A 57,671-nucleotide genomic window follows, 5' to 3' on the forward strand; every position below is an offset into this window, starting at 1 on the left:
CACGCGCGGGTCGTTGGGCAACGAAACCCGGACCGCGAAGGTGCGCGACTGCGGATCGGCGCTGCCGGCGACCTCGCGGACCTTGCCCTCAAGGGTGAGCCCTTCGTCCGACCAGAAGCCCGCCTTGACCTCTTTGCCGGGCTTGAAGCCGGCGATATCCATTTCCGGCACGGCGATCGACACTTCCTTTTCGCCATCGACCGCGACGGTCATCACCGGCGTGCCGGCGCCGACGACCTGGCCGACATCGGCGGAAATGGCGGTGACGATGCCGGCCTGGCCCGCCTTGAGATCGGTGTAGTGGACCTGGTTCTGCGCCTGGGCCAGCGTCGAGCGGGCGGCATCGCGCGTCGCCACGGCCTGGTCGTAGGTCAGCCGCGCCTGATCGAGCTGCGACTTCGGCGCGAAATTCTTGGCATAGAGCTGCTCGGCGCGCTTCCTGGCGAGATCGACGGTTTCGACCTGGCGCTCGGCGGCGTCGAGGCTCGCCTGCGCGCTCTTCACCGACAGCTCGTAGTCGGAAGGGTCGACGCGAGCGAGCACGTCGCCCTCGTTCACATGCTGGCCGATATCGACGAGGCGCTCGGTGACCTTGCCGGCGATGCGGAAGCCGAGATTCATCTCGGTGCGGGCGCGCACCGAACCGGAATAGTCGAGCAGGCGGGTGGTCTGCGCCTCGCCGATCTCGACCACCTTGACCGGCCGGAGGACTTCCTGAACGACCTCGGCCTTCTCCTGGCTGCAGCCGGCAAGCCCGAGCGCTGCGACGATGATGCCGACGGCCGGGAGGCCGGTGGCCGGCAACTTGCGGAGGATGGAACTGGACAAAGACACCTTAGCACTCCCGAACTGGAGATGATTTCTCGACACCGCACCCGGCGGGCAGCTTCTATTTCAAGGCTCTGATGGCGTAGTCGATAAGTTCGTCGGGCATCGCCCGGTTGGTTTTGGCAAGACACTGCGCCACCATCTGCGGGTGGCAGAGAATGACGGTCGCGGCGCCGAAGCAGCGCGAAGCCGTCTCCGGATCCTGCTGCCTGAACTCGCCGGCCTCGATGCCCTCGCGGATCACCTCGGCATACAGGTCGTGAACGCTGTTGACATGCTTGTCGATGACGCCCCAGTCGCGCTCCAGCGCGACGATGACCATCTCATGGACCTTCTGCTCGTCAAGCATGGTCTCCAGCGTCATCTTGTACTGGGCATGGATGTAACGCCGCAACCGCTCCTCGGCGCTGATCGGCAGGTGCATGATCTCGTAAGCCATCTTGTAGCTGGCGCCGAGCATACGGCCGCAGACGGCCTGGTGGATTTCAACCTTGGAGGCAAAGAAGCGGTAGATGTTGGCGGGCGACATGCCGAGCTCGCGGGCGATGTCGGCAACGTTGGTCTTGCCGTAGCCGTAGTGGCGGAACAAGCGCTCGGCGCAGTCGAGAATGCGGGTCACATTCTCCTGTCTGGCGGGGTCTGCCACGATGTTGGCGGCTTCTGACATGGCACTTTCGTTTTGATGAGTGACGAATTTCAATTTTCATCAGTCGTAAAACGAAAGCAGCAAGGAGTCAACGCGAAATCGACGTACGCGTATAATTTGGTGACAGATGGTGACAGTTGCGAGGAGTCGATGAGCGACGTCGGCGAGTGGCGAGTGGCACCTGTGCCCTCGTCATCCACGGGCGAAGCAAGGAGCGAAGCGACGCGCGTAGACCCGAGGATCCATGCCGGAACGTCGATCGAAAAACGCTACGGATCAAGAGGTTACGCGATCAGCGCCTCTATCCCTTCCCGCTATTCTCGACTGCCGGAGGACGACCGCGCGGTTACGGCATGGATCCCAGGGTCTGCGCGCGTCGCTTCGCTCCTTGCTCCGCCCTGGGATGACGACATCGCGGATGCTGGCGCAAACTGTTGAGGTCAGCTCGAAGAGCGCGGAGGCCGCTCACCGTCCTTCGCCATCTCCCGCAGCCGGAACTTCTGGATCTTACCCGTCGATGTCTTGGGGATTTCGGCAAACAACACCGCCTTCGGCACCTTGAAGCGAGCCAGCAGTGAGCGGCAGTGCTCGATGATCTCGGCCTCGGTGGCGGTCTTGCCGGGCTTCAGCTCGACATAGGCGACCGGCACCTCGCCCCATTTGTCGTCAGCGCGGGCAACCACCCCACACGAGGCGACGGCGGGATGCTTGTAGAGCGCATCCTCGACCTCGATGGACGAGATATTCTCGCCGCCGGAGATGATGATGTCCTTGGAGCGGTCCTTGAGCTGGATGTAGCCATCGGGGTGCATCACGCCGAGATCGCCGGAGTGGAACCAGCCGCCGGCGAAGGCTTCGTTGGTCGCCTTGCGGTTCTTAAGATAGCCCTTCATGACGATGTTGCCGCGAAACATGACCTCGCCGATGGTCTCGCCATCGGCCGGCGTCTCGAGCATCGTCTGAGGGTCCATCACCGTGAGGCCCTCGAGCGAGGCGTAGCGCACGCCCTGGCGGGCTTTCTTCGCCGTCCTTGGGCCCTTCTCCAATCCATCCCACTCATTGTGCCATTCGTTGACGACGGCCGGGCCGTAGGTCTCGGTCAGCCCGTAGAGATGGGTGACGGCAAAGCCGGCGTCGGCCATGCCGGAAAGCACGGCCTCGGGCGGGGGTGCTGCGGCGGTGTTGAAGGTGACGGTCTGCGGAAACGCGCGCTTGTCCTCGTCCTTCGCGTTGATCAGCACCGACATGACGATGGGCGCGCCGCAGAGATGAGTGACGCCGTGGTCGGCGATGGCGTCGTACATCGGCTTCGCCCGTACCCAGCGCAGGCAGACATGGGTGCCGGCCTGCACGGCGAGCGTCCAGGGGAAGCACCAGCCGTTGCAGTGGAACATCGGCAGCGTCCAGAGATAGACCGCGTGCTTGGCCATGCCGGCATGGATGGTGTTGGTGTAGGCCATCAGGGCGGCGCCACGGTGATGGTAGACGACGCCTTTCGGATTTCCCGTCGTCCCGGAGGTGTAGTTGAGCGAGATGGCGTCCCATTCGTCATCGGGCATCGACCAGGCGAAAGCCTCGTCGCCGCCGGCGAGAAAATCCTCATAGTCAGTTGAGCCGATCCGCTCGCCCTTCGGATAGGGGGCATCGGCGGCGTAGTCGGGATCGTCATAGTCGATGACCAATGGCTTGGCCTTGGCCAATGCCAGCGCTTCCTTGACGACGCCCGAGAATTCGCGGTCGACGATCAGCACCTTGCTCTCGGCATGGTCGAGCTGGAAGGCGATGACGGCGGCGTCGAGGCGGGTGTTCAGCGAATGCAGCACCGCCCTGGTCATCGGCACGCCGAAATGGGCTTCCAGCATCGGCGGCGTGTTGGACAGCATCACCGTCACCGTATCGCTCTTGCCGATGCCGCGTTTCGACAGCGCCGAGGCGAGCTTCAGCGAGCGGCGCCAGAAATCACGGTAGGTGATGCGCTGGCTGCCATGGATGATGGCGACATGGTCGGGATAGGTCTTGGCCGCCCGCTCAAGATAGGTCAGCGGCGTCAGCGGCTGGTGGTTGGCGGCGTTCCTGTCGAGATCCTGTTCGTAGGGATTGGCCATCCCGTTCTCCCCAAAGTCCTTTTCGAACGTTCTAACCTTGAGCATGTCGTCGCGCTATCCCCCTCGCATGGCTGAAAATGCTATGCCGCTCGGGCTTGGTGGAATGGCGATCCGGATTGAGCCGCGCCGCGAGGAGATTGTCACTCTGGTTTCCAAGTTTGACTTTTGTCGAGAGCCGTGACTAATGTCAGCCGAGGAGGCGGCATGGCGATCAGACCGGCAGAACAGCTCATCCACAAGGCCGCCTGGCTCTACTACGCCCATGGCCTGCGCCAGGACGAAGTGGCGAACCAGCTCAACATTTCCCGGGCATCGGTCGCCATGTATCTGCGCAAGGCGCGCGAGACCGGCATCGTCAACATCTCGACCTCGACCCAGCTCTTCACCGACGACGTCATGGCGCGCCGGCTGGAAGATGCCTTCGAGCTCGACGCCGTCTGGATCGCGCCGGTGAACGCCTATCTCGCGGACCCTTCGACCGACATCGCGGTGCTGGCGGCGAGCGTCTTTCTCGAGCTTGTCAAAAAGGGCGACCGCATCGGCGTCGCCTGGGGCCGCACCGTCTATACCATCGCCGACATCATGTCCTATGCCGACCTGCAGGACGTCACCGTGGTGCAGCTCTGCGGCAATCTCGGCGCGCCCTATTCCTACCGGCCCGATCAATGCACGATGGAGATCGCGCGGCGGCTGAACGCCAAGGGCCTCAACTTCTACGCGCCGCTGGTGCTGTCGACCGAGGCGCTGGCGCAAGGCCTGCGCGCCGAGCCGGTGATCCGCGACCAGCTCGCCGGCATCGCCGACTGCGATCTCGCGCTCTATTCCGTCGGCGCCGTCGATGCCGACAGCCATCTGGTGAAATGCGGGGCGCTGACGCCGGCCGAGATGGAAGCGCTGCGGAGCCAAGGCGCAGCCGGCGTCATCGCCGGGCAGATCATCGACGCCGCCGGCGAGGTGCTCGACTGCAGCTACAACCGGCGCGTCATCTCCGCCGAGCTCGCCTCGCTGCGCGCCATCGGGAAGCGGCTGATGGTGGTGCAGGAAGATACGAAGTTCGAGCCGCTGCTTTCGGCAATCGCCGGCGGGCTCTGCACGCATCTGGTGGTCGGCGCGCATATGGCCGGGCGCCTGCTCCAGCACGCAGGCGAAGCCGGCAAAAAAGCATCCTAGAAAACTCCCCCTCGCCGCTTCTGTCATCAAGACGTCGCGGCTTTCTGTTCATGAGCAAAAAAGACGGAACTGGACTGGAACGACATGCAGAACCTTTGGAATGACGCCGACGCGGAAAAGATGGTTGCCGATTATGCCAGGAAGGGCGTCGGCCGCGACCTTGCGCTGCGCGTCTACACCACCCGCCTGCTCGGCGGCGAGCCGCGGCTGGTGCTGCATGGCGGCGGCAACACTTCCTGCAAGACCAAGGCCACCGATCTGGTCGGCGACGAATGGGACGTGCTCTGTGTCAAGGGCAGCGGCTGGGACATGGCCGTCATCGAGCCGCAAGGCCTGCCGGCGGTGAAGATGGGCGCGCTGCTCAAGGCGCGCACCCTGGACAAGCTCGCCGACGAGGACATGGTGGCGCTGCAGCGCTCCAACCTCATCGATCCCGCCTCCCCCAACCCGTCGGTCGAAACACTGCTGCACGCCTTCCTGCCGCACAAGTTTGTCGACCACACGCATTCGACCGCGATCCTCGCCATCGTCGACCAGGAAGACAGCGAACCGCTGATCAAGACCGTGTTCGGCGACAGGATGGGTTACGTGCCCTACATCAAGCCGGGCTTCGACCTCGCCAAAGTTGCGGCGGAGGTGTTCGACGCCGACCCGAGCGTCGACGGCCTGATCCTCGACAAGCACGGCATCTTCACCTTCGGCGACGATGCCAGGCAGGCCTATGACCGGATGATCCATTACGTGAATGTGGCCGAGGATTATGTCGCGAAGAACGGCAAGCCGAAGGCGGCCAAGGCGGCGCTGCCGCCGAAGCTCGCCAAGCCGAACGACATCGCGCCGACGCTGCGCGGTGCCGTGGCCGTGGCGCGCGGCGAAGGCCGCTTCGACCGCATGATCAGCGACTTCCGCACGTCCGATGCCGTTATCGATTTCATCAATTCGGCGAAGATCGCCGACTATGCCCGCCGTGGCGTGTCGACGCCGGATCTGTCGATCCGCATCAAGACCGGGCCGATGACGGTGCCGGCGCCCGATGCCGACAGGCTCGGCGACTACAAGTCTGTGGTCCGCAGCCATGTCGATGCCTTCGTCAACGACTACACCGTCTATTTCGAGACCAATGACGCGCTGGACGACGTAAAGCGCACCATGCTCGACCCGATGCCGCGCCTGACGCTGGTGCCGGGCCTCGGCATGTTCGGCCATGGCCGCACGCTGAAGGATGCGAAGATCGCCTCCGATGTCGGCGAGATGTGGATCGAGGCGGTGCGCGGCGCCGAGGCGATAGGCAATTTCCATCCGCTCTCCAAGGCCGACCTCTTCCCGCTCGAATACTGGTCGTTGGAGCAGGCCAAGCTCGCCTCGAACAAGCCAAGGCCGCTGACCGGCCAGGTGGTGCTGATCACCGGCGGCGCCGGCGCCATCGGCGCTGCGACGGCAAAACTGTTCGCAGCCAACGGCGCGCATGCCGCCATCGTCGATCTCGACCCTGCCAAGGCCGCGGAGGCGGCCAAGGTGGCCGGCAACAACTCGATCGGCGTCGGCGCCGACATCACCAATCCGGCCGAAATGCGCGCCGCCTTCGACAAGGCGGTCGCCGTCTATGGCGGCGTCGACATCCTGGTCTCGAATGCGGGCGCCGCCTGGGAAGGCCGCATCGGCGAGCTCGACGACGCCACGCTGCGCAAGAGTTTTGAGCTCAACTTCTTCGCCCACCAGTCCGCCGCGCAGAACGCGGTGCGCATCATGCTGGAACAGGGCACCGGCGGCGTGCTTCTCTTCAACACCTCCAAGCAGGCGATCAATCCCGGGCCGAAATTCGGCGCCTACGGCATCCCGAAGGCGGCGACACTATTCCTGTCGCGCCAGTACGCCCTGGATTACGGCGCCTATGGCATCCGCTCCAATGCGGTCAATGCCGATCGCATCCGCTCCGGCCTTCTGACCGACGCCATGATCGCCAGCCGGTCCGGCGCGCGCGGCGTTTCGGAGAAGGAGTACATGTCCGGCAATCTGCTTGGACAGGAAGTGACGGCCGACGACGTGGCGCAGGCCTTCCTGCACCAGGCACTGGCCGAGCGCACCACGGCGGACGTGACGACGGTGGATGGCGGCAACATAGCGGCAGCGCTGCGGTGAAGAAGTAAGGACACACCCATGGAGCGGTGCGTTGTTTCACGAAAACGACGCACCGCTCCATTTCCTTGCCTTGACGCAGCTCCGGACGGACCATTTCGCACTTGTGCTGAAAAACTGCTTCAACCGGTCAAAATCCCACTCCAATCCTTCGCTTAGTCCTCGAAGGGGGCTGTGTTTCGCATGCGAGCTCCGATCATTGGTGGAGGTGTCCATGACGGAAAAAAGACTGCGCATCGGCGTGCTGTTTGGCGGGCGCTCCGCAGAGCATGAAGTGTCGTTGCTTTCGGCGACCAATGTCATGGCAGCGCTGGATCCGGTGAAATACGATGCCGTGCCGATCTTCGTCACCCGCGAAGGGCAATGGCTGCTGAGCCGCTTCGAAGACGGCGCGCTGGCCACACCGTCGGTTGGCACGCAGCTCTGCCTGGTGCCGGGCGGGCACGGACGAATGCTGGCGATCCCCGCCAGCGGCGCAGCTCACGACATGCCTGGCATCGATATCCTGTTTCCGGTGCTGCATGGACTGCATGGCGAGGACGGCGCGGTGCAGGGGCTGGCCGAAGTGGCGCGCGTGCCGCTCGCCGGCTGCGGCATCCTCGGCTCGGCCACGGCCCTCGACAAGGATATCGCCAAGCGGCTGTTGAAGGCTGCCGGACTGCCTGTCGCACGCTCAGTGACGATCGATGCTGGCGACACGCCGTCCCTTGCCGAGCTGGAAGACCAACTCGGCCTGCCGCTGTTCATCAAGCCGGCGCGGCAGGGCTCGTCGGTCGGCGTGGCAAAAGTCAATGCCAGCCAGGAATTCGATAGAGCGCTGGCGGAAGCCTTCCAGCACGATCGCAAGCTCCTGGCGGAGGAATTCGTCCGTGGCCGCGAGATTGAATTCAGCGTGCTGGAGGCCCCCTCGGGCGAACTCTTCGTCTCGCGGCCGGGCGAAATCGTGCCCGCTGAGAACCACGGCTTCTACAACTACAATGCCAAGTACATCGACGAAAATGGCGCGGCCTTGATCGTGCCGGCCGACCTTTCGCCCGAGGTCGAGGAAGCCATGCGCGATATGGCCGCAAGGGCGTTCAGAGCGCTCGGCTGCGACGGCATGGCCCGCGTCGACTTCTTCCTGGCGCCGGACATGACGTTCCTGATCAACGAACTGAACACCATCCCCGGCTTCACCAACATCAGCATGTACGCCAAGGCCATGGCGGCCAGCGGTGTCAGCTATCCGGAGGTCATCGACCGTCTGGTGGCGCACGGACTGGCGCGCGCCAGCCGGTGAGGCCAAGGCTTGCGGAGTCGGAATCTCGTGAGCGACCAACCGCTCGGGTCGGCGCGTTCACTCCGGCAGGCCGGCCTTGCGGAAGCCATCGACGAAATGCTTCAGCGTCGCGTCGTCGCGGAACGGCTCGGTCCAGACCCAGTGGCTGGTGGTGAAATGCGGGTTGGCGACGAGGAACATCTCGACCTCCGCGCGCGCCTCGTCGAGCCGGCCGAGCTGCGCGAGGCTTGCCGCCAGAAAACGGCGCGAGCTTGTCCGATAGGTTTCGTCGCGGCGCAGCGTCTCGACGGCGGCTTCGTACTCGCGGGCCGCATATTGCGCCGCGCCGAGCGTCAGGTAGTACCAGCTCGGCGGATACGGGTTCAGCCGGAACGCCTTCCGGATGTGCTCAAGGCTGTCCTCGACATGCCCGGCCAGCACTTCGATGTCGGACAATGTCGCCCAGGTGTCGGCCTCGTTCGGATCGAGCTCGATCGCCCTGGCGAATTCGCTATCCGCCTCCTCGAAGCGGCGCTCATAGGCAAGCAGGTTGGCAAGCACCCAGCGGCAGCCGGCATCGTTGGGATCGATCGCGACGGCCTTGCGCGCCAGTTCGACCGCAACGCTGCGGTTTGGCTCGACGGGTTGGCCCCAATGCACCCATCCCATCCAATGGTTCATGGCAAGCCAGCGGTAGGCTTCAGCATAGTCTGGATCGAGCGAGATCGCGCGCGTCAGCATCAGATGCGCTTCGCGCGCCGTCTGCGGTGAATCGTCGATCAGCATGCGTGCCCGCACGCACAGATCATAGGCCTCGAAATTTCGCGGCCGGTTGCGCGCCGGCGGCGCGCGCAGCCGACCGAGCAGTGCTTCAACGATCTTGGCCGTCACCTCGTCCTGGACGGCGAAGATGTCTTCCAGGCTGCGATCGAAGCGCTCCGCCCAGAGATGCTCGCCGCTCACGGCGTCGACCAGCTGGGCATTGATGCGCACGCGCCCGGCGGCGCGCCGTGCGCTGCCTTCCAGCAAGAAGCGCACGCCAAGGCCCTTGGCGATCATGCGCACATCCATCGCCCTACCCTTATAGGCAAACACCGAGTTGCGGGCGATGACGAACAGGCCACCTACCCTGGAGAGGTCGGTGATTAGGTCCTCGGTCAAGCCGTCCGCGAAGGACTCCTGCTCGGGATCGCTGCCGAAGGCCACGAAGGGCAGCACGGCGATCGACGGCTTGTCGGGCAGCGGCAGCGGCCTTTGCTGCGTGCCATCGAGTCTTTCGACGGCGCCGGTGAAGCGGTAGCCGACGCGCGGCACCGTCGCGATCCAGTCGCCACCGTCGACGGCCGGGCCAAGCAGCTTCCTGAGCTGGGCGATCTGGACGGTGAGGTTGCCTTCCTCGACCGCCGTGCTCGGCCAGGCCGCGTCCATCAATTCGGCCTTGGCCAGGATTTCGCCGGGCCGTGCGACGAGGGCCTCCAGCAGCTTCAGCCCACGGTGGCCGGCGGCGACGGGAACATCGCCCCGCAGCAGCGTTCCCGCGGCAGGATCAAACACGAACGGTCCAAAGGCAAAGCGCGATCCCTGCATGCGGCGATCTATAGCCGATTTGGAAGTTTTGAGAACTATTTGGGAGGGCTTAATTACGCCGCCGCTCGCCTGCGGCAGACTGCAACCTCAATTCAGACCGAAGGTCTCCAGACCTTCAACTACATGGAGGTTGCCATGACCGATATTCTTGCGCCTTGCGCACCCTCGACCGCACGCCCGGCGATGCACGCAGGGCGCTGGCGCTACTGCCTGACGGCCTTGCGGAGCAGGATAGCGGCCTCGCGCGAGCGAGCCCGCTTTCGCCTGGACCTCAAGCGGATGGCCAGGGACAATCCGCATTTGATCGACGACATCGGCCTGACGAACCGGCAGGTCGAGGAAGAGATCGCGAAGCTGCCTTTCTGGCAGCGCCAGGCTTGAGCGCAGAGTTGGAAGGTCAATACGAAAAGAGCGGCCCCTGGGGCGGCTCTTTCCTTTTCGGGTGGCGTGAACCTTACTTGGCGTTCGGGTTCGGCATCCAGGCGGGCATCGCGACATCGGCATGGGCGAACTGCGGCAGCTTGGCCGACAGGTCTTCCATGTTCTTGATGTCCTTGTCGACGAGTTCCTTCTGGGTGATCAGCGTCGGCGGCACGATGACGTTGTGGCCGGGATCCTCGCCGGCAAGCAGCTGCGCCAGCGCGCGCACCGAGACCTGGCCGACGACGGCCGGATTGGTGGCGGCGGTCGCCGCCCAGGCGCTGTCCGGCTCGCGCATCGCAGCGATATCCGAGGTCGAGATGTCGGCCGAATAGATCTTGATGCCCTTGTTCAGGCCGGCCTCGTCGACGGCGATCTTCACGCCCTTGGCGAACTCGTCATAGGGCGCGAACATCACCTTGATGTCGGGATGCGCCTGCAGCACCGAGCGCGCCTGGTTGGCGACGGAGTTGGCGATCGGGTTGTCGAGCGTGCCGAACATGGCGACCTCGTCGATGCCCGAATATTTCTTCTTCACGTCGACCCAGGTCTCGTTGCGGCGGTCGAGCGGGGCGATGCCGGCGACATAGACATAGCCCGCCTTCCAGTTGTCGCCATTGTCCTTGACGGCCTGCTCAAGCGCGAGCTTGGCGAGGTCTTTGTCGGACTGCTCGATCTGCGGGATCTTCGGGTTCTCGACATTGACGTCGAAGGCGACGACCTTGATGCCTGCATCGACCGCGCGCTGGGCGGCGTCCTTCATCGATTCCGTCAGCCCGTGCTGGATGATGATGCCCTGGACGCCAAGCGCGATCGCCTGGTCGACCATGTCGGCCTGGAGCGCCGCATCCTGGCGGCTGTCGAGCACGCGCAAGTCGACGCCGAGCGCCTTGGCCTGCGCCTCGACGCCGGAGAGATAGGCCTGGAAGAAGTCGCCGGTCGACAGATAGCGCACCAGCGCGATCTTGACGCCGGGCTTGTCGAACGGCGCCGGCCTGTCCGCCGCCAATGCCGTGCCCTGCATCAGCAGCGCCGCGCCGGCGAGGCCGAGTGCCGCCTTCCCCAAAAGTCTTCTTGTGATGCTCATTTTGCTTTCCTCCGTTTTTGTCTCAATACCCCGGTCGAAACTATCTCTTGCCCCTGCCGGAAAGGGCGAAGGTGAAGACAAGGGCGACGACAAGCACCGCGCCCTTGACGAAATCCTGCGTGTAGTAAGGGGCGTTCATCATCGTCAGGCCTTGCAGCAGGACGCCGACGAACACCGCGCCGACGGCGGTGCCGAAGGCGTTGGGCTTGGCGGCGCCGAGCACCGCGTAGCCGATGAGCGCCGCCGCTACTGCGTCGAGCAAGAGATTATTACCCGAGGCGATGTCGCCGCGTCCAAGCCGGGCGGCGAGCAAAATCCCGCCGATCGAGGCAAAAACTCCCGAAATGACATAGGCCCAGATTTTGTATGCCTTGACAGGCGCGCCGGCGAGCTCAGCCGCCCTCTCGTTGCTGCCGACGGCATACATCATGCGGCCGAAGCGGGTGTATTCGAGGAAGAACCAGATCAGCACGGCGAGCACGACCAGCACCACCACCGAGACCGGGATCAGGTTCGGGATGAAGAAGTCGATGCGGTGACGGCCGAGCGCCAGGAAGGCCTCGGAGAACTTGCCGTTGGCGACCGAGCCGTCGGGCATGGTCATGCCGGTGGCGATCGAGCGGCCTTCGGTCGGGATGCGCTGCAGGCCGAGCAGCAGAAACATCATGCCAAGCGTGGCGAGCAGGTCCGGCACGCGCATGTAGACGATCAGCCAGCCATTGATCAGGCCGACGATCACACCGATGACCAGGCAGGCGATGACGGCGACGACGGCATTCTGCTCCAGCACCACCATGGCGTAGGAGGCCGCCATCATGGCGCTGGTCGCGACCGAGCCGATCGACAGGTCGAAACCGCCGACGACAAGCGTCGCGGTGACGCCGAGCGCCAGCACGCCTGTGATGGCCACCGACTGGAAGATGAAGACGGCACTTTGCGGCGAAACGAAACCGTCGGCGGCAACAGCGAAATAGGCGATCAGCCCGACCAGCAGGACGATGAAGCCGTAGCGAATGGCGTAGTCGCGCATCATTCAGCGCCCCGCCGCGCGGCTGTCCGACAGAAACTCATTCCAACTCCACTTCATGCAAGTACCTCGACCCTCACGCCGCGCTGTGAAGCGGTCCGCCGGCCACTTCCGCCAGCAGCCGGTCGAGGTCGATTTCGGCGTTGCGATGCTCGCCTACGATCGTATGTTCCGACATCACCAGGATGCGGTCGGCGGTCTCCAGCGCCTCGTCGATCTCGGTGACGAAGATCAGCGTCGCGCGGCCGTCGGCGCTGGCTCTCAGCTTGGCGGCAATGTCGCGCCGCGCCGAGATGTCGACACCTTGGAACGGTTCGTCGAGGATGAAGAGCCGCGAGGCCTGCGACATCCAGCGCGCCACCATCACCTTCTGCTGGTTGCCGCCGGACAGCGCCGACAGCTCGTCCTTCTCGGAACGGCAGACGATGCCGAGCTCGTCGATCTGGCGGCGCGCGACAGCGCGCTCGGAACGCTTCTTCATGACACCGAAGCCCGACATGCGCTTGAGGAATGGCAGGCTGATGTTGCGTTCGATGTTGAAGTCGCCGACGATGCCGCTTGCCGCACGGTCCTTGGCGACAAGAAAGACGCCGGCAGCGATAGCCTCGCGCGCCGAGCCTGGTGCATAGGGCTTGCCGTCCATATGCATGGTGCCGGCGAGCGGCCTGCGTACGCCGAACAGCGTCTCGGCCAAAGCCGTCTTGCCGACACCCACCAGGCCGGTGACCGCAACCACCTCGCCGGTGCCGAGCGTCATCGAGATCGGCTTCGATCCTTGCCCGAGCCGCAACCCTTCGGCGGTGAAGACCGCGCGGGCCGAACTTCTCGCCACCACCCTGTCGAGATGGATCTTGCGGCCGAGCATGGCGTTGACGGCGCCCTCGTAATCGAGCGGCTTCTTGTCGAAGACGCCGGAGATGAGGCCGTCGCGCATCGATACGACACGATCGGCGAGCCGCCTGATGTCGGACATGCGGTGCGAGATGTAGAGGATGGCGACCCCCTGCCCGCGCAGCCGGTCGATCAGCGCAAACAGCCGGTCGGCCTCTGCGCTCGACAGCGAGGAGGTCGGCTCGTCGAGGATCAGCACCTTGGGCCGATGCGCCATGGCGCGCGCAATCGCCACCATCTGGCGATCGGCAAGCGCAAGGTCGGCAACGCGCGCCTTGAGGTCGATGGTGAGCCCCATGCGGTCGGCGACGGCCCTTGCCTCGGCGCGGACATTGCGCGGCTTGAACAGCATCGGCGCGCCCTTGCCGCTCAAGCGGTCGAGCGTCAAATTGGTGGCGACATCGAGATCGGCGACCACGCCGTCATTGATGTTCTGATGCACGGTGACGACGCCGGCGCGGATGGCTTCGGCCGGGGTCTGGGGGTCAAAGGCCTTGCCGGCGAGCCGCATGGTGCCGCCGCCGTGCGCGTAGACGCCGCTGACGATCTTGACCAGGGTGGATTTGCCGGCGCCATTGGCGCCCATCAGCGCGGTCACCTCGCCCGCAAAAAGCTCGACCGAGATGCCGCCAAGCACCTCGTTCTGGCCAAAGGATTTCCTCAGGCCCTCCACACGGAACACGGCATCTGCGCCCATTCGTTCCTCCCTGATCCGTGACGCTATGGGCTCATTCGGCAATTGTCAACACGATTGACATTTGCCAGAGCGCTTCCTAGCTTGGCCCCGCCGCCGTGGCTCCGCTATCGTCGGACACCACGAGCAGGAGGGGAGAGAATGACCGGGAAGTTCGAAGCATTGTCGGTGGAGACGCTGCCGAAGCGCCTTGGCGAGACAGCGGCGCTGACCGAGCGCATCGGCAAGGACGCCAGCCGCTGGAAGGTCCGCGAGGTCGGTGACGGCAATCTCAACCTCGTCTTCATCGTCGAGGGCGACCAGGGCGCGGCGGTGGTGAAACAGGCGCTCCCCTATGTGCGGCTGGTCGGCGACAGCTGGCCGCTGCCTCTGAAGCGCTCCTTCTTCGAGTATCATGCGCTGACCAGGCAGGAGCGCCGTGCGCCTGGCTCGGTGCCGGCGATCTACCATTTCGACGAGACACAGGCGCTTATCGTCATGGAGTATCTGGCGCCGCCGCACATTATTCTCAGGCGCGCTCTGATCGACGGCCGCGAACTGCCGAACATCGCGCGCGATATCGGCCTGTTCATGGCCCGCACGCTGTTCCGCGGCTCGGACCTGTCGATGGTGGCAAAGGATCGCAAGGCCGATCTGGCTTTATTCGCCGACAATGTCGAGCTTTGCGACATCACCGAGAACCTGGTGTTTTCCGACCCCTATTTCGACGCCAGGATGAACCGGCACACCAGCCCGCAGCTCGACGGCCTGGTGGCCGAACTGCGCGCTGATCGCGACCTCAAGGTCGAGGCACAGCGGCTGAAGCATCTTTTCGCCGCCAATGCCGAAACGATGCTGCATGGCGACCTGCATTCCGGCTCGATCATGGTGACCGACACAGAGACCCGAATGATCGATCCGGAATTCGCCTTCTACGGCCCGATCGCCTTCGATGTCGGCATGCTGCTGGCCAATTTCTGGATGGCCTTCTTCTCGCAACGCGGCCATGAGGAGGAGGGCAGCCGGGACTCGATGCGCGCCTACCTGCTTGAGGTCGCGGCCGAGACCTGGGCCGAGTTCCGCGCCGAGTTCTCCAATCTGTGGCGGACCGAGCGCACCGGCATGCTCTACCAGAAAAGCCTGTTCGAGGATCAGGGCGACCTGCTCGCCTCCGAACAGGCGCTCGACCACATGCTTTCCGGCATCTGGACGGACCTGCTGGGCTTCGCCGGCATCGAGGTGCACCGGCGCATCCTCGGCCTCGCCCACAATGCCGATTTCGAGACCATTGCCGATGCCGACCTGCGCGCCACATGTGAGGCCAAGGCTTTGCGCTTCGGCCGCCACATCGCCGTCAACCGGCGCCAGATCCACAGCATCGACGAGGTCAACAAGCTGGCCGCGCTGATCGAACAGGAGACGAGCCTTTGAACGTCGGCGAACGCCACTATCGCACCATCTGGCTCAGCGACGACAAGCATTCGGTCGAGATCATCGACCAGCGCTGGCTGCCGCATGAATTCCGTGTCGAGACCATAGGAAGCGTCGCCGGCATCGCCACCGCGATCCGCAACATGTGGGTGCGCGGCGCGCCACTGATCGGCGTCACCGCCGCCTATGGCGTCGCCATCCAGATGACGGACGATCCGTCGGACGAAGCGCTCGACGCGGTGTGGGAGACGCTCAATAAGACGCGGCCGACCGCGATCAATCTGCGCTGGGCGCTGGACGAGATGCGGCGCTTCCTGAAGCCACTCGCGCCAGACGAGCGCGCGGACGCTGCCTATCGGCGCGCCGCCGAAATCGCCGATGAGGATGTCGGGCTGAACCGCGCCATCGGCGAGAACGGGCTTGCCATCATCAGAGAGATCGCGGCGAAGAAGAAGCCAGGCGAGACCGTCAACATCCTCACCCATTGCAATGCCGGCTGGCTGGCGACGGTCGACTACGGCACCGCCACCGCGCCGATCTATCTGGCGAGCCAGGCTGGCATTCCGGTGCATGTCTATGTCGACGAGACCAGGCCGCGCAACCAGGGCGCCCAGCTGACCGCCTGGGAGATGGCCGGCCATGGCGTGCCGCACACGCTGATCGTCGACAATGCCGGCGGTCATCTGATGCAGCATGGCGACATCGATATGGTCATCGTCGGCACCGACCGCACCACCGCCAATGGCGACGTCTGCAACAAGATCGGCACTTATCTGAAGGCTTTAGCCGCCGCGGACAATCACGTACCCTTCTATGTCGCACTGCCGTCGCCCACCATCGACTGGACCGTGGCCGACGGGCTTGCCGAAATCCCGATCGAGGAGCGCTCCGGCGACGAGGTTTCGCTGGTCTGGGGCAAGACAGCGGACGGCAAGATTGCCCAGGTGCGTGTCTCGCCCGACGCGACGCCGGCGGCGAACCCTGCCTTCGACGTAACGCCGGCGCGGCTGGTGACAGGGTTGATCACCGAGCGCGGCGTGGCGAAGGCCTCGCGTGAGGGGCTGAAGGCGATGTTCCCGGAGCGGGGTTAGCTAATCTCCCCCCGGGCACTTCGTCATCTTCGGGCTTGACCGGCTTGACCCGAGAACCGATGCCGTGACCTCCGCCGCAGAGCGCAACGGTGCAGAATTCTGTAATCGTTGCAATGCCTTAGCGTCACGGCACGGATCCTAGGGTCTGCGCGCGTCGCTTCGCTCCTTGCTCCGCCCTAGGGTGACGACCGAGTTTATTGCTAGCGATTGACAGCGCCTTCCCCCTCTCGCATAAAACCCGCGTTAATGTTCTCAGGGCGGGGTGAAAGTCCCCACCGGCGGTAAGGGTCTCGACCCAAGCCCGCGAGCGCCTCCCGGCGACGGGAGGGTCAGCAGATCCGGTGCAATTCCGGGGCCGACGGTTACAGTCCGGATGGAAGAGAACGATTGCTGAAGACGGCCCGCTCGCGGGCCGCATTTTGCGTCGTGCGTCCTGATTCTGGTTCGAAACGGAAGGAAGGACCCATGAATCAGCATTTCCCCAAAGACCAACCATACCGTCGCGTGGCCGTCATCCGGGCGCGTTGGCATGCCGACATCGTCGACCAGTGCGTGACGGCGTTCGAGGCGGAGCTTGCCGCGCTCGGAGGCTTCACCGTCGATGTCTTCGACGTGCCGGGAGCCTACGAGATCCCGTTGCACGCCAAGACGCTGGCCGAAACGGGCCGCTATGCCGCGATCCTCGGCACCGCCTTCGTCGTCAATGGCGGCATCTATCGCCACGACTTCGTAGCGAGCGCGGTCATCGACGGCATGATGAATGTGCAACTCGCGACCGGCGTGCCGGTGCTGTCGGCCGTGCTGACGCCGCACAATTTTCACGATAGCGCCGAGCACCACCGCTTCTTCCACGAGCATTTCACCATGAAGGGCAAGGAAGCGGCGAAGGCCGGCGTCGAGATCCTCGCGGCGCGCGCACGCATCGGGGCCTGAACCGCGCCGCGAGCGGTGCACTGAAACTAAACCGATTTGGATTTCAGGACCGCAACTTGAGTGGTTGCGGTCCGCCAGAAATCCGGCCAGAAGCAGTCGGGTCAGGCCATGCGCCTGACGTTGGTAACTTGTGCCTACAACAGATACGGGAGACTATTCGTTGGCTCGCATCACACTGAGACAATTGCTCGACCATGCCGCCGAACACGGCTATGGCGTGCCTGCCTTCAACATGAACAATATGGAACAGGGCCTCGCCATCATGGAGGCGGCCGAGGAGACCAAGTCGCCGGTCATCCTGCAGGCCAGCCGCGGCGCGCGCGCCTACGCCAATGACGTGGTGCTGGCCAAGCTGATCGACGCGCTGGTCGAGATCCATCCCGACATCCCGGTCTGCATGCATCTCGACCACGGCAACAATGAAGCGACCTGCGTCACCGCGATCCAGTACGGCTTCACTTCGGTAATGATGGACGGCTCGCTGAAGGAAGACGGCAAGTCGCCGGCCGACTACGCCTATAATTCCGGCATCACGCGCCGCGTCGTCGACATGGCGCATTGGGGTGGCGTGTCGGTGGAAGGCGAGATCGGCGTGCTCGGCTCGCTGGAGAGCGGCGGTGGCGAGCAGGAAGACGGTCACGGCGTCGAAGGCGCGATCAGCCACGACCAGCTTTTGACCGACCCGGTGCAGGCCGAGCAGTTCGTGCGCGACACGCATGTCGATGCGCTGGCCGTTGCCATGGGCACCAGCCACGGCGCCTACAAGTTCTCGCGCAAGCCCGACGGCGCGGTGCTGGCGATGAACGTGATCGAGGAGATCCACCGCCGTCTGCCCAATATGCATCTCGTCATGCACGGCTCGTCTTCGGTGCCGGAGGACCTGCAGGAGATCATCAACAAATATGGCGGCCAGATGAAGCCGACCTGGGGCGTGCCGGTGGAGGAAATCCAGCGCGGCATCAAGCACGGCGTGCGCAAGATCAACATCGACACCGACAACCGCATGGCGCTGACCGGCGCGATCCGCAAGGTGCTGACCGAGAATCCGTCGGAGTTCGACCCGCGCAAATATCTGACGCCAGCCATGGCGGCGATGAAGAAGCTCTGCAAGGAGCGCTTCGAGCAGTTCGGCACCGCCGGCAACGCGCCGAAGATCAAGCCGATCCCGTTGGCGGACATGGCCAAGCGCTACAAATCGGGCAGCCTGGATCCGAAATTCGGCTGAGCAAACATCGCCCGCGACCGGTTGAAACCGGTCGCGGTAAAAGTCGTCCCTAACGCCGCCGAGGGCTATTCGGCGGCGTTCGGCGTTTCAGCGTCGGCGCGAATGAGCTTGATGTCGGCGCCCGCCGCCCAGGCAGCGATGTCCTCGCGGCGCAACGCCGCTGCCATCATGTCGGGGAAATGGTCGGGCGTGCAGGCAAAGACCGGAATGCCCAACGCCGCGACAGACCCGGCCATCGACGGATCGTAGCCGGGGCGGCCCTGGTCGGTGAGCGCGAGCAGCACGATGACGTTGACGCCGGACCGCACGAGCGCCGCCAGCCTTTGCAGAAGCTCCTTGCCGTTGCCGCCTTCGTAGAGATCGGTGATCAGCACGAAATGCGCCTTGGTCGGCCGCTCGATGCGCTCGGCGCAATAGGCGACGGCCTGGTTGATGTCGGTGCCGCCGCCGAGCTGGACGCCAAACAGCACCTCGACCGGATCGCTGAGCTCTTCCGTCAGGTCGACGATCGCCGTGTCGAAGCAGACGAGCTTAGTGCGCACGACCGGCAGCGAGGCCATCACCGCGGCGAAGATCGAGGCATAGATCACCGAGCTTGCCATCGAGCCGGACTGGTCGACGCACAGTGTCACCTCGTCGAGGTCGACCAGCCGGCGCTGGCGGCGCATGAAGCCGACCAGCTTTGCCGGCACGACTGTCTTATGGTCCGGCTGATAGTGGCGAAGGTTCGCCGTGATCGTGCGCGGCCAGTCGATGTCGCGTTGCCGTGGCCGGTTGGTGCGCCTGGAACGGTCGAGCGCGCCGCGGATCGCCTCGGCGCTCTTCTGCTCAAGGCGCTGCATCAGCTTGGCGACGATGTCGGAAATGATCGAGCGGGCGATGTCCTTGGTCTTGTCCGGCATCGCCGAGCGCAATGAAATCAGGTCAGCGACGAGATTGACGTCGGCTTCGATCGCTTTCAGGAATTCCGGCTCCATCAGCATCTGCTTCAGGTTCAGCCGCTCGAAGGCATCCTTCTGCACGACCTGGACGACCTGCTCGGGGAAAAAGGAGCGGATATCACCCATCCATTGCGCGACGCGGGGCGCCGAGCGGCCGAGCCCGCCACGCCGCTTGCGCGGATCGCCGCCAGCGTTGCCGCTGCCGTCACCATAGAGCGCGTCGAGCGCCGCCGACAGCCGACGGTCCTCGGCGGACAGCGCTGGCGAGGTCTCATTGTCAGCGCCGATCGCAAGCCGCCAGCGGCGTTCACGATCGTCTTTCGTCGGAGCGAGATCCGGCCCGGTCGCTTCATCAACCATGGCTGACCTCCCCTGCAAGCAGCTTGCCGAGGAGAGCGAAATGTCGGCGCCATGCCTCGCCACCGTCCGGCGCCGCCGTCAGCCCGGCGGGCAGGCGCGCTCTCTTGCCAAGCACGGCCTCGATCAGGCGCCGGCGCTCCATGCTGTCGAGGTTCGAAAAGACGCGGCGCAGCAACGGCAGATGCGCCACGAAGGCGTCTTCATCGAGCGATGCCAGCCAGGCATCGACGGCGCCGCGCAGACCCTCATCATAGATCAGCCGCTGGCCGGCGCCGCTGAAAAAACCTTCGAAGAAGGCGGCGGCATCGGCGACGGGCGTTCCCGGCGATAGGCGTTTCGCCAGCAGGTCGGCCATGGCCTCGGCCGACAGGCGACCGGCTTCATAGAGAAGATGCGCGGCGCAACCGGCGATGAGCGCCGTCGACCGCGATGAATCGACCACGGCGGCCAGCCCGTTGCGCCAGGCCTCAAGGACATGCTCGTCCGGCTCGACCAGCTTGATCGCCTGGTCGGCTTTGCGCAGCGCGCCCAACAGCGCCGACGCAGCCTGCGCATCGAGGTCGCGCGCCGCGTAGGGAAGCGCGATAGAACCTTCGATGATCAGCCGTTCCAGCAGGCCAGCGAGACGTTCCGTCTCGGTCTTGCGCGCTTCGCCGTAGCGGATGATGTCGGCGAGCGGCGGCACCGAGGCCAACAGTTCCAGGCACTCGCTGCTGTGCGCCGCCTTTTCCTCCAGGGCCGCAAGGCCTGCTGCCGATGCCTCGCTCAATGCCGCCGTGATGGCGCTTTGCACCAGCGTGGCTAGAGCATCGAGCGTCGCGGCTACGCCGATCATCTGGATCAGCCGGCCATTGGCGGCCTTCTCGATGGTCGGGCCGTAGACTAGGTTCTCGACCAGGCGGACGGCATATTCGGGCTGCCAGGCCAGCATCCAGCGTTCGCGGAACGTGCCACGGCTGCGCCCGACATCCGTCAACCTGCCCCAGCCCACACCAAGCACGTTCAGGCGATGAAGCAATGTCGACCGGAAAAGCCCGCTCTCGCTGCGCAGATCGACGGACAGTTCCCGCTCCAGCGCCTCGGGCTTCAGCCGCGCTGCTTTCTGGTTGCGCTGCAGATCGTCGATCAGCGGCGCAAGCGGCGTGTCAGGCGGTATCTCGCCGACATCGGCGCCGAGCAGCAGTTCGGCTTCGACCATCTTCCACAGCAAGGCTTCGCCGTTGAAGAGGGCCGAAATCGAAGCGTCGCGCAATTCCTCGAATCCCGGCTTCGGCCGTTCGCGGATGGCGGCGAGCGCGCGGGCCAGACGTTCCGCCTCGATCAGCGAGGCGGTGGAAATCATGTGGCCCTTCGCCCTGAGCACCGAGGCGATCCGCGCCAGCCACAGGACCGAGGCATCGTCCTGCCCGCGTGTCTGCCACAGGTGCTTGCACCAGCCGGGCGCAACGACGCCGGCGCCATAGCCGTAACCCAACGCCAGGCGCGGTCCGGTCCATGGCGCGAAGGTCATCGTGGTCTTGCGCCGGCCGATGCCCTTGAGCAGCGCTTGGTCGCTCTTTTGCGTGTGCGCCGCTTGCAAGGCCGGCACATGCCAGGCGCCGCAGACGACGGCCAACGGCCCGTCGAACTCCTTTCGCGCGGCCGCGATCTCGAGGCGCATATGCGCCTCGCGCATGGCTTCGAATTTGCCGATCGCACCCTCGCCGTCGCGCAGCGTGGTCATCGCGTCGGCGATGGCCGCGAAGATCGGGCCGGGTTCGGGATTCTGCTCGATGATATCCGACCACCAGCTCTCGCCGTCCTCATAGCCGGCGGCGCGCGCCAGCGTGCCGATCGGATCCTGGATGCGCGTCGGTTCTTCGCCTTGCTCTTCCGTGACGTCCGCCTCGACTGCTTCGGTGTCCGCTGCCCCTTCAGGCGCCTTCTCGGCGAGACGCGCGGCCGAGGGCAGATCGATGAAGCGCAGCGCCGCCCTGTTGGCGACGGCCCAGAGTGCCGCCTGATATTCCGGCGAGAATTCGGCGAACGGCCAGAAGCTGGTCGCGGCGGGATCGTCCTGCGGATAGCAGAGCAGCGCCACCGGCGGCTTCATGTCGGGGCTGGCGAGCAGCGGCAACAGCGGCGAGGCATCCACCGGCCCCTCGATCAGCACCGCTCCAGGCTGCAATTCCTGCAACGCCTTGACCAGGCTCTCGGCGGAGCCCGGCCCGTGATGGCGAATGCCGAAATAGCTGATGCTGCCTCCCGTCATGGTTCAGATGGCCGCGTTCAGCGCCGCGTAGTAACCGGCATAGTCCGGCCGCTTCTTCAGCACCGTCTCCAGATATTCCTCCAGCACGACCTTGTCCTGGACCGGGTCCTTGACGATCGCGCCGACAAGGCTCGGCGCCAGCCCCTCGGCATGGAGCTTGCCGCCGTCGAACCATGCCGCCTGGCTGAGCCCGCTGACCATGGTGGCGATCGCCTCGGCGGTCGACAGCGAGCCCGACGGCGTCTTCAAAGTCACCTTGCCGTCGGCGGTCGCGCCCGAGCGCAGCTCGCGAAAAATGGTGAGCACGCGGGCGATCTCCTCGCCGACATTCTTCGGCACCGGCAGGTCAAGGCCGCCGGCCATCTCGCCGACGCGCCGGGAGACGATCGAAACTTCTTCCGCCATGTCGTCGGGCAACGGCAGCACGACGACGTTGAAGCGCCGTTTCAGCGCCGAGGAGAGCTCGTTGACGCCCTTGTCGCGGTTGTTGGCGGTGGCGATGATGTTGAAGCCGCGCTGCGCATAGATCGAGGTGTTCAGTTCCGGCACCGGCATCATCTTTTCCGACAGCACGGTGATCAGCGTGTCCTGCACGTCGGAGCCCATGCGCGTCAATTCTTCCAGGCGGCAGAGTTTGCCGTCCTGCATGGCGCGGTAGAGCGGCGTCGGCACCAGCGCCTCCCGGCTCGGGCCCTTTGCCAGGAGTTGCGCATAGTTCCAGCCGTAGCGGATCTGATTCTCGTCGGTGCCAGCGGTGCACTGCACGACCAGCGTCGAATTGCCCATGATGGCGCCCGCGAGATGTTCCGACACCCAGGATTTCGCCGTTCCCGGAACGCCGAGCAGAAGCAGCGCCCGATCCGTCGCGAGCGTCGCGATCGCGGTTTCCATCAATTGCCGGCGGCCGACATATTTCGGCGAGATCAACGTGCCGTCGCTCGCCTTGCCGCCCATCAGATAGGTGAGCACGGCTTTCGGCGACAGGCTCCAGCCGGCCGGCCTCTGGCGATCGTCGCTACGCGCGAGCGCTTGCAGTTCGGAGGCATAGACCTCTTCGGCCGGAAGGCGAATGGCTGCGTTCATGCGATCTTCTCCGGATTGATCATCTGTTGGATTGGGAAGGATGTTCGGTCAGCGCAGCGTTGAGCCGCAGCAGGGCAAGCGATGGCGATACGGGCGCGAGGCCCGCGGCAACGACCTCGTCGATGAATTTTGCCGCCGCCGGCGCGGTGGCCAGGTAACCGACCGTCTCGACGAGGTCCTCCGCGGCTCTGCGTGAAGGATCTTCCTTCGCGGCAATGCCGCCGCGAAGGACCGCGAGGAACCGGCCGTTCGAAAGATCGTCCCAGCCCAGCCAGCCGGCCTCGATGCCCTGCGCCTGGCCCAGCGCGGCGGGAAACTGCGCCTCCTTGACGATCTGGCGAATGAGTGCGCGCTGGCGGCCATTATCGAGGCGCGGCGTCAGATGCAGCACCATGAGCGCCGCCTTGCCGCCGGCGGCGACAAGCGTGTCGGCCATATGCGCGACTGCGGCGTCGCTGGCCGAGGCGGCGACCATGCGCGACAGAAAGATGTCGGCATTGTTGTCGGTGCCGAACTGCCAGCCGGTTATGAAGTCGGATTCCGTCATCCCGAAGCGGGCAGCCAGATCGACCAGGTTGCAGAGCTCGAAGAGCTCGGCGCGGCGCTGCTCCTGCGCATGCGATTTGGTCTTCGCCGGGCCAAAAGTGGTGCGGCGGCGGATGAAGCCGGCCTTGCCTTCCTCGATGAAGCCGGCAAGCTCCGCCACCGGGACATCCGCGCCGCCTTCGCCGTGTTGGCCAAGCATCGCCAGCATGCGGCCGGCCAACTCGCGGACCTTGGTGGAGCGATCGGGGGCAAGGCTTTGCAGAAACGGCGCATCGTCCGGGCCGAGGCCGATGCGGATGAGCTCGACCAGCGACAGCCTGATATCGGCCGATTCCGCCGGCGCCCTGGCCTCGATCAGCAGCCTTGCAACCGCCGGTTCGCTCCGGCGCATCCCGGCCAGTGCGACGCGCCGCGCGGCCGGATAGAATTCGGCCCAGTTCTGCAAGGTGAGCTTTTCATGCGACAGCCGTTCCTCTTCGGCGCTGGCCTGCCAGTCGATCCAGGGCGCGTAGACGTCCGGGCTTGCCTGGTCGGACGCGGCGGGCATCCAGTCCATCGGATGGGTGACGAAGCCACGGCTGGCAACCAGCTTGATGATCTGCGCCTTGCGCCCGGCATCGGCGGCCTGCTTGAGGGCGGCCCGCAGCGGCGAGCGCAGCCGATCGGGGAGTATCGGCAGACCGAGCACCGGCAGCGGTGGACGGCGTTTCAAGCTTTTCGGTGCCGCGGGGCGAAGCGCGACATCCAGTGCCTGCGCGGCGATGGCCAGAAGCCGCCTCTCCTGCTCGTCCGGGCTCGACGCCGCTGCGACCTCCTTCCATTCAGCAGGGGCAAGCTCGAAGGCGGCGCCGCCCGAAATCCAGCCGTCGCGTAATCTCGCCAGCCCTGCCTGATCGAGCTCGTTCACGACAGGTCGAGCCTCCCCATGCTGCTTTGCGCCGCCAGAAGCTCGAGCCTGGCGCCATTCCAGAGTGCGGCCGTCGCCGCGAGATCGAGGCCGAGCAAGGTGTGATTGACGGAACCGGCGACAGGCAGGGCAATGCCATGCGGATCGTTGGCCGCCTGCCACCAGGCACCCTCCTTTTCGTCCAGCGCGATCGCGCCGGACGGCAGGATGACCGGGCAATCGGCCAACCATGGCGCGCCATCCTGGAAGGCGGCATAAGCTGCCAGCGGATCGCCGGCTGCGTCCGGCGCGAAATGGGGCCAGCTACCCGGCACCGTATCGCCCAGACGTTCCGCGACCAGCGCCCGCAGCGGATTGCGGGACGGATAGAACACAAGCCTCGCCTTGAAACGATCTCCCGGCGCGAAGGCGCCGGACCGCCGTCCCGCCGAGGCCGGGAAAAAGTCGAGCAACACGGCAAATCGCGCAGCAGGACTTTTCAGATCGAGCAGCCATGTTGCATGGCTGACCAGACCATCGCGGCGGGTTTCGATCTTCTCGCCTAGCACCTCCCAGTCGCTCTCCACCTGAACGGCATCCGGGTTGGCTAGGATCTGGTCGCGGGTCTCCGATGTCGAAACCATGCGCTTCAGCTCGGCGTCGTCGGGCGCGGCGCGCCAAGCCTTGGCAAGCAGCACGAGCTTGCCCAGCTCACGGATCGCCGCGTCGGGCCGCTCCTCGCTGCGCAATGCCATCAGCCGCGCGGGCAATTCGTCGATGCGCCCGGCCAGCGCCGTCGCCTTGAGATCGACAAGCCGTGCCGCGATGCGGCGGCAGCGCTCGCTGCAGGCATCGACAAAGCCGGCAAGGCCGAGCCGAAGCTGGTCGGCAATCCACTGGTCGAGCTCATCGAGCGCGGCAGAAACCGCGCTGCGCGTGTCCTCCGCCCGCTTGCGCTGCGCTGCTTCGCGGCGTTCAGCCGCAGCGGCGTCCGCGACTGGCGCACTTTCCTCGGGCCGCGACGCTTCGTCGATGCTTTTGCCTTCCGCGCTTGCCGGGGCCTGCGCCGGCGGCTGCCCGGGCTTGCGTCGCCGGCCGAGCCAGTCGTTCACCCAGTCCGGCGTCTGACCGACGCGCGCGAAGCTGGTCGGCGCGGTGGCGCCGATCCACGCCAGGGCCAGGATGTGCTTGCACGGAAATTTTCGCGAGGGGCAGGTGCATTTGTAACCGTGATCGGAGGTGTCGAAGGCAACGCGATAGGGATTCGAGCCGGAGCCCTGGCATTCGCCCCAGATCAGCGGCAGCTGTTCATGCGCTTCAAGCCGGGGCCAGTTCGAGCGCTTGGTCAGCTTGGCGGCGGCGCCGAGCGAGGCCTGGTCGGGGGCTAAAGCCTCGATTGTTTTCAAATCCAGCTGCAAGCGCCGCGCCTCTCATGACCCCGAACCATGATGTCGCGACGATTGATAGCCGTTTGCGGCGCGCTGGTGTAGCTCCCGCCGCTGCAAAATTGAGGCCTTGTCCAACGTTCCGTTGCCCTACCGACAAAGCAGTGTCTTGCCGCTTCACGGGCAGTCAGGCCGGCACAGCGCTTTCCGCGCCGCCGAGATAAAGCCGATGCAGTTCGTCCGGCGATTGGCGGAGCTTCGCGCAGTCGCCGTCATAGACGACGCGGCCGCGACGTATCACATAGGCGCGGTTGCCGATCGAGAGCGCGAGTGCCGCGAACTGCTCGACGAGCACGACCGCCAAGCCATCGTCGGCGAGCTTGCGCACGGCCGTCATCAGCCGCGTGACGATGACCGGGGCGAGACCGGCCGACATCTCGTCGATCAGCAGCACCTTCGGCCGGGTGAGGAGCGCCCGCGCGATCACCACCATCTGCTGCTCGCCGCCGGAAAGCAGGCTCGCTTTCACGGCGTGGCGCTGCACCAATTCGGGGAACAGCGCATAGGCTTCCGCGATGTCGGCGCCCGGATGCAGGCTGACGCGCAAATTCTCTTCTGTCGTGAGCTGGCGGAAGACGGTGCGGCCTTGCTCGACATGGGCAAGCCCTTTGCGCGAACGGGCGCCCGGCCGCGCGTTCTGCAGCTCGCGGCCATCAATGGCGATGGTGCCTCCGGCAACCGGGATGATGCCCGATAGGCCTTCGAGCAACGTCGTCTTGCCGGCGCCGTTGGTGCCGAGCACGACGCTGATCGCACCGCTCTCGGCGACGAGATCGACCGAGGTGACGACAGGCAGCTCGACGCGGTTGATCGACAGGTTGGAAACGACGAGCCTGCTCATGCCGCCACGCTCTCTTCCTCGATGCCTAGATAGGCTTTTTTGACCGCGCGCTCGTCGAGCACCTTGGCCGGCGGTCCGGAGGCGATGACCTGGCCGAAATCGAGCACGGTGACCTCCGAGCAGACCGCCCGCACCAGGTCCATGTCGTGCTCGACCAGCAGCACCGCCGAGCCGAACAGTTTCGGGATCTCGGCGATACGTTGGCCGAGCCGCAGCGTTTCCTCATGCGACTGGCCGGCGGCTGGCTCGTCGAGCAGCACCACGGCCGGTCGCGCGGCGACAACACCGGCGACGTCGAGCAGCCGCCTGGTGCCGGCATCGACCGTAGCAACCAGCGTGTCGGGATGCGGACAGTCCAGCCAGTCGAGCACCGCCTTGGTCTCGTTCGCCGACAGGCCCTTGGCGGCTAAAGCCAGATAGCCGCCGACGGTGAGCTCCGGCGCGATGCGGTTGGTCTGCCAGGTGCGTCGCACGCCTTCGCGGGCGCGCTGATACGCCGGCACGCCTTCGAGAGGCTTGCCTCCCAGCTGCACACTGCCCTGATAGGAAGACAGGAAGCCGGCGACCGCATCGATGAAGGTCGACTTGCCGGCGCCGTTCGGGCCGATCAGTCCGGCCACCGTGCCGGCGGCAACGCTCAGGCTGACATTGTTCAGCGCGACCACGCTGCCATAGCGGACTGTCAGACCCTCGATGGTGAGCGCCGGGCCGGCGGCGCGCTCGACTGCTGCCGGCAATTCCGAGGCAGACGCGGCAGCCACTTTCGGCGCGCGGGCCGGCAGCAGCTTGCGGAACTGGCGCCGGAAGGTTTCGCTCATCGTCTCGCCGGTCGATAGCGCCTGGGTGGCGCCGATGGCGAACAGAACGTTGCCGATGTCCTGCGGCCAGTCGAGCCGACGAAGAATTTCCGGGAACATGACGACCAGCAGGCCGCCGATGATCGCGCCCTCGGCAAAATGCGCGCCGGTCATCACCGACACCGCATAGAGCGAGAGCGACTGCATCATGCTGAAATTCTCGGCGACCAGCGTGCCGAGATAGCCTGCGAGCAGGCCGCCGGAAATGCCGGCGACGAAGGCGCTTAGCGCAAAGGCCGAGAGCTTGGCAGTGGCGATGCTGACGCCGTGCGCGGCGGCGGCGCGCTCCGAGTGACGCACGGCCAGCCAGGATGCGCCGAGCCGCGAGCGGCTGATGATTTCGAGCGTCACGGCGATCGCCACATAGAAGAGCAGCACGAAAACGAAATAGCCCTCGTCGCTGTCGAACAGGTCCGGCCTCGGCACCTGCAGGAAGTCGGTCTGGCCGGGATAGGTCATGGTGGCCAGGATGGTGTCGAAGGCGGTGGCGAAAGAGAGCGTGACGATGGCGAGGTTGATGCCGCGCAACCTCAGCGCCGGCAGGCCGATGGCAACGCCGAACGGCACCGCCGCAAGGCCGCCGATCAGGATCCATATGGGCAAGCCGCCCGGCGCCTCGGCGAGATTGAGATAGCCGACCGTCCAGGCGCCGACGCCGGCGAAGGACATCTGGCAGAGCGCGATCATGCCGGTGCGGCCGGCTACGAGACCGAGGCTCTGCAAGGCGACGCCGGTGATCAGCACCGAGGTTGCAAGGAACACCCAATAGGATGGCAGCAGGCCCACGTATGCCACGCCGCCGGCGATGAGCGCCAGGACGATGAGGATCGACGAGGCTCTCAGACTAGCGCGCTTCATCCCAGCGGGCCTCCCGCTGCGACCAGAGGAGAACGGCGAGCACCACCAGGAACGGGATTGCGCTGCGATACTGGCTGACGCTGTCGATGGAGCTTGCCAACCCTTCGACGATGCCGAGCGCAATGCCGCCGGCCAGCGTCCACCAGAAGCTGCGGAAGACGCCGATGAGCGCCGCGGCGAGCGCCGGTACCACGAGCAGACTGAGCGTCATGAAGTTCGGCGAGCGCTGCGGCGCGATGATCATCAGCGCGAAGGTGGTGAAGGCGCCCGTCATGCCCCATACCAGCAGCGACAGGAGCTGCACGCGCACGCCGAGCAACTCCGCCGCCATCGGCCGGTCGGCCAGCGCGCGCAGATTGAGGCCGACCTTGGTCCGGTTGAGGAAGAGGTCGGAGAGGATGGTGAACAGCACCGCCAGGCCGATGGTGAGCACCGAGGCGATGGTTACTTCGACGCCTGCCAGGCGGAAAGCGGAGCCGGGGAACAGATCAGGCATATTGTGCGGATGCTGGCCGCCGGTGAGGCGCAGCCCGACGGCGATCAGCCCGACCAGCAGCGCCACCGTCACCGCTGCCTTGGTCGAGGCGCTCGCCTCGCCGAACCATCTGGTCATGATATAGCCGATTGCGACGCCGGTCAGCGTGCCCGCCGCAATGCCCGCCAGCACCGAGGGCCAGATGGGGAAGCCGGTCTCGAAAAGCGCGATCAACACGAAAGTGCCTGCGGTGCCGATTGCGGCCCCGGTGAAGTTCACCACGGCGACGAGCCGATAGGTGAAGACGGCGCAGACGCCGAGCAAGGCATAGGTGCCCCCGGCCGTCAGTCCCGCCACGGCGGATGTAAGCAATGCGTTCATCGGTTTCCCAATTTGAAAGAATGGGCGATCATTAGCCCAAATCCTTGTCGAGGTCGGCGCCGCCCCTCATTGTCCTGCCGGATATTTCTCCCCGTGCACGGGGAAAAAGAGGCTGGGGGCAAGAGCGGCGCCGACGCCCGGGAGGATCTTACTTGGCCTGAGGCAGCACGACCCAGTCCGGCGTCTCGACCTTCCAGCCGCCGTTTTCGAGCTTCATCACCTTGGTGGCCTGCATCGGCGAATGCGTCTTGGCCTTGCCGAACACGTAAGGCGAGCCGGCCAGCGGGTTGGTGAGCGACTGCATGTCGTGCAGCGCCTTGGCGACGCTTTCGCGCGTGACCTCGCCGTCGATCGAGGCGACCACCTTGAGGAACAGCTCGGCGGCCAGATAGCCACCCTGCGAGAAGGCGGTCAGCGGCCGGTTCGCCTTCTGCATGTCGGCAATCCATTGTGCGTTGGCGGCCGAGTTCTTCTCAGTGAAGGGCTCCCACTCGGTGCCGACATAGATAGGCTGCTTGGTGTCGGCCAGCGCCTTGGCGACCTGCTCGGTGTAGCCGGGCGCCAGGAACAGCCAGTTGATGCCGGTGATCTTCTGGGCATCGACGGTCTTGATCAGTTGCACCACCTGCGGCTCGACCTGGTTGGTCAGCACCGCGTCGCAGCCGGCGTCACGCGCCTTGATGACATAGGGCGTGAGATCGCCCTGGAAGGGCAGCGTCAAGTCGATCAGATGAATCTTCTGGCCGCTGATCTTCTCCCAATTCTCGATCGCCTTCTTGTAGGCCTCCTGGGTGCCGCCGATGATGATGAAGAAGGCGCAGAGCTTCTTCGTCTTCAGCTCGTTGGTGGCGTAGTAGGCCATCGCAGTCGACAGCGTGTATGGGCCGACATTGACGGGCGCGACGTTGGGCGAGGAGAAGCAGGCGGCGTCGACGCCGAGACCCTGCACCGAAAGGATCTTCTTGCGGCTGTAGGTGGCGGAGTTGACGGCGCAGTCGAGAAGGCTGGCGGAGCCGACCAGCGCCACCGCCTCCTTGTTGTCGATCAGGTCGCGCGCGGCTTGTGCCGCGACCGCCGGGTCGGCCTTGTCGTCGGCGATGGTGTAGTCGATCTTGCAGCCATTGATACCGCCGGCCGCATTGACGGCGTCGAAGGCAGCCTGGGTTGCCTTCGGCACTTCCGAGAAATCGGCCGGGCCGGTGATGGTCGACACGGCGCCGACCTTGATGGCGCCGTCCTTGCAGGTCGGGCCGGCGGCAGAGGCGGTGCCGGCCATGGCGGCAAATCCGATGCCGGCAATTGCTGCCGCGAGCAGTCTCGATTTCCAATGCATGTTCACTCTCCCATTTTTGTCATGCGTTATTCGGTTTCAGGCGGCGGCGAGCGCCGGCGAAGCGATGCTTGCGGCATCGATCGCCGCGAACTTCGCCAGCGTGCGGGCGATAGTCTCGCGCTCGATGTTGCGGACGATGAACACCAGCCGGGTGCGGCGGTCCTCCGACGGCCAGCGGTCAAGCCGCGCCGGCGGATGGAAGACATGCTGGACGCCATGCAGCACGAGCGGCCGCTCCGGCTCGTCCGTGACATGCACCAGGCCCTTGAAGCGCAGCAGGTCCTCGCCCTTCAGCGCCGCGACATAGTCGAGCCAGCGGGCAAAGCCGCCCCACTCGACTGGCCTGTCTATGATGAAGGCGAAGGACCGGATGCCGTGATGGTGATCGTGACCATGGTGGCAGTCCGGTCCGCAGCCATGGTCGTGATGCGCGACGGCTTCGAGCCGCATGGCGATCCGGGTCACATCGGCCGCGGCATCGGAAGGCCGGCTTGCAAGCAGATCGACGTCTAGTTCGCCATCGCGGGCAACGACCTGCTCGACAGTCGGCGCGAGATGCTGCAACCGCTGCCGAAGATCGCGGAGCTCGTTATCCGGGACCAGATCGGTCTTGGTGATCAGCAGCCGGTCGGCGACCGCCACCTGCTTCGCCGCTTCAGAATGACGGGCGAGCGTAGCGGCGCCATTCACCGCATCGACGGTGGTGACGACACTTCCGATGCGAAAGCGAGCCATAAGCTCAGCTTCGGCCATCAGGGTATGCAGGATCGGCGCCGGGTCGGCGAGACCCGTCGTTTCGATGATCACTTGGCTGAGCGGCGGCGTTTCGCCGGCCTGGCTCTTGCGGTCGAGTTCCTTCAGCGTGGCGACCAGATCGCCGCGCACCGTGCAGCAGACGCAGCCATTGTCGAGCAGCGTGAACTGCTCTTCGCTGGCCTCGATCAGCAAATGATCGAGCCCGACCGCGCCGAACTCGTTGACGATGACGGCGGCACCTGCCAGCGACGGCTGGCGCAGCAGGCGGTTGAGCACGGTCGTCTTGCCGCTGCCGAGGAAGCCGGTGAGGATCGTCACCGGGATCCTGACGTCGCTTACAGGATCAGGCGCGCTCATAAACCACCCTCCCCTCGAAATACGTTGTCAGCACCTTGGTGTCGGCGAGGTCCTCGGCCGGTGTCTCCAGCACGTTGCGATCGAGCACGATGAGGTCGGCCGACTTGCCGATCTCGATCGAGCCGACCGTGTCGGCAAGGCCGATGGCGCGGGCCGAGTTGATGGTGAAAATTTCCAGCGCGGTGGCGACGTCGATCGCCTGCTCCGGCCAAAGCGACGCGCCCGGAAACTCGCCGCTCGGGTTGCGGCGCGTCACCAGGCCTTCGATGCCGTCCCACGGATCGGGGTTTGGCATGACCGGCCAGTCGGAACCGCCGGCCAGCAGCGCGCCTGCGGCGAGAAGGTCCCTGTTCGGCCAGAAGCGCAGCGCGCGCGCCTCGCCCATGGTCTGCTTGTGGCCTTCGAGGAAGCTCGTCGGATACCACAGGAAGGGCGAGAGATCGGCGACGACGCCGAGCTCGGCGAAGCGGGCGATGTCGTCCGGCGCGATGTAGCTCGCATGCGCAATGTGGTGCATCACCTTCGTCGAACCGTTGAAGGAGCGCACGACGTCGATCGCGTCGAGCGCCTGGCTGACGGCGGCATCGCCGGCGCAGTGGATCTTCACGCCAAGGCCGAGCTTCTCGCATTTGCCGACCCAGCGGATCAGCTCCGGCACGGTGACGATGGTCGAGCCGCGGAAGCAGCAGCCGAGCACCGGATCCTTGGTGTAGGGCTCGTGGAAGGCGGCGGTGCGGGCGCCCGGCACGCCGTCGAGAAAGATCTTGACGAAATCCGGCTTCGCATGAACGCCGCGATATTGCTCGCGCAGGGCGATCAGCTCGTCACCGGCAATGCCGAACATGAAGGAGGGCTCGACGGCGGGCATCGCCGAGACCGACCAAGCAGTGAGCTCGCCGCGGTCGTCGAGGCCTTTCAGGGCCGCGAGGATCGGCTGCATGGCGGCGGCGTCGAGGAAGGCGGTGACGCCGTAGGAGTTGAGCGTCGCGATCGAGCGCGCCATCGCCGCACGGTCCATCACCTCAGTGTAATGGCCGGATTGCGCGATGGTGCGCTCGACGATGCCGGCGGCGGATTCGATCATCATGCCGGTCAGCGCGCCGGTCGCTGGATCGCGGCCGATCGAGCCCTTCTCCGGATCGGGCGACGAAGCGGAAAGGCCGGCGAGAGCGAGCGCTTCCGAATTGATCCATCGATTGTGATAGGTGTCGTCGCGCAACATCACCGGCCGGCCCTGGCTGACCCGGTCGAGCGCCGCCAGCGCTTCCAGCCGGTTGAGCTTCGGCAGCAAGTCGCTGCCCCATTGTCCGCCGATGATCCAGGATCCTTCCGGCGCGTTGGCCGCCGCCTCGCCGACGCGCGCGATCAGTGTCTCGAAACTCGCAGTCGGCGGAAAGCGCAATTCGAAGAGCTCGGCCTGGCCGCCCATCATCAGATGCGCATGCACGTCGACGATGCCCGGCATCATCATCGCGCCTTTAAGGTCGACGACGCGGGTGGGAGTGCCCGTCAGCGCGGCGACGTCGGCGCCATCGCCGACCGCGATGATGCGGCCGCCCTTGACGGCAACGGCCGAGGCCCAGGGCCGCCTGCGGTCGAGCGTGTAGATGCGGCCATTGGTGAAAACCAGGTCGGCACTTCTGTCGGGCATTCTCTCTCCTCCTCTCCCATCCCCGTCGGCGCCTCCACGCCGGCCGAACGGGCCAACTTCAGATCACGTCACACCGCTCTGTTCTGCGTCGGCGCTCGGCCACCGCCATCCGCGACGAGCACCGCGCCGGTGACGAAGGACGCTTCGTCGGACGCGAGGAAGAGGCAGCAGGATGCGATCTCTTGCGGCTCGGCGACGCGGCGCAAAGCGATGCGATTGGCGAGCGCGGCAAATTCGTCCTCCGGCGTCGAGCCGTTGGCGGCTGCCGCGACTTTCATCTCATAGGCGCTCATCGGCGTGCGCACCCAGCCGGGCGCCACGGCGTTGGCGCGGATGCCGTCGGGGCCATGCGCGAAGGCGAGCGAACGGGTGTAGGAAACGAGTGCCGCCTTGCTCGCCGAATAGGCGGCGTTCTGGGCGCTGGCGTTGAAGGCGCCGACCGAGGCGATGTTGACGATCGCGCCGCCGCGCGCCTTCAGCAGCGGGAGTGCGGTGCGGCAGACCATCATGGCGCCAGTGACGTTGACGGCAAAGCTCTTCGCCCAGGTCTCGTCGCTCAGCGTTTCCGGCTCGTCGAGGATCATCACGCCGGCGGCGTTGACGACGATGTCGAGGCGGCCGTCGCAGGCATCGATGGCGCGGGCGATATCGCCGGCGTTGGTGATGTCGCCACGCACGGCGATGCCGCCGCTAGCCTTGGCCGCTTCGTCCAGCACCTCCCCGCCATGACCGAAGGCGACGATTTTTGCGCCGTGGCGGCCGAACAGCTCGGCGGTGGCACGGCCCATGCCGGTGGCGGCACCGGTGATAAGTGCCGTGCGGCCTTCGAGGCGGCTCATGCGAGCCCCCAGCGCCGCTCGACGGCGTAGCCGGTCTCCGGCAGGGTCGAGCCGCCGTCGACGACGATGGTCTGGCCTGTGGTGTATTTCGCCTGTTCGGAGGCGAGGTAAAGCATGGCATAGGCGATGTCGTCGGCCTCGCCGAGATGGCCCACCGGAATGAATTGTCCAAGCCTGTCTGCTACTTCCGACTTGCTCATCGTGCCGCGCCCGGGCTTGGCGATGAAACCCGGCTCGACGCCGTTGACGGTGATGCCGTCGCGCGCGAACTCGAACGCGGCACCGCGAATGAACGCATTGACGCCAGCCTTGGCCGCCGAATAGTGCGCTCCGCCGGCCATGGCGACCCGAGCCGAGACCGACGAGGTGACGAGGATGCGGCCGAAGCCGTTGGCGCGCATCGCCGGGGCCGCCGCCTGCGCCAACCAGAAGCAGGCTTTGAGGTTGACCGCCAGCGCCTCGTCGAGCTTGTCCTCGTCGAGCTCCTCTACCGACGCCCAGGGGCAGCCGCCGGCATTGTGGACGACGATATCGAGACGACCGGCTTCGCGCACAACATCGCCGACGATTGCGTGCAACGCTGCACGGTCGAGCCCGGCAAGCGCGACGGCGCGGACGGGGAGGCCGTGCGCGGACAGTTCGCCGGCAAGTGCCTCGGCGACATCGAGCGTTCGATTGGCGATGACCACCGAAGCGCCGGCCTCGGCAAGGCGCGTGACGATGGCAGCGCCGATGCCACGCCCGCCGCCGGTCACCAGCGCTGTCCTGCCCATGAGGTCGAACGGGGTCGCCATCGTCTCAGACGACCCCCACGCCACGGACGAGATCGACGAAACGGCCGAAGACCTCCGTATGGCGGTCGACATCGGCCGGTGACGTCGCCGGGCACATCAGGAACATGGTGTGGAACGGCGTCACCAGTATGCCTTCGTTCATGTAGAAGGCGTGCAGCAGCGTCTCGAGGTCGCCGCGCCGGCCGGCTATGACGTCGGCGCCGTTGCGCGGCGGGTTCGGCATGAACATGATCTCGGCGCGGGCGCCTGTCTGCGTCACATGCCAGGGCAGGTTGTTGGCGCGGATGATGCCCCACGCAGCTTCGGCGAGACGCGTGGCGTTGGCGATCATCAGTTCGAAATTGGCCGGCGTCAGCACCTCTTCCAGCACCGCGCGCATGGTGGCGATGGTGAGCGCGTTGCCGGCCAGCGTGCCGCCGATGCCGAGATGAGCCGACTGGCGCACGCGCGGATTGACCATCGGCACGATTTTCCAGAGCCGCTCGGCTATTTGCTGCGAGACGCCGAAGATGCCGGCCGGAATACCGCCGGCGATCGCCTTGCCGGCGACCAGCATGTCCGGCTCCAGACCGTGCAGCGCCGTGTAACCGCCGGGGCCGCTGGAGATGGTGTGCGTCTCGTCGATGATCAGCACCGTGCCGGTGCGGCGCGTGATCTCGCGCAGTGCCGTGTGAAAACCCTCGGCGACCGGGATCATGCCGAAATTGGTCATCAGCGGCTCGGTCAGCACACAGGCGACGTCGCCATGCGACAGCGCTTCTTCCAGCGCCGCGACGTCGTTGAATTCGACCACCATGGAGACGGCCGAATGATCGACGCCGTTCGGATGGATCATGTTGCGCATGCCGACCTTGCCATCGCGAATCTCGACATGCGCCTCTTCGACACCGCCGTGATAGCAGCCGGAAAAGACCAGCACTTTCGGGCGGCCGGTGATCATGCGCGCAATACGGATGGCACCGCGATTGGCGTCGGTGGCCGAAGTGGTCAGCGTCCAGTAAGGCAGGCCGAAGCGGCGCGTGAGCTCGGCGCCGACCCGGAGGCTGTCCTCGGTGGGCAGCATCATGGTCGTCCCGTTCTGCAGCTGGTGCAGTGCCGCGCGCGTCACCGCCTCGGGAGCGTGGCCGCACATGCCGCCGGTGTCGCCAAGCGCGAAATCGACATAGTCGTGCCCGTCGATGTCCCGGATATGCGCGCCGCCCGCCGAAGCGGCATACACCGGAAAGCCGCCGGCCCAGCGGCGCATCCAGTGTGACGGTCCGCCATAGAGGAAGTGCTTCCTGCCCTCCGCCCAGGCCGCGGCCGAGCGCGGATGCGTGTCGAGGAACCGCGCCTGCTCGCGGTCGAGCAGGTCTTCGATCGTTGCTGGTTGCAAAGCAGTCTTGCTGGCGGCCGTCACGGCGCTGAGTTCTCCCTGGCGCGCCAAATTTCCGGGCGCCCAACCGTTCCCAAGTCGGTTCATTAATTGAACCGCTGTTTTGTATGTTATAGGTACACTGAAGGCAGGAATGACGCCTGTCAAGTTAATTCACATGCGAAGTATCTCGGAGAATGGACAATGAGCACGGTGGGCAAGGCGGTGTCGCTGCTGGAGCTGTTCACGCTTCACGAGCCGGAGATCGGCCTGTCCGATCTCGCTCGCCGCGCCGGCCTCGACAAGGCGACCGCCAGGCGCCTTTTGGTGGCGCTTGCCGCGCACCGGCTGATCGAGCAGGAGCCGCGGAGCCGCCGCTACCGGCTGGGCGCCGGCCTGTCGCGGCTGGCCCGCATCCGCGATGCGCATTTTCCCTTCGTGCGCGTCGCCGCGCCCGTCATCCGCGAGCTGTCGCTCGAGACCGGCGAGACGGTGCATCTGTCGGAGTTCAGCGCCGGCGCGCTGCTCACGCTCCATGTCGAGCTGTCGGCCAAGGCCAACCGCGTCAATGTCGATGTCGGCCAGGTGCTGCCGCTGCATGGGACGGCGTCGGGCATCGCCTTCCTTGCCGCATCACGCCTGGAAGCGGTCAGCGCTTATCTCGAAAAGCCGCTGCAGGCCTTCACCTCGTTCACGATGACCCGGCCGGACGATCTGGTGAAAGCCATCGCGCTTGCCGCTTCGCGCGGCTATTCGCGCAGCGCCCAGGGCTACGAGGAAGGCGTGCATAGCATCGGGGCCGCGATCCTCGGCGCCGACGGCCGGCCGATCGGCACGCTGGCGGTGGCCTCGCCCGTCTCGCGTGTCGACGACGCAACGGCGGCCGGACAAGGCGAGGCCGCGGTCAGGGCGGCAAGGATGATCTCTGCGCGGCTGACCGGCGAGGCTTGAGGCGCGCACCGGCGCTCGAAGCTGCCGGGCCCCTGGCTTTGGTCAAGCTAGGCGTTCAGTTTGTGAACATCGTTCATATTTTTCTTGAACGCCGTTCATAATGTGCTATGGTGCACTTATGAACAATGTTCAAGCCGGATTGTATCCGGCCTGAAACAAGCCTGCGCCGAGCCACACCAACCTTGAAACGAAAGGATCATATCGATGCTCGCCGACAGCCATGCCCGCAAATATTCGAGCGCCTGGAAAAGCTGGAGACCGGTCGCGGACGACAGATGCAGGGCACCAAGAACAAGAAACAAGTGGATTGGATTAAATCGCAGTAACGAAGTTTAACTGCTTCCCGATAAACAAGGCTAAAACCGCGCAGGTGTCCTCTCAGTCCAATCGGATTGCCAGACGGCCTTGCCCAATGGAAATTGCCATGAACACCCATCTCATGATGTCGCGGCGCTTCGCGCCTCTCTTCTGGACGCAATTCCTCTCTGCCTTCAACGACAATTTCCTGAAGAACACGCTGGTGTTCCTCATTCTCTTCACGCTGGCAAAGGATCAGGCCGCGTCGCTGGTGACGCTGGCCGGCGCCGTGTTCATGGCGCCCTTCCTGCTGCTGTCAGCACTTGGCGGCGAGATCGCCGACCGCTTCGACAAGGCGCTGATCGCACGCCGGCTGAAATTCACCGAGATCGCCGCGGCGGCGGTCGCCGTTGTCGGCATCGCGCTGTCGTCGATCCCGGTGCTGATGACGGCACTCCTGATGTTCGGCATCATCTCGGCGCTGTTCGGACCGATCAAATACGGCATCCTGCCGGATCACCTGGAGCGCAAGGAACTGCCCAAGGCCAACGCCTGGATCGAGTCGGCGACCTTTGCCGCGATCCTCGGCGGCACCATCGCCGGCGGCGTCGTCTCCGCCGACGGCATCGGCGTTTGGGTGTTCGGGCCGATCATGATGGCTTTGGCCGTCGGCTGCTGGTTCGCCAGCCGCTACATCCCTTCCACAGGCTCAGCCGCCCCGAACCTTGTCATCGACAAGAACATCTTCCGTTCGACCTGGCGGCAAGTCAGCGAGTTGCGCACCGACACGCGCATCTGGCGCGCCGGCCTGATGACCTCGTGGTTCTGGCTGGTCGGCGCCATCGTGCTTTCGATCCTGCCGGCAATGATCAAGGATTCGCTTGGCGGCAACGAGATCGCGGTCACCGCCTATCTCGCCGTGTTCGCCGTCTCGATCGCCATCGGCTCGGCGATCGCCGCCTGGATGTCGCAAGGGCGCATGGTGCTTCTGCCCGCGCCGGTCGGCACGGCGCTGCTCGCGCTGTTCGGCCTGCACCTTGCCTGGACCATCTGGAGCATGCAGCCTTCGCCGAAGGCCGAGACGCTTGGCGCATTCTTCGCCGGGCCGAACACCATCCGCGTCGCCATCGACCTCGCCGGCATGGCCATCGCGGCCGCCTTCCTCGTGGTGCCGACCTTCGCCGCCGTGCAGGCCTGGTCGCCGGAGGCGCGCCGCGCCCGCGTCGTTGCCGCGGTCAGCATCGTCAATGCCGGCTTCATGACGATTGGCGGCATCCTCGTCGCGGCGATCCAGGCGGCGGGCGTTTCGATCGGCGGCATCCTGTTCGGCCTCGTCGCGGCCAATGCCGTCGCCGCCTGGTTGATGCTGAAATTCCTGCCGACCAATCCCTTCCGCGATTTCGTCTCGATCCTGTTTCGCGCCTTCCTGCGCCTGGAGGTCGAGGGGCTGGACAATCTCAAGGCAGCCGGCAAGGCGCCGATCCTGGCGCTGAACCATGTCAGCTTCCTGGACGGCCCGCTGGCGCTGACGCTGACCGACGAGGAGCCGGTCTTCGCCATCGACTACACGATCGCCCAGGCCTTGTGGATGAAGCCGTTCATGAAGCTTGCCCGCGCGCTGCCGCTCAATCCGGCGAAACCGATGTCGACCCGCACGCTGATCAAGATCGTGCAGGGCGGCGATCCGCTGGTCATCTTCCCGGAGGGACGCATCACCGTCACCGGCGGCCTGATGAAAGTCTATGACGGCGCCGCCATGGTCGCCGACAAGACCGGCTCGATGGTGGTTCCGGTGCGCATCGAGGGGCTGGAGAAGAGCTATTTCTCGCGGCTAAGCTCACAGCATGTGCGCCGCCGCCTGTTCCCGAAGGTCAAGGTGACCATACTGGAGCCGGTGAAGCTCGAAGTCCCGCAGGAGCTGAAGGGCCGCCAGCGCCGCGCCGCGGCGGGCTCCGCGCTCTATCAGGTAATGTCGGACCTCGTCTTCCGCACCCAGGACATCAACAAGACCGTGCTTCAGAAGATCATCGAGACGGCCAACGAGCGTGGCATGAAAGAGCTCGCCGTGCAGGATCCGGTCACCGGCACGCTGAGCTACGGCAAGCTGCTCACCGCCGCCGCGGTGCTCGGCGAGAAGTTCGAGCATCTCTATGCCGGCCAGCAGACGCTGGGCATCATGCTGCCCAATGCCAACGGCTCGTGCGCGACGCTGCTCGGTGTGATGTCGGCCGGCAAGGTGCCGGCGATGATCAACTTCACCGCGGGCGCCGCGAACATCGTCTCTGCCTGCAAGGCCGCCGAGGTGCGCACCGTGCTCACCTCCCGCGCCTTCGTCGAGCAGGCGAAGCTCGGGCCGATGGTCGAGGAGATCGGCAGGTCGGTCGACATCGTCTGGCTCGACGATTTGCGCGCCACGATCGGCCTCAAGGACAAGCTGCTCGGTCTATTGCGCAGGGCAACGCCGCGGGTGGCGCGCAAGGCGGATGACGCGGCGGCGATCCTGTTCACTTCGGGCTCGGAAGGCACACCCAAGGGCGTGGTGCTGACCCACCGCAACATCCTGGCCAACGCCGCCCAGGCCGCCTCGCGCATCGACTTCCACTCGGGCGACAAGGTGTTCAACGTGCTGCCGATCTTCCACTCCTTCGGGATGACGGCAGGCACGGTACTGCCGCTGATCTCGGGCGTTCCGGTCTATTTCTACCCCTCGCCGCTGCACTACCGCATCGTGCCGGAACTGATCTATGCGTCGAACGCGACGATCATTTTCGGCACCGATACGTTCCTCGCCGGCTATGCGCGCTCCGCGCATCCTTACGATTTCCGCTCGGTGCGCTACTGCTTCGCCGGCGCCGAGCCGGTCAAGGCCGCGACGCGCACGACCTATATGGAGAAGTTCGGCCTGCGCATCCTGGAAGGCTACGGCGTGACCGAGACGGCGCCGGTGATCGCCATCAACACGCCGATGTACAACAAGTCGGGTAGCGTCGGTAAAATCATGCCCGGCATGGAGTATCGCCTGGAGCCGGTGCCTGGCGTGGACGAAGGCGGGCGGCTCTACGTGCGCGGCCCCAACGTCATGGCCGGCTATCTGCGCGCCGAGAATCCGGGCGTGATCGAGCCGCTCGCCGATGGCTGGCACGATACCGGCGACGTTGTCACCGTCGACGATGCGGGCTTCATCTCGATCCGCGGCCGCGCCAAGCGCTTTGCCAAGATCGGCGGCGAGATGATCTCGCTGGCGGCGGTCGAGGCGCTGGCCGGCGAATTGTGGAGAGGCTCGCTGTCGGCCGTCGCTACCTTGCCCGATGCCCGCAAGGGCGAGAAGCTGATCCTGATCACCGAGGCTTCCAACGCCACCCGCGCGGAGTTCCTCGCCTTCGCCAAGGCGAACGGCGCCATGGACCTGATGGTGCCGGCCGAAGTGCGGGTGGTGCCGAAAGTGCCGGTGCTCGGTTCCGGCAAGCTCGACTTCGCCGGCGTGAACCGGATGGTGCGCGGCGCCGAAGAGCTTAAGGTCAAGGCCGCCTGACCTAATCAATGAACGGGCCGGTGCGAAAACGCCGGCCCTGTTCATTGCTCATCTCTGCCGTTGCGGCGGAGATGATTAGCATGTTAACTTCCTTTCCGGTTGCATCGGCATTGCCGTTGCTTCTCAATCCCGCGAAAGACGGAGCCCACGAAAGACAGGGCCCGCGAAAGACGGGAATTCTGGCATGATCTTCCGGCTTTCGGGATCATGAACCGGAGGAGGAAACGATGCACGGCCACCATGTGAGCGTCGCCGACGGCGAAGCCTTCCTGTCCGCCTCGCGAATGCTGTTCGGCCCGATCACCCAGCGCTTCTCGCGCGGCGAGGCGCCGTCGCTGCCGAAGCTGGTCTCGGTCCATCTCGGCTCCTGCCGGCTCTCCGAGATCAAGGCCAAGTCGCATCTGGTCGTCAGCGACCGCATGATCTGGCGCAGCTTCGATCCCGACGCGATCAAGATCCTGATGCAGCTCAAAGGCCGCAGCCGCTTCGAACAGCAGCAGACGGCGATAGATCTCGGCCCGCGCGCGGCGATCATCTACGACCCGGTGCGCAGCTATTCGCTGCAGAACCTTTCCGATGTCGACCAGCTCATCCTGCAGGTGCCGCGCTCGACCTTCGGCGACGAGACGCTGGCTCGACTTTCGGCGCCTGTGCCGCTCCCCGGCGAGGACGACAGCCTGACCCATATCGTGTCGGGCCTGATGCAGATGGCGATTGGCGAAGCGCACAAGCTCGACGATGCCGGCTGCCGCCGCGTCGGCGAAAGCCTGATCCAGCTCATCAACGGCCTGATCCAGGCCAAGCCGATGGCGCCGGAATTCCGCCGCCCGCCGCTGGAAGCGCTGCGCGAGCGGATCGTCGCTTATATCGACGCCAACCTGGCGCGCTCCAACCTGTCGGCCGAGGACATCGCCCGCCACATGGGCTGCTCGCGCCGCTACCTGCACCGCGCCTTCGAGGGCGAAGGCATGACGCTCGAACGTTTCGTCTGGGACCGGCGGCTGGAGCGCAGCAAGGAGGAACTGCTCTCCCCCGCCCGCGCCTCGGCCTCGATCTCCGAAATCGCCTTTGCCTGCGGGTTCAATTCGAGTGCGCATTTTTCACGCGCGTTCAAGAGCAAGTACGACGTGGCGCCACGGGAGTTGCGGGAGCGGGTGCGGACGATGGTGCATTAGGCTGCCGCGGTCACCGAGAACTGACAACGATTGGCGGCTGAGGCCGAGGGCCTTGTGCGCGGCGAAAGAAAACGCGGCCGCTGTCCGGCGAACGGCCCGCAATTCCCTCAAGGCAAGTACCTCTCGATATTGTGTATGGTCGCCCGGTTAAACTCCTCCTATCAAATAGGTGACAGTGACCATCGATAGTTCCAGGACAACTCTGTCCGGGAAGTAAATTGTTTTTGACGAGCGAGGGGGAACGAGGAGGCCAGCAGGCTTCGGGCCGCCATTGATCCGCTGAGAAGCGGAGTCTTCGGGCGCGGCTTTTGGGACTTGGGACGAGAGCGTTCCGGCGCCGCACGAAAGCGCGCCGAAAGGACCGCGCCGGTTCCCTGCATCTTCAATCTGGCAATCAACGCGGACCGCTGAGCGGGGCTGGTCAAATGTCGTTTTTTGTATTCGCACTCATCTTCGCTTTCATTGTCTGGCAAAGGCTGGGCAGGAGCCGGCGGCCTAAAAAAGGCATTCGACCAGATGCCCGGAAAACCGTATCGCCATTGACGGTATCTACCGACGACGATCAGACCAAGGAAGTCGCCGCCGATGTCGCCGGGCTGGTCTCGGACTTCCTCGGCCAAAAAGGCCAGGAACTGGTCGGACAGGCTGTCAGCCGGGCCATCCTCGACGCCAAGCAAGGGACAGCAGCCGGTCGCAGGCCCGCCGGACCGAGACAACCGTCCGAGAAGGCGGCCCCGTCGACCAAGACAGCGTCGCAGGCACGCGACAAACGGCGGGTGAAATATCTGCTCGACGGCGACGGCGGCTACCGCCAGCGCACCGACAGGACCGCCCGGCTTCAGCAATCATTCCGGGGCAAGGGGCTCTGTTCACCGCGTTAAGCAGTCCACAGGATCGCTTGATCTTTCTGTTTTACGCAATTCCGGACGGAGGACCGTCCCGCACTTTTCCTGGAATTGCTCCAGGCGCCTAGTCGACAGTTTGCAAACCAAGGAGGGATGGAATGGCGATCACCAGACAGGTAATCACGTCGCTGCAGCGCGATGGCACGGACGCGCTCGGCACCAGGACCGTGGCGATGAAGATCGTCGACGAGAGCATCGTTTCCGGCTCGCTGCTGACGGTCGAAAGCAACCACTTCTGCATCCTCAAATCGCGCGGGGCGGTGCTGAACGTCTACGAGACCGGTCAATATGCATTGCAGACCCCCGACAAGCCGCTGGTCGGATCGGTCGTCCAGGGGTTCTTCGGTGGATCGTCGCCCTGGGTCTACGAGGTCATCTACATCAACCGCTCCAAGCTCCTGGTGCGCAACGAGGGCGTCGCGACCAGCGCCGAGATGGCGGAGATGTCCTATGTCGTGGATTACTACATCCACATCGACAGCAAGGAAGAGGCGCTCGATCTCATCACCCATATGCCTTTCGCGGGCGCCGTGATCGATACCAAGGAGATCGCCGACTATGCCGGACCGGCCATCGAGCAGGCGATCAACCAGATCATCCAGGTCACCAAGATGGAGAACGTCAACGAGCGCATCAGCGATGTGCGTGAGGCGGTGAAGGCGCACCTTACCGATTTCCTCAAGGTCTACGGCATCATGCTCAACGACCTCAAGGTGCTGATCATGCCGCGCGACGAGCGCATGCGCGAGCTGATCTCGCTGCAGGCGATCGGCTTGAGCCCGATCGAGGCGGTTCGCTATTACCTGGCGCTGCGCATGGCGGACAAGGGCCTGGTCTCGGCGCCCAACGCGGCGGCCGGCGTGCCTTTCCAGATCGGCGGCCAGCCCACCGGCTTCTATCCGCTGGGCGACGAAGTGGGCGCGACGAGATGAGCCGCTTCTACGAGGTTGGGCCGCTCGCAAAGGTCGGGATCAACCTGTTCTACGGTTATGGCTACAACTTCTACCGCCTTGAAAACCAGCTTCGCGCCGACGACCAGCGGGTGCGCCAGATGGCGTGCTCGCTGCTCGGGCGAAGCCGGGCCGCCGTCGACGATGCCGAGGCCCGGTACCGCCGCGAGAACATTCCGCCGCCCACCCGGGCCAACCCGTTCCCCGATCCGGCAATCGTCGCCAACGCCCAGGCGCTCGAGCGGCTGGGGCGCGAGGTCGGCGCGCTAGAAGGGCAGATCCGCCACCAGCCGGTGCCGGAGAATGACCGCATGGCCCAGCGCTATCGGCTGGAAGCCGGCACGCTCGCGGCTCTTGCCGACAAGGACGCCGTTCTCGTCGGCCAGGCGGACCTGCTGCGTTCGATCGTCGAGGGCGCCGCGGCGGATGCGATCCTGGCCAACAGGCGCGAGATAGAGGAAGGCATCGCCGCGATCACGTCGACATTGCGCGATCGACAAACGTTCTTGTTGTGAGATCAGGACTGATCGGATCGGTGACCCAACGCGGTCGGCGGCTGCCCGATGACGGCGATACTTCGACCCCAACGTCCCGCGGAGTTCACGCGCCAATCGTCGCCCTCCGATCCAAAACAGCCGCGTAAACTGCGGCCAGTAGCGCCAGCAGGGCTGCGACGCACATGGTCGCCAGCAGAGCCTCTCTGGCTTCCTCGAAAAACGTCCCAGCAATCGAGGCGACCACCGCGCCGCCGCCGAGAGACATCGCCGCCGCTAATCCGGTTGCCGTTCCGGCGAGATCACTACGCACGGACGTCGCCCCCATATTCGCCGCTGGCATGGTCAATCCATTGCCAATGCCGATGGACATAAAAGGACCAAAGAACGCCAGTGGATGGGTGATGCCCAGCGCTGCCAACAGCAAGCCGACCACCGGTGCTTGTCAATCACGGTTCATGAAGCGCCGCAAAGAAATCTACTGTTGTCGCTCGTTGCGGCTGCTGTCGATGCATCAAATGGAGCGTCTCTGTGTTCCGCCATTGCTCTCAAACGGGCCGGGTCTTCCGTCCCAGCCCCAACCGCGTCAGCCCCTTCGGCAGGAACAGCATAGCCAGGATAATCGTCAGGCCGGAGATTACCGGGTGGTAGTCGGGCACCACGATGCGGGCGAGGTCGAACACCGCGTACATCACCAGGGCGCCAAGGATGGGGCCGAGCAGCGTCCCGGTACCACCGACCACCGTCATCATCAGCGGCAAGAGCATCCAGTCGAGGTCGAACACCGAGCCTGGTCCGACATGGAAGATGTAGAAGGTGTAGAGGCTGCCGGCGACGCCGGCGATGAAGGCACTGCCGGCGAAGGCGGTGACCTTGACCTTGAGCGTGTCGATGCCGTTGGCGGACGCCGCCATCTCGTCGTCGCGCACGGCGATCAGCGCCAGGCCGTAGCGCGAGCGCATCAGCGCGCGGATGGCTAAGGCGGTGGCGACCATCAGGCCTAGCCCGACCCAATAATGCGGGCGCAGCGTGTCGAAGCTGCTCGCCGGAGCGACGATGCCGAAGGCGCCACCGGTGAAGTCGCCACCATTGACGAAGATCACCTTGACGATCTCGCCGAAGCCGAGCGTGCCGAGCGCGAAATAATCGCCATGCAGTTTCGACAGCAGCGGCAGGCCGATGAGGACGGCGGCAATAGCCGCGACAATGCCACCCAGAAGCATCGTCAGCATCTGCTGCTCGCCGCCGGAGAGCGAGCCGGCCTTCTGCTGCGCGCGTTCCTTCAGGCGCGGGAAGAGCGTGTAGGCTTTCTCCAGGAGCTCCTTCGTGCGCGGGCGGGCCTTGGGTTGGAAAGCGCCGAGCTCGAGATTCTCCAGCACCGTCATCTGGCGGAACAGGCCGCGCCCTTCCGGCACATGGGCGATGCCCATGCGCGCGATCTCTTGCGGCACCTTGCCGACCAGCGATTGGCCTGACAGGCGGATATCGCCCGCCTTCGGCCTGAGCAAGCCGGAAACGGTGCGAAGCAGCGTCGTCTTGCCGGCGCCGTTCGCGCCGACCAGCGCAGCTGGATCTACCAGCCGGACCCGGAGCCAAGCGTCGGCCGCTCGCTGCCGATACCGCAGGGGCGCACGCTCGGCGGCGGCTCTTCGATCAACGCCATGCTCTACATCAGGGGCCAACCGGAAGATTATGACGGCTGGCGCGATCTCGGCTGCCCCGGCTGGGGCTGGGACGACGTGCTGCCGGTCTACAAACGGCTGGAGCGCAACGAACGCCTGGCCGGCGAACGGCACGGCAGCGAAGGTCCGCTACCGGTCTCCGATCCGCGCTACAGACATCCGCTGTCGCTCGCCTATGTGCGGGCCGCGCAGCAGGCCGGGTACCGTTTCAACGACGACTTCAACGGCGATCGGCCGGAAGGCGTCGGCTTTTACCAGACCACGACCGCAGACGGTGAGCGTCAGTCGGCCGCGAAAGTGTTCCTGCGGCCGCTTGCCCGCAACGCCAATCTCAAGGTTGTCACCGACGCGCTGGCGACAACGCTGACGCTGGAGAACGGCGCCGCAAGCGGACTGTCCTACACGACACCGGACGGACAGAACCATACGGCCTCCGCGAAGGCCGAAGTGATCCTCGCCGCAGGCGCGCTCGCCACGCCAAAGCTTATGATGTTGTCCGGCCTCGGTCCGGCCGCGCATCTGGCAGAGATGAGCATTCCCGTCATCCGCGACATGCCGGGGGTCGGCCAGGATCTGCAGGACCATGTCGCAGCCCCCCTTTATGCGCTGATCCGCAAACCGGTCTCGCTGCTCGGCGAAGATCGTGGGGTGAAGGCGCTGCGGCACGGCATCGAATATCTTTTGTTCCGCCGTGGCCTGCTCACTTCCAACGTGGTCGAGAGCGGCGGCTTCTTCGACACCGATGGCGACGGCCGGCCCGATGTACAGTTCCACGTGCTGCCGGTGATGATCGAAAACGCCGAGCACGGCTCGGTCGAACGCCACGGCATGGAGCTGAACCCGTGCGTGCTGCGGCCCAAGTCGCGCGGTTCGGTGCGGCTGCGCTCCGCCGATGCAAGCGCCCCGATCCGCTTCATCACCGGCTTCCTGTCACACGCCGACGATCTTGCCCTGCTGCTCGCCGGCATGAAGGTCGCCCGTGCGATCCTGCGCCAGCCGGCGCTGCGCGAGGTCGTCCGCGAGGAGCTTGCGCCCGGCAAGGCCGATGACCTTGGCGACGAGGCAATAGTCGACCACATCATCCGCCACGCCAAGACCGTCTACCATCCCTGCGGCACCTGCCGGATGGGAACGGACGACCGGGCGGTGGTCGACCCGCAGCTTGGCGTTCGCGGCGTGCCGCGCCTGCGAATCGCGGATGCCTCGATCATGCCGCGGCTCACCAGCGGCAACACCAATGCGCCGGCCATCATGATCGGCGACCGCTGCGCGGATTTCATTCTGGGGACCTGTTGAGGGTCACCCCAGCGAAATCCACGCCGTCTTGAGGTCGGTGTATTTCTCGATGGCGTGCAGCGACTTGTCGCGGCCGAAGCCGGACTGCTTGAAGCCGCCGAGCGGCACCGTGATGTCGGCGCCGCCATAAGTGTTGACGTGGACGACGCCGGCGTTGATGGCACGCACCATGCGATGCGCGGTCGACAGGTTCGATGTCCACACGGCCGATGCAAGGCCATAGACGGTCGCATTGGCGAGCCGCACCGCCTCTTCCTCGGTCTCGAAGCGCATGACGCCGAGAACCGGCCCGAACACTTCCTCGCGGGCGAGTTGCATCGTCTCGGTCACGTTCTCGAAAATGGTCGGCGCCATATAGCTGCCGCCGGTCTCCGTCAGGATGCGTTCGCCGCCGGTGACGAGGCGGGCACCCTCCCCCGCAGCCTTCGCAACGAAGCCGAGATTCTTGGTCAGTTGCTCGGCGCTCGACACAGCGCCGACGTCGTTGCCAAGGTCGAGCGGATCGCCGACCTTCAGCTTCGTGGTTGCCTTCATAAGCTCGTCCATGAGGCGGTCATAGACCGAGGCCTGGACCAGCAGCCGCGAGCCGGCGACGCAGACCTGCCCGGAATTGCGGAAGATGCCGTTGGCCGACACGACCGCCGCCTGCTTCAAATCGGGCGCATCGGCAAAGACGATGTTGGGCGACTTGCCGCCAAGCTCGAGAAAGACGCGCTTCAGATTGGAGCGCGCGGAATATTCGAGCAGGCGGCGGCCGACCGGGCCGGAGCCGGTAAAGGCGATGGCGTCGACATCCATATGCAGGCCGAGCGCCTCGCCGGCGACCGAACCGCGACCTGTGACGACGTTGAAAACGCCCTCCGGCAGCCCGGCCTCGGCGGCAAGCTCCGCTAGGCGCAGCAGGGTGAGCGAGGCGATCTCCGGCGGCTTGACGACGATGGCGTTGCCGGCAGCGAGTGCCGGCGCGATCTTCCAGGCGCCGATCATCAGCGGGAAATTCCATGGCACGATGACGCCGACGACGCCGAGCGGCTCCTTGTGGATGAGGCCGAGCACGTTGTCGGCCGTCGGCGCGATCTCGCCATAGACCTTGTCGATCGCCTCGGCGTAGTAACGGATGGTGCCGGCGGCAGAGAGCGGCTCGGCCTTGTAGGCCATGCCGATTTCGGTGCCGTTGTCACGCACGCCGAGTACCGCCAGTTCCAGCGCGTGCTTTTCGACCAGTTCGGCAAATTTCAACAGCACCTTCTTGCGGAAGGCGGGTGCTGCGCGCGACCAGGAGCCTTTGGCGAACGCCTTGCGCGCTGAAGCCACGGCGCGATCGACATCGGCGGCGCCACCATCGGCGATGCTGGCGAACGGGCGGCCGTCGATCGGCGAGATCACCTCAAGGCTTGCGCCACTCTCGGCATCCGCATGGGCGCCGTCGATGAACAGACGCCGCGCGCCGACCTCCGCCTTGCGAAGCGCGTCGATGGTGTCCTGGTTGATCATTATCAGTCTGCTCCAAAGGCTACATGAAGTGTCGCCGGCGCGCGGAACTCCCAGCCGCGGAAGACCGGCTCCTTGCCAGGCACCAGCCGCAGGTCGGGAAAGCTCATGTCGCTGCTCCTATGGCGTTGGAAAGGGGCGGCGCGTGCGCCGCCCCTTTGTTCATCAATCGGTCAGCGGCTGGCCGAGCCGTTCGAAGGCGGTCGGGTCCCGGCCCTTCAAGGCTGCCGCCAGCAGCAGGCCGACCACGGCCGCGATCAGCACCAGCGCCGGCAGAAACACGCCGAGGAAGCCGCCGGCCCCCGACAGGCTGCCGAAATTGATGACGATCAGGTAGATGATGATGACGAAGGCGATGAAGGTCAGCGCCGGCAGGATCGCGGTCTTCAGCCCGTTCTCCTGATTGGACGGGTTGGCGCGGAAGTACATCACGACGGCGAGCGAGGCCACCGCCATCATGACGATGACGCCGAGCGTGGCGACATTGGTGAGCCACGAAAACAGCGCCAGCACCGGGTCGAGGCCGAGCACCGCGAACAGCCCGACGACGACGGCCGCGAGCACGGTCTGGATCACCGAGGCGACATGCGGGCTCTGATGCGCCGAATGCGTCACGCCGATCGACTGCGGCAGAAGTTTCTCGCGGCCGGAGACGTAGATGTAGCGGGCCACCGCATTATGGAAGGCCAGCACGCCGGCGAACAGGCTCGACACGAACAGGATGCTCATGGCGTGGGTGAGCAGCGTTCCGGCGTAGCGGTCGGACAGCCCGAACAGGAAGGTGGTCGGGTCCTGCAAGGCCTGCAGCGACGGCAAGAGCTTGTCGACGCCGGCGCCGACCGTCATCAGCCATGCGGTGATCATGTAGAACAGGCCGATCAGGATGACGGAGAAATAGGTGGCGCGCGGAATGGTCACCTTTGGATCGCGCGCCTCCTCGGCATAGATCGTCGTCGCTTCGAAGCCGATGAAGGCTGCGAAGCAGAACAGGATGGCGATCGCCGGCGCGCCGCTGGTGATCTGGCTCCAGCTGAAAGGTGCGGCGGACAGGCCGCTGTCGCCGCCGGTCTTGAGGATGGTGAGGTCGAGGATCAGCACGACGATGTATTCGGCAAGCACCAGCACCGTCAGGATCTTGGCCGACAGATCGACCTGGCGGTAGCCGAGCACGGCGACGGTGGCGATGGCGATGAAGCTCCACACCCACCAGGGCAGATTGATGCCCCAGCCGGCAAACAGGCCGGAAGTGGCCGCACCCAGCAGACCCATGACGCCGATCTGCATGGCGTTGTAGGAAAGGATCGCGATCAGCGCGACGGCGCCGCCGGCAAGGCCGCCGAGGCCGCGCGCGGCATAGGCGTAGAAGGCGCCGGCATTGCCGATGTGGCGCGACATGGCGACATAGCCAACCGCGAACAGGAGCAGCAACAGCGTCACGATCAGATAGGTGCCGGCAAAGCCGGCGCCGTTGCCCATCAGCATGCCGAGCGGCGTGCCGCCGGCGACAGCTGTAAGGGGTGCTGCGGCCGAGATCACCATGAAGGTGATGGCGCCGACGCCAAGGCTGTTCTTCCTTAGCCGGTTCGCTGAGCCGGCTTCAATGGTCGTCATTTTTCCCTCCATTCCGCTTAGCGGAAACCAAGTGTCCCTGAGATGCCGAGGGCCTTCTTGAGAGGGCCGATGTGCATTTCATTATTTGCAACGGCATTTCGATATTAGACTTGCAAAGGAATCAACTTGATGTCAAGTTAATTCGCACGTTAAGTATCTTGAGGAGGAGCAGACACGGGATGAGCACGGTGGCCAAAGCCGTTTCGCTGCTGGAGATGCTGGGCAGCGGCGCGCCCGAGGCGGCGCTTGCCGATGTTGCCAAGGCCGCCGGCTACGACAAGGCGACGACGCGCCGGCTGCTGGTTTCGCTCATTGCCCAGGGGCTGGTCGAGCAGGACGAGACGACGCGCCTCTACCGGCTCGGAGCCGGCCTGGCGCGGCTGGCGTTGATGCGCGAGGCGCAGTTCCCGTTCCTGCGCATGGCGGTGCCGGTGGTCGAGGCGCTGGCCGCCGAGACCGGCGAGACGGTGCATCTGTCGGAATATTCCGGGCGCGGCCTGATCACCGTTCATGTGGTCGAATCGCCCAAGGCCAACAGGGTCAGCGTGCCGCCCGGCGAAGTGCTGCCGATGCATGCGACGGCGTCGGGGATCGCCTTTCTGGCCTTCGCCGAGGAGCGCATCCGCGAGACGATCCTGGCCGGACCGATGCCGGCCTTCACGCCGTTCACCATCGGCAATGCGGCAACGCTTGCCGAGCATGTCACTGCTGCCCGCGCACGCGGTCATTCGACCGGCTCGCAGGGCTTCGAGGAAGGCGTCATGAGCGTCGCCGCGCCGATCCTCGGCGCCGATGGCTTCGCCATTGGCGCCATCGCGGTCGCGGCGCCCCGGGTGCGTATCAACAAGGGCGACATTGAGCACTATGGCGCCAGCGTCGTGATGGCGGCGCGCGACATCAGCGCGCGGCTTTTCGGGCGACAGAGCCCGCCCGGCCGCAAGCGCGCGTAACAACAACGACACATTGCAGGGAGATTGACGTGGAGGAGAAACGCCGAATCCTGGTTATCGGCACCGGCGACACCAAGGCCGACGAGCTTCTGTTCATGCGCGAGCGCATCGAGGCCGTCGGCGGCGTCGCCGTGATGATGGACGTCAGCGTGCTTGGCGACCCGCCTTATAGACCGGAACACGACCGGCATGCCGTGGCTAAAGCCGCCGACACGACGATCGAGGCGATCATTGCCAGCGGTGACGAGAATTCGGCGATGACCTTGATGGCGCTCGGCGCCTCGCGGCTCGCGCGCTCGCTCTACGACAAGGGCGAGATCGAGGGCTTCATCGCCTTGGGCGGCTCGATGGGCACCGACCTTGCGCTCGATGTGGCGCTGGCGCTGCCGCTCGGCGTGCCGAAATTCGTCGTCTCGACGATCGCCTATTCGCATCTGGTACCGCCGGAGCGGATCGCCACCGACCTGATGATGATCTTGTGGGCGGGCGGCCTCTATGGTCTCAACAGCGCCTGCAAGGCGGTGCTGTCGCAGGCCAGCGGTGCTGTGGTGGGGGCCGCGCGGGCCGTCGTGAAACCCGACGAGTCCAGACCACGCATCGGCATGAGCTCGCTCGGCAAAAGCTGCCTGCAATATATGGTGACGCTGAAGCCGGAGCTGGAAAAGCGCGGCTATGAAGTCATCGTCTTCCACACCACGGGCATGGGCGGGCGGGCGCTGGAGGCGATCGCGGCACAGAAGGGTTTCGTCGCGGTGCTGGATTTCAGCCTGCAGGAACTCGCCAACCAGCTCACCGGCTCGGTGGTGAATTCAGGCACCGACCGGCTGGAGAATGCCGGTCGCCAGGGCATTCCGCAGATCGTCGCGCCCGGCGCCATCGACATGGTGGATTTCCCGACCTGGCAGGCAGTGCCGTCGCGCTTCACCGAGCGGCCCTATCACGCGCACAACCGGCTGCTTGCTTCGGTCACCTCCGACGGCGCGACACGCCAAGAGATCGCGCGCGCCATCGGCGAGAAGCTCGCCGCCGCGACCGGTCCGACGGCCTTCATCCTGCCGGCCGGCGGCATCCAGCAATGGGACCAGGAAGGCGAGCCGCTCTACGAACCGGAAGCGCTCGCGGCGTTTGTCGAAGAGATGCGAGCGCGCGTGCCGCAGAATGCCGAGCTGCATGAGATAGCCGGCCACATCAACGACGCCGCCTTCAGCGCCAAGGCGCTGGAGATCTTCGATCGCTGGGTGGCCGAAGGCATCGTGCCGCCCGGCAGGCGGGCGGCATGAGCAAGGCAAAGCCGCAGGCGCTGGTGCTCGACTTCGGCGGCGTCGTCACCCGCACGCTGTTCGAGACGCATGCGCTGACCGAGCAGGCGCTTGGGCTCAGGCCCGGCACGCTCGATTGGCGCGGACCGTTCGATCCGGCCTCCGATGCGCTCTGGCGCTCGATGCAGGCCGACGAGATCAGCGAGCGCGATTATTGGAAGACGCGCACGCGCGAAGCCGGCCAGTTGGTCGGCGAAGACTGGCAGGACATGTCGACCTTCGTGCAGCGCGCGCGCGGCGCCGACCCGCAGGCGGTGTTGCGGCCCGAGGCCGAGCTGGCGATCCGCATCGCGCATGAGGCCGGCGTGCGGCTCGCCATCCTCTCCAACGAGCTCGACCTGTTCTACGGCAAGTCCTTCCGCGAGCGGCTGCCGCTGCTTTCGCTGTTCGAGACGATCGTCGATGCGACTTACACCAAGGTCCTCAAGCCCGATCCCCGCGCTTATGCGATGGTCGGCGAGGCGTTGGAGTTGCCGCTTTGGTCCTGCGTCTTCGTCGACGACCAGACGCGCAATGTCGATGGCGCGATCGCCGCCGGCATGCTTACCGTTCATTTCGACGTCGCCCGACCGGCGCAAAGCTATGCCGAGGCGCTGGGCCATTTCGGCCTGTCGCTCTCATAATCGGAAAAACCGGAGTCCCTCCCGATGCGTGACATCAACTTCCTCACCGAAAACAACGCCAAGCCGATCTGGCATCCGATGGCGCATCCGGCCGAAATGCGGGCGAGCCCGCCGAAGATCATCATGAAGGGCGAAGGCGTTTCGGTGACCGATGCCGAGGGGCGTACCGTGCTCGATGCGGTCGGCGGGTTGTGGAACGTCAACCTCGGCTACAGCTGCGATCCGATCAAGAAGGCGATGACGGCCCAACTCGATGCCCTGCCCTATTATTCCGGCTTCCGCGGCACCTCGACCGGACCGTCGATCGAGCTCGCCTACGAGCTGACCGAATGGTTCGCGCCGGAAGGCATGGTGCGCGCCTTCTTCACCTCCGGCGGCTCGGACTCGGTCGAGACGGCGCTCAGGCTCGCCCGGCAATACTGGAAGATCCGCGGCCAGGGCGACCGGACGAAATTCCTTGCGCTGAAGAAGGGCTATCACGGCACGCATTTCGGCGGCGCCTCGGTCAACGGCAACGCCAATTTCCGCCGCAACTACGAGCCGCTTTTGCCCGGCGTCTTCCACACCCCGGCGCCCATGACCTATCGCAATCCTTTCGACGAGACCGATCCGGCGAAGCTGGCGAAGCTTTGCGCCAGGGCGATCGAGGAAGAGATCGCTTTCCAGGGCGCCGACACGATCGCCGCCTTCGTCATGGAGCCGGTGCTCGGCGCCGGCGGCGTCATCGTCCCGCATGAGAGCTTCATGCCGATGGTGCGGGCGATCTGCGACCGCCACGACATCCTCCTGATCGCCGACGAGGTGGTGACCGGCTTTGGCCGCACCGGCGCCTGGTCGGGCTCGCGGCTCTCCAACGCAAAGCCGGATTTCATGACAATCGCCAAGGCGATCACATCAGGCTATTTCCCGCTCGGTGCGACGCTGATCGGCGCCAAGGTGGCCGACGTCTTCGAGTCCGACAAGACCAGCTTCGGCTCGATCGGCCATGGCTACACCTATTCGGGCCACCCCGTCGGCTGCGCCGCCGGGCTTGCGGCGCTCGCCGAAACCAGGCGGCTTGCCGTCAACGAGAACGCGGCCGCGCGCGGCGTTGAGCTCGGCCAGGCGCTGGAGGCGCTGAAGGCCAAGCACCAGCTGGTCGGCGATGTCCGTTACCAGGGCCTGATGGCGGCGCTCGAGCTGGTCTCGGATCGCTCGGCCAAGAAGCCGGTCGACAAGAAGACGATGGCGACGGTCGCGGACGGTGCCTATGGCGCGGGCGTCATGCTGCGTGTCTCCGGCAACAACATTATCCTGTCGCCGCCGCTCATCATCACGGCCGCCGACGTTGCGAAGATTGCCGAGGGGTTGGATGCGGGGCTGACGGCTGCTGCGGCGTGAGTAGTGAGTAGTGAGTAGTGAGTAGTGAGTAGTGAGTAGTTTGAATTCCGGTTCGAACGTTTGTTCAACCCTCGCTTCGTTCACTACCTAATACTCACTACTCACTCTCTGTCTCCGCCACGCCGCCGGCGACAGACCGACCGCCTGCCGGAAGAAGCGCGAGAAGTAGGCCGGATCGTTGAAGCCGGTCTCGTAGGCGATGTCCTCGACCGTGCGGATGGTGAAGAGCAGCAGGCGCTTGGCCTCGACCAGGCGCCTTTCACCGATCGCCTGGCGCACGCCGGAACCCAGAACCTGATGCGCCGCCTTGTCGACCAGGTGCCTGGTGGCGCCGAGTTCCTCGACATAGCGCTCTACCGGCCAATCGTCGCGAAAGTGGCGGTCGATCAGCCGCCTGAGCCGACCGCCCAGAGCCACGGCTGCCGGCACCGTGACCGCATGCGATTGCACGTCGAGGCGGGCGATGAGCGACAATGCCACCGCGATCAGCGGCGGCAGGATTTTTTCTGCGCCGGCCTGAGCCTCGGCATATTCGGCCTGGATCATCCTGACCGTGTCGCCCAGCCTTTGCCAAAGCCCTGTATCGCCGCGCGCGGTGATGAAAACCGGTTGATCGAGCGGCAGCGCCGAATGTTCCGCGATTGCCGCGAGCGCTGCATCCGCTACCGAGACGACGACGGCGTCGGTGCCCGGCTCGATGTCGAACCCATGCACCACGCCGCTCGGCATGAAGCTCACCGTCGGCGCCGAAAAACTCCAGGTCTTGTCCTCGATCCGATAGAGGCCCTGCCCGCTCGTCCAGAACGTGATCTGCGCCATTTGCGGGTGTTTGTGCGCCAGAACCTGGCCGCGATGCACGGAAGCGCGGGCCTGCACGGTCTCGACATGCAGGAAGCCGACGTCGAGCGCCCGCGCAGGCTCGCCATAGACGAAGAATTCCGGGATGGCGGTCTGGTTCATTGTCGGCCACAAAAAGTCCAAATGATTTTATGCTTTTGTCCATAAACCTTTGTGGCTGCCGGCGCTATCGTTAACGCGTTAAGGGAGGATCATGATGCGATCGGAAGAATTCCGGGCCGACAAGTCGCGGCCGTTCACGGGTGCCGAATATCTGGCGAGCCTGCGCGACGGGCGCGAGGTCTATATCAATGGCGAACGGGTGGCCGACGTCACCAGCCATCCGGCGATGCGCAATTCGGTGCGCTCGCTGGCGCGCCTCTACGACGCGCTGCATGATCCAGCCCAGCAGGCGGTGCTGACCTCGCCAACGGACACCGGTTCGGGTGGCTTCACACATAAATATTTTCGCGTCGCGCACTCCTCCGCCGAGCTTGCCGCGCAGCAAAGCGCGATCGCGCATTGGGCGCGCATGACCTATGGCTGGATGGGCCGCACCGCCGACTACAAGGCGGCGCTGATGAACACGCTCGGCGCCAACGCCGAGTGGTACGGGCCGTTCAAGGACAATGCGCGCGCCTGGCACAAACGGGCGCAGGAAGCGGTCCTGTTCATGAACCACGCCATCGTCAACCCGCCTATCGACCGCCACAAACCGGCCGAACAGGTGAAGGATGTGTTCGTGCACATCACCAAGGAGAACGATGCCGGCATCTGGGTGTCGGGCGCCAAGGTGGTGGCGACATCGTCAGCGCTCACCCATTACAATTTCCTGGCACAGAGCTCGGCGACGGTGACCGAGGATCCGTCGCTGTCGGTCATGTTCATCGTGCCGATGAATGCGCCCGGCATAAAGATGTTCTGCCGCGTCTCCTACGAGCAGACGGCGAACACCGTCGGCCATCCCTTCGACTATCCGCTGTCGTCGCGCTTCGACGAGAACGACGCGATCCTGGTGCTCGACAACGTCTTCATCCCTTGGGAGGACGTGCTGGTGCTGCGCGACGCGCAGAAGATCCTGTCATTCCATCCGGCGTCGGGATTCATGCATGGCTACTGCTTCCAGGGCTGCACGCGCTTTGCCGTCAAGCTCGACTTCCTCGCCGGCCTGCTCGCCAAGGCGTTGCGCGCGACAGGCGGCGACGCCTTCCGCGGCAACCAGGCCGCGCTCGGCGAGGTGATTGCACTGCGCCACATGTTCTGGAGCTTTTCCAACGCGATGGCGCACAATCCCATTCCGTGGGCCAACGGCGCGGTGCTGCCCAATCTTGAGGCCGCGCTTGCCTACCGCACCTTCATGTCGGAGGCCTATCCGCGCGTCATCGACACGGTGCGCCGCGTGATCGCCTCGGGCCTGATCTACCTGCCCTCCTCGGCACGCGACTTCGACAATCCTGAGATCGACCGCTATCTGGCGCAGTATGTGCGCGGCTCCAACGACATGGGCCATGTCGAACGCATCAAGATCATGAAGCTGTTGTGGGATGCGACCGGCACCGAATTCGGCGGCCGCCACGCGCTCTACGAGCTCAACTATGCCGGCGCCCCGGAAGAGGTGCGGCTGCAGGTGCTGAAGGGCGCCGAGCGCGGCGGGCGGCTGAA

The 57,671-nt window shown here is 65.3% G+C and carries 46 protein-coding genes and 1 riboswitch (2 of these 47 cut by a window edge); of the genes, 20 read left to right on the forward strand and 26 right to left on the reverse strand.

Going from position 1 to position 57,671, the window contains the following annotated elements:
- The 3 genes from ACWGS9_RS08935 to ACWGS9_RS08945 form a co-directional block, all read right to left on the reverse strand.
- A protein-coding gene (locus tag ACWGS9_RS08935) for an efflux RND transporter periplasmic adaptor subunit (RefSeq protein WP_454504963.1) crosses the window boundary here: on the reverse strand, nt 1–804 show its 5' portion. Its footprint begins 333 nt before the window's first position; 804 of the gene's 1,137 nt are visible here — the first part of the coding sequence; it begins with the start codon at nt 802–804; the stop codon falls past the left edge of the window.
- An 85-nt stretch (nt 805–889) separates the two neighbouring features.
- Nucleotides 890–1,495 carry a TetR family transcriptional regulator gene (locus ACWGS9_RS08940; RefSeq protein ID WP_454504892.1) on the reverse strand — a complete coding sequence of 202 codons (606 nt, stop codon included), beginning with the start codon at nt 1,493–1,495 and terminating at the stop codon, nt 890–892.
- Between the two features lie 419 nt (nt 1,496–1,914).
- Nucleotides 1,915–3,579, reverse strand: coding sequence for an acyl-CoA synthetase (locus ACWGS9_RS08945; RefSeq protein ID WP_454504893.1), 1,665 nt, complete (start codon nt 3,577–3,579; stop codon nt 1,915–1,917).
- A gap of 204 nt (nt 3,580–3,783) precedes the next feature.
- Here ACWGS9_RS08945 and ACWGS9_RS08950 point away from each other — a divergent pair, with 204 nt between their 5' ends.
- The 3 genes from ACWGS9_RS08950 to ACWGS9_RS08960 all read left to right on the forward strand — a co-directional run bounded on the left by ACWGS9_RS08950 (nt 3,784) and on the right by ACWGS9_RS08960 (nt 8,164).
- Nucleotides 3,784–4,749: a sugar-binding transcriptional regulator gene (locus ACWGS9_RS08950; RefSeq protein WP_454504894.1), complete on the forward strand. Its 966-nt coding sequence runs from the start codon at nt 3,784–3,786 to the stop codon at nt 4,747–4,749.
- Between the two features lie 84 nt (nt 4,750–4,833).
- Nucleotides 4,834–6,888 carry a bifunctional aldolase/short-chain dehydrogenase gene (locus tag ACWGS9_RS08955; protein ID WP_454504895.1) on the forward strand — a complete coding sequence of 685 codons (2,055 nt, stop codon included), beginning with the start codon at nt 4,834–4,836 and terminating at the stop codon, nt 6,886–6,888.
- Between the two features lie 211 nt (nt 6,889–7,099).
- A complete protein-coding gene (locus ACWGS9_RS08960) occupies nt 7,100–8,164 on the forward strand; it encodes a D-alanine--D-alanine ligase family protein (RefSeq protein WP_454504896.1) in 1,065 nt (354 codons plus the stop codon).
- Between the two features lie 57 nt (nt 8,165–8,221).
- Here ACWGS9_RS08960 and ACWGS9_RS08965 read toward each other — a convergent pair whose 3' ends face one another.
- Nucleotides 8,222–9,730 (reverse strand): winged helix-turn-helix domain-containing tetratricopeptide repeat protein, encoded by a 1,509-nt coding sequence (locus ACWGS9_RS08965; RefSeq protein WP_454504897.1) that lies wholly within the window; start codon nt 9,728–9,730, stop codon nt 8,222–8,224.
- Nucleotides 9,731–9,865: 135 nt separating this feature from the next.
- On the opposite strand from ACWGS9_RS08965, the gene ACWGS9_RS08970 reads away from it, so the two are divergent.
- Nucleotides 9,866–10,111, forward strand: coding sequence for a DUF1127 domain-containing protein (locus tag ACWGS9_RS08970; RefSeq protein WP_454504898.1), 246 nt, complete (start codon nt 9,866–9,868; stop codon nt 10,109–10,111).
- Nucleotides 10,112–10,184: 73 nt separating this feature from the next.
- On the opposite strand, the gene ACWGS9_RS08975 is transcribed toward ACWGS9_RS08970, so the two are convergent.
- The 3 genes from ACWGS9_RS08975 to ACWGS9_RS08985 all read right to left on the reverse strand — a co-directional run bounded on the left by ACWGS9_RS08975 (nt 10,185) and on the right by ACWGS9_RS08985 (nt 13,852).
- Nucleotides 10,185–11,237, reverse strand: a complete 1,053-nt coding sequence (locus ACWGS9_RS08975; protein ID WP_454504899.1) for a substrate-binding domain-containing protein — start codon at nt 11,235–11,237, stop codon at nt 10,185–10,187.
- A gap of 40 nt (nt 11,238–11,277) precedes the next feature.
- Nucleotides 11,278–12,270 (reverse strand): ABC transporter permease, encoded by a 993-nt coding sequence (locus ACWGS9_RS08980; protein WP_454504900.1) that lies wholly within the window; start codon nt 12,268–12,270, stop codon nt 11,278–11,280.
- A 70-nt stretch (nt 12,271–12,340) separates the two neighbouring features.
- Nucleotides 12,341–13,852, reverse strand: coding sequence for a sugar ABC transporter ATP-binding protein (locus ACWGS9_RS08985; RefSeq protein ID WP_454504901.1), 1,512 nt, complete (start codon nt 13,850–13,852; stop codon nt 12,341–12,343).
- A 138-nt stretch (nt 13,853–13,990) separates the two neighbouring features.
- On the opposite strand from ACWGS9_RS08985, the gene mtnK reads away from it, so the two are divergent.
- The 4 genes from mtnK to fba all read left to right on the forward strand — a co-directional run bounded on the left by mtnK (nt 13,991) and on the right by fba (nt 18,508).
- The gene (gene mtnK / locus ACWGS9_RS08990; RefSeq protein ID WP_454504902.1) at nt 13,991–15,259 is read left to right on the forward strand and encodes an S-methyl-5-thioribose kinase; all 1,269 of its coding nucleotides are present in this window, start codon (nt 13,991–13,993) and stop codon (nt 15,257–15,259) included.
- Nucleotides 15,256–16,350 (forward strand): S-methyl-5-thioribose-1-phosphate isomerase, encoded by a 1,095-nt coding sequence (mtnA, locus tag ACWGS9_RS08995; RefSeq protein ID WP_454504903.1) that lies wholly within the window; start codon nt 15,256–15,258, stop codon nt 16,348–16,350. Before mtnK ends, mtnA begins: the two co-directional genes overlap by 4 nt.
- 244 nt (nt 16,351–16,594) lie before the next feature.
- Nucleotides 16,595–16,739: riboswitch (FMN riboswitch) on the forward strand.
- A 76-nt stretch (nt 16,740–16,815) separates the two neighbouring features.
- Nucleotides 16,816–17,283, forward strand: coding sequence for a 6,7-dimethyl-8-ribityllumazine synthase (locus tag ACWGS9_RS09000; RefSeq protein WP_454504904.1), 468 nt, complete (start codon nt 16,816–16,818; stop codon nt 17,281–17,283).
- Between the two features lie 160 nt (nt 17,284–17,443).
- Nucleotides 17,444–18,508, forward strand: coding sequence for a class II fructose-bisphosphate aldolase (gene fba, locus ACWGS9_RS09005; RefSeq protein WP_140675387.1), 1,065 nt, complete (start codon nt 17,444–17,446; stop codon nt 18,506–18,508).
- 65 nt (nt 18,509–18,573) lie between these two features.
- Here fba and ACWGS9_RS09010 read toward each other — a convergent pair whose 3' ends face one another.
- The 14 genes from ACWGS9_RS09010 to ACWGS9_RS09075 all read right to left on the reverse strand — a co-directional run bounded on the left by ACWGS9_RS09010 (nt 18,574) and on the right by ACWGS9_RS09075 (nt 36,561).
- Complete coding sequence (locus ACWGS9_RS09010; protein WP_454504905.1) at nt 18,574–19,809, reverse strand: VWA domain-containing protein; 1,236 nt, start codon at nt 19,807–19,809, stop codon at nt 18,574–18,576.
- Complete coding sequence (locus tag ACWGS9_RS09015; RefSeq protein ID WP_454504906.1) at nt 19,802–22,060, reverse strand: DUF5682 family protein; 2,259 nt, start codon at nt 22,058–22,060, stop codon at nt 19,802–19,804. Before ACWGS9_RS09015 ends, ACWGS9_RS09010 begins: the two co-directional genes overlap by 8 nt.
- A 3-nt stretch (nt 22,061–22,063) precedes the next feature.
- Nucleotides 22,064–23,143: an ATP-binding protein gene (locus tag ACWGS9_RS09020; RefSeq protein WP_454504907.1), complete on the reverse strand. Its 1,080-nt coding sequence runs from the start codon at nt 23,141–23,143 to the stop codon at nt 22,064–22,066.
- A 19-nt stretch (nt 23,144–23,162) separates the two neighbouring features.
- The gene (locus ACWGS9_RS09025; protein ID WP_454504908.1) at nt 23,163–24,596 is read right to left on the reverse strand and encodes a DUF5691 domain-containing protein; all 1,434 of its coding nucleotides are present in this window, start codon (nt 24,594–24,596) and stop codon (nt 23,163–23,165) included.
- Nucleotides 24,593–25,993, reverse strand: coding sequence for an SWIM zinc finger family protein (locus tag ACWGS9_RS09030; RefSeq protein WP_454504909.1), 1,401 nt, complete (start codon nt 25,991–25,993; stop codon nt 24,593–24,595). Before ACWGS9_RS09030 ends, ACWGS9_RS09025 begins: the two co-directional genes overlap by 4 nt.
- A 154-nt stretch (nt 25,994–26,147) precedes the next feature.
- Entirely contained in the window at nt 26,148–26,861 is a 714-nt protein-coding gene (locus ACWGS9_RS09035) for an ABC transporter ATP-binding protein (RefSeq protein ID WP_454504910.1), read from the reverse strand.
- Nucleotides 26,858–28,576, reverse strand: coding sequence for a branched-chain amino acid ABC transporter ATP-binding protein/permease (locus ACWGS9_RS09040; protein WP_454504911.1), 1,719 nt, complete (start codon nt 28,574–28,576; stop codon nt 26,858–26,860). The genes ACWGS9_RS09035 and ACWGS9_RS09040 overlap by 4 nt, the downstream gene beginning before the upstream one ends.
- Nucleotides 28,563–29,432: a branched-chain amino acid ABC transporter permease gene (locus tag ACWGS9_RS09045; RefSeq protein ID WP_454504912.1), complete on the reverse strand. Its 870-nt coding sequence runs from the start codon at nt 29,430–29,432 to the stop codon at nt 28,563–28,565. Before ACWGS9_RS09045 ends, ACWGS9_RS09040 begins: the two co-directional genes overlap by 14 nt.
- Nucleotides 29,433–29,580: 148 nt before the next feature.
- Nucleotides 29,581–30,765, reverse strand: a complete 1,185-nt coding sequence (locus tag ACWGS9_RS09050; protein WP_454504913.1) for an ABC transporter substrate-binding protein — start codon at nt 30,763–30,765, stop codon at nt 29,581–29,583.
- A gap of 36 nt (nt 30,766–30,801) precedes the next feature.
- Nucleotides 30,802–31,878 carry a CobW family GTP-binding protein gene (locus ACWGS9_RS09055; RefSeq protein ID WP_454504914.1) on the reverse strand — a complete coding sequence of 359 codons (1,077 nt, stop codon included), beginning with the start codon at nt 31,876–31,878 and terminating at the stop codon, nt 30,802–30,804.
- Nucleotides 31,865–33,529 (reverse strand): amidohydrolase, encoded by a 1,665-nt coding sequence (locus tag ACWGS9_RS09060; RefSeq protein ID WP_454504915.1) that lies wholly within the window; start codon nt 33,527–33,529, stop codon nt 31,865–31,867. The genes ACWGS9_RS09055 and ACWGS9_RS09060 overlap by 14 nt, the downstream gene beginning before the upstream one ends.
- 68 nt (nt 33,530–33,597) lie before the next feature.
- A complete protein-coding gene (locus tag ACWGS9_RS09065) occupies nt 33,598–34,368 on the reverse strand; it encodes an SDR family NAD(P)-dependent oxidoreductase (RefSeq protein WP_454504916.1) in 771 nt (256 codons plus the stop codon).
- Nucleotides 34,365–35,162: an SDR family oxidoreductase gene (locus ACWGS9_RS09070; RefSeq protein WP_454504917.1), complete on the reverse strand. Its 798-nt coding sequence runs from the start codon at nt 35,160–35,162 to the stop codon at nt 34,365–34,367. The genes ACWGS9_RS09065 and ACWGS9_RS09070 overlap by 4 nt, the downstream gene beginning before the upstream one ends.
- Nucleotides 35,163–35,166: 4 nt before the next feature.
- A complete protein-coding gene (locus ACWGS9_RS09075) occupies nt 35,167–36,561 on the reverse strand; it encodes a transaminase (protein WP_454504918.1) in 1,395 nt (464 codons plus the stop codon).
- A 159-nt stretch (nt 36,562–36,720) separates the two neighbouring features.
- Here ACWGS9_RS09075 and ACWGS9_RS09080 point away from each other — a divergent pair, with 159 nt between their 5' ends.
- The 6 genes from ACWGS9_RS09080 (at nt 36,721) to ACWGS9_RS09105 (ending at nt 44,841) form a co-directional block, all read left to right on the forward strand.
- A complete protein-coding gene (locus ACWGS9_RS09080) occupies nt 36,721–37,467 on the forward strand; it encodes an IclR family transcriptional regulator (protein ID WP_454504919.1) in 747 nt (248 codons plus the stop codon).
- Nucleotides 37,468–37,891: 424 nt separating this feature from the next.
- Nucleotides 37,892–41,296, forward strand: a complete 3,405-nt coding sequence (locus ACWGS9_RS09085) for an acyl-[ACP]--phospholipid O-acyltransferase (protein WP_454504920.1) — start codon at nt 37,892–37,894, stop codon at nt 41,294–41,296.
- Between the two features lie 227 nt (nt 41,297–41,523).
- Nucleotides 41,524–42,471: a helix-turn-helix domain-containing protein gene (locus tag ACWGS9_RS09090; protein WP_454504921.1), complete on the forward strand. Its 948-nt coding sequence runs from the start codon at nt 41,524–41,526 to the stop codon at nt 42,469–42,471.
- 539 nt (nt 42,472–43,010) lie between these two features.
- Nucleotides 43,011–43,352, forward strand: coding sequence for a hypothetical protein (locus ACWGS9_RS09095; RefSeq protein ID WP_454504922.1), 342 nt, complete (start codon nt 43,011–43,013; stop codon nt 43,350–43,352).
- Nucleotides 43,353–43,474: 122 nt separating this feature from the next.
- Nucleotides 43,475–44,308 carry an SPFH domain-containing protein gene (locus ACWGS9_RS09100; protein ID WP_112125397.1) on the forward strand — a complete coding sequence of 278 codons (834 nt, stop codon included), beginning with the start codon at nt 43,475–43,477 and terminating at the stop codon, nt 44,306–44,308.
- A complete protein-coding gene (locus ACWGS9_RS09105; RefSeq protein WP_454504923.1) occupies nt 44,305–44,841 on the forward strand; it encodes a hypothetical protein in 537 nt (178 codons plus the stop codon). The genes ACWGS9_RS09100 and ACWGS9_RS09105 overlap by 4 nt, the downstream gene beginning before the upstream one ends.
- An 85-nt stretch (nt 44,842–44,926) precedes the next feature.
- Here ACWGS9_RS09105 and ACWGS9_RS09110 read toward each other — a convergent pair whose 3' ends face one another.
- Together ACWGS9_RS09110 and ACWGS9_RS09115 are read right to left on the reverse strand one after the other, a co-directional pair.
- Complete coding sequence (locus tag ACWGS9_RS09110; protein ID WP_454504924.1) at nt 44,927–45,247, reverse strand: hypothetical protein; 321 nt, start codon at nt 45,245–45,247, stop codon at nt 44,927–44,929.
- Between the two features lie 121 nt (nt 45,248–45,368).
- Entirely contained in the window at nt 45,369–46,502 is a 1,134-nt protein-coding gene (locus ACWGS9_RS09115) for an ABC transporter permease subunit (RefSeq protein WP_454504925.1), read from the reverse strand.
- Between ACWGS9_RS09115 and ACWGS9_RS09120 the strand changes: the two genes are divergently transcribed.
- Complete coding sequence (locus ACWGS9_RS09120) at nt 46,482–47,798, forward strand: GMC family oxidoreductase (protein WP_454504926.1); 1,317 nt, start codon at nt 46,482–46,484, stop codon at nt 47,796–47,798. The two genes, ACWGS9_RS09115 and ACWGS9_RS09120, sit on opposite strands and share 21 nt — an antisense overlap.
- A 3-nt stretch (nt 47,799–47,801) precedes the next feature.
- On the opposite strand, the gene ACWGS9_RS09125 is transcribed toward ACWGS9_RS09120, so the two are convergent.
- Together ACWGS9_RS09125 and ACWGS9_RS09130 are read right to left on the reverse strand one after the other, a co-directional pair.
- Nucleotides 47,802–49,292: an aldehyde dehydrogenase gene (locus ACWGS9_RS09125; protein ID WP_454504927.1), complete on the reverse strand. Its 1,491-nt coding sequence runs from the start codon at nt 49,290–49,292 to the stop codon at nt 47,802–47,804.
- Nucleotides 49,293–49,454: 162 nt separating this feature from the next.
- Nucleotides 49,455–50,900, reverse strand: coding sequence for an APC family permease (locus ACWGS9_RS09130; RefSeq protein WP_454504928.1), 1,446 nt, complete (start codon nt 50,898–50,900; stop codon nt 49,455–49,457).
- Between the two features lie 179 nt (nt 50,901–51,079).
- On the opposite strand from ACWGS9_RS09130, the gene ACWGS9_RS09135 reads away from it, so the two are divergent.
- Genes ACWGS9_RS09135 through ACWGS9_RS09150 form a run of 4 tightly spaced genes read left to right on the forward strand, consistent with a single transcriptional unit; the run spans nt 51,080 to nt 55,172 of the window.
- A complete protein-coding gene (locus ACWGS9_RS09135) occupies nt 51,080–51,850 on the forward strand; it encodes an IclR family transcriptional regulator (RefSeq protein WP_454504929.1) in 771 nt (256 codons plus the stop codon).
- Between the two features lie 29 nt (nt 51,851–51,879).
- Entirely contained in the window at nt 51,880–53,130 is a 1,251-nt protein-coding gene (locus tag ACWGS9_RS09140) for a Tm-1-like ATP-binding domain-containing protein (RefSeq protein WP_454504930.1), read from the forward strand.
- Nucleotides 53,127–53,792, forward strand: a complete 666-nt coding sequence (locus ACWGS9_RS09145) for an HAD-IA family hydrolase (protein WP_454504931.1) — start codon at nt 53,127–53,129, stop codon at nt 53,790–53,792. Before ACWGS9_RS09140 ends, ACWGS9_RS09145 begins: the two co-directional genes overlap by 4 nt.
- A gap of 24 nt (nt 53,793–53,816) precedes the next feature.
- On the forward strand, nt 53,817–55,172 hold the full coding sequence (locus ACWGS9_RS09150) for an aminotransferase class III-fold pyridoxal phosphate-dependent enzyme (RefSeq protein ID WP_454504932.1): 1,356 nt from the start codon (nt 53,817–53,819) through the stop codon (nt 55,170–55,172).
- Nucleotides 55,173–55,259: 87 nt separating this feature from the next.
- Here ACWGS9_RS09150 and ACWGS9_RS09155 read toward each other — a convergent pair whose 3' ends face one another.
- Complete coding sequence (locus ACWGS9_RS09155; protein ID WP_454504933.1) at nt 55,260–56,132, reverse strand: helix-turn-helix domain-containing protein; 873 nt, start codon at nt 56,130–56,132, stop codon at nt 55,260–55,262.
- Between the two features lie 94 nt (nt 56,133–56,226).
- Here ACWGS9_RS09155 and ACWGS9_RS09160 point away from each other — a divergent pair, with 94 nt between their 5' ends.
- Nucleotides 56,227–57,671 carry the 5' portion of a 4-hydroxyphenylacetate 3-hydroxylase family protein gene (locus tag ACWGS9_RS09160; RefSeq protein ID WP_454504964.1) on the forward strand. The gene runs 100 nt beyond the window's last position, so 1,445 of the gene's 1,545 nt are visible here — the first part of the coding sequence; the start codon lies at nt 56,227–56,229; its stop codon lies off the right edge, out of view.

Source organism: Mesorhizobium sp. Arg314, from assembly GCF_053714275.1.

Coding starts and splice junctions, on each gene's coding strand:
- ACWGS9_RS09010 (WP_454504905.1), bottom strand. CDS start 19,809: ATGGTTGATGAAGCGACCGGGCCGGATCTCGCTCCGACGAAAGACGAT.
- ACWGS9_RS08940 (WP_454504892.1), bottom strand. CDS start 1,495: ATGTCAGAAGCCGCCAACATCGTGGCAGACCCCGCCAGACAGGAGAAT.
- ACWGS9_RS09080 (WP_454504919.1), top strand. CDS start 36,721: ATGAGCACGGTGGGCAAGGCGGTGTCGCTGCTGGAGCTGTTCACGCTT.
- ACWGS9_RS08950 (WP_454504894.1), top strand. CDS start 3,784: ATGGCGATCAGACCGGCAGAACAGCTCATCCACAAGGCCGCCTGGCTC.
- ACWGS9_RS09120 (WP_454504926.1), top strand. CDS start 46,482: ATGCTCTACATCAGGGGCCAACCGGAAGATTATGACGGCTGGCGCGAT.
- ACWGS9_RS08960 (WP_454504896.1), top strand. CDS start 7,100: ATGACGGAAAAAAGACTGCGCATCGGCGTGCTGTTTGGCGGGCGCTCC.
- ACWGS9_RS08965 (WP_454504897.1), bottom strand. CDS start 9,730: ATGCAGGGATCGCGCTTTGCCTTTGGACCGTTCGTGTTTGATCCTGCC.
- ACWGS9_RS09060 (WP_454504915.1), bottom strand. CDS start 33,529: ATGCCCGACAGAAGTGCCGACCTGGTTTTCACCAATGGCCGCATCTAC.
- ACWGS9_RS09130 (WP_454504928.1), bottom strand. CDS start 50,900: ATGACGACCATTGAAGCCGGCTCAGCGAACCGGCTAAGGAAGAACAGC.
- ACWGS9_RS09135 (WP_454504929.1), top strand. CDS start 51,080: ATGAGCACGGTGGCCAAAGCCGTTTCGCTGCTGGAGATGCTGGGCAGC.
- ACWGS9_RS09015 (WP_454504906.1), bottom strand. CDS start 22,060: ATGACGGGAGGCAGCATCAGCTATTTCGGCATTCGCCATCACGGGCCG.
- ACWGS9_RS09125 (WP_454504927.1), bottom strand. CDS start 49,292: ATGATCAACCAGGACACCATCGACGCGCTTCGCAAGGCGGAGGTCGGC.
- ACWGS9_RS09000 (WP_454504904.1), top strand. CDS start 16,816: ATGAATCAGCATTTCCCCAAAGACCAACCATACCGTCGCGTGGCCGTC.
- ACWGS9_RS08985 (WP_454504901.1), bottom strand. CDS start 13,852: ATGGGCGCAGATGCCGTGTTCCGTGTGGAGGGCCTGAGGAAATCCTTT.
- ACWGS9_RS09105 (WP_454504923.1), top strand. CDS start 44,305: ATGAGCCGCTTCTACGAGGTTGGGCCGCTCGCAAAGGTCGGGATCAAC.
- ACWGS9_RS09065 (WP_454504916.1), bottom strand. CDS start 34,368: ATGAGCCGCCTCGAAGGCCGCACGGCACTTATCACCGGTGCCGCCACC.
- ACWGS9_RS09020 (WP_454504907.1), bottom strand. CDS start 23,143: ATGAACGCAGCCATTCGCCTTCCGGCCGAAGAGGTCTATGCCTCCGAA.
- ACWGS9_RS09050 (WP_454504913.1), bottom strand. CDS start 30,765: ATGCATTGGAAATCGAGACTGCTCGCGGCAGCAATTGCCGGCATCGGA.
- ACWGS9_RS08975 (WP_454504899.1), bottom strand. CDS start 11,237: ATGAGCATCACAAGAAGACTTTTGGGGAAGGCGGCACTCGGCCTCGCC.
- ACWGS9_RS09055 (WP_454504914.1), bottom strand. CDS start 31,878: ATGAGCGCGCCTGATCCTGTAAGCGACGTCAGGATCCCGGTGACGATC.
- ACWGS9_RS09155 (WP_454504933.1), bottom strand. CDS start 56,132: ATGAACCAGACCGCCATCCCGGAATTCTTCGTCTATGGCGAGCCTGCG.
- ACWGS9_RS09100 (WP_112125397.1), top strand. CDS start 43,475: ATGGCGATCACCAGACAGGTAATCACGTCGCTGCAGCGCGATGGCACG.
- ACWGS9_RS09035 (WP_454504910.1), bottom strand. CDS start 26,861: ATGAGCAGGCTCGTCGTTTCCAACCTGTCGATCAACCGCGTCGAGCTG.
- ACWGS9_RS09045 (WP_454504912.1), bottom strand. CDS start 29,432: ATGAACGCATTGCTTACATCCGCCGTGGCGGGACTGACGGCCGGGGGC.
- ACWGS9_RS09085 (WP_454504920.1), top strand. CDS start 37,892: ATGAACACCCATCTCATGATGTCGCGGCGCTTCGCGCCTCTCTTCTGG.
- ACWGS9_RS08945 (WP_454504893.1), bottom strand. CDS start 3,579: ATGGCCAATCCCTACGAACAGGATCTCGACAGGAACGCCGCCAACCAC.
- ACWGS9_RS08955 (WP_454504895.1), top strand. CDS start 4,834: ATGCAGAACCTTTGGAATGACGCCGACGCGGAAAAGATGGTTGCCGAT.
- ACWGS9_RS09070 (WP_454504917.1), bottom strand. CDS start 35,162: ATGGCGACCCCGTTCGACCTCATGGGCAGGACAGCGCTGGTGACCGGC.
- ACWGS9_RS08970 (WP_454504898.1), top strand. CDS start 9,866: ATGACCGATATTCTTGCGCCTTGCGCACCCTCGACCGCACGCCCGGCG.
- mtnK (WP_454504902.1), top strand. CDS start 13,991: ATGACCGGGAAGTTCGAAGCATTGTCGGTGGAGACGCTGCCGAAGCGC.
- ACWGS9_RS08980 (WP_454504900.1), bottom strand. CDS start 12,270: ATGATGCGCGACTACGCCATTCGCTACGGCTTCATCGTCCTGCTGGTC.
- ACWGS9_RS09150 (WP_454504932.1), top strand. CDS start 53,817: ATGCGTGACATCAACTTCCTCACCGAAAACAACGCCAAGCCGATCTGG.
- ACWGS9_RS09040 (WP_454504911.1), bottom strand. CDS start 28,576: ATGAAGCGCGCTAGTCTGAGAGCCTCGTCGATCCTCATCGTCCTGGCG.
- ACWGS9_RS09090 (WP_454504921.1), top strand. CDS start 41,524: ATGCACGGCCACCATGTGAGCGTCGCCGACGGCGAAGCCTTCCTGTCC.
- ACWGS9_RS09145 (WP_454504931.1), top strand. CDS start 53,127: ATGAGCAAGGCAAAGCCGCAGGCGCTGGTGCTCGACTTCGGCGGCGTC.